Below are 53,932 nucleotides of genomic sequence, written 5' to 3'. Positions count from 1 at the left end.
TGAACTCCGCCGCGTAGGGGCTGCGCCAGGCGGCCTGCAGCAAGGTGGCCAGCTCGCGGGCGGTGATCCGCTCGGCGCGCGAAAGGCCCGATCCGTTCTCCATCACCAGCTGGGGGGCGGTGATGCCCTTTTTAGCCAGCCACTGGCGGATCACCCGCTGCGCAGCCATGGCGTCGTCGACGTCGGCTTCGTTGCGAAACTGAGCCCCGAGGCTCAGGAACAACTGACGCGCCATGGTGTTGTTGCTGTACTTGTTGACGTCGCGAATGACTTCGACCAGGTCCGGAGAAAAGGCCCGTGCCAGCAGGCGCGCGCCCTTGGGTACGTTGGCGACGCGATCCGCTCCGGCGATGGAGCCGCCCAGTTCCTTCCAGATCGCCCTGACCGCGCCGGCGGCATAGTGGGCGTGGTCGAGCAGGGCGAGGTAGGTCTGCGAGCTGCAGCCTTCGGTCAGGTTGCCCGTCACGATCACGGTGACCCCGCTCAGCTCCTTGACCGGGTTGTAGCGGACATCGGGCGCAGGGCATCTTCCGCCCTTGAGCACCTTGACGCGATTGTCGATGCGCACGCTTTCGATGGGCGGCTCGACGGCGATGTTGACCTTCCCGGCATCGGCGCGGGCAATGAAGCGCAGCGCCTTGAGGTTGACCAGCAGGGAGTCGGGCTCGACGAGGAAGGGCTTGTTCTGGTCGCCGCCGTCGTCATCGAAGGCCGGCAGGTCCGGATGGACGAAGTGGCTGCGATCGAGCACCAGGTCGCCAGTTACCTTCTGCACGCCGTTGGCGCGCAGGTCGCGCAGCAGCAGCCAGAGCTTTTCCATGTTGAGCTTGGGATCGCCGCCGCCCTTGAGGTACAGGTTGCCGTTGAGCACACCGTTCTCGAGCGGGCCATCGGCATAGAACTCGGTCTTCCACTGGTGGTTGGGGCCGAGCAGTTCGAGGGCCGCATAGGTGGTGACCAGCTTCATCGTCGAAGCCGGATTGACCGAGACGTCGGCGTTGACGATGGTCGGCGTGCCGTTGCCGTTCAGTGGCAGCATCACCACCGACAGGGCATCGCTCCCGATCTTGTTGGCCTTGAGGGCCTGTTCGACGCGGGAGGGCAGCGTCTGGTTGACCGAGGCCGCCGTTACCGCGGTGGAAAGCGGCAAGGCGAGCGCAGCAAGGGCAAAGCGGAAAAACAATGCTTTCATGAAGGATGCGCCCATTGGTTAGAGGCGCAATGGGTAAACCGTGCGTTGGCATGGCACGGCGGCTTCCCACTGCTTTAGGGAAAATTGAGGCGATTATGCCCGAGCCATCAAGGCACGGTGCCTCTATCCGACAAGCGTAGCGGGTTTATTGCGTCTTTCCCGAACCGGAAGGCGCGGGGAGCGCCATACTCGTCGGGGCGGCCGATTTTATTGGCGCTGCAGCCGCGGTTTTTACATGAGCGGGCCGGCAGCTGATAGAGTGCGCGCCCCGGTTATCGATCAAAAAGGAACGACCATGGCTACCAATCGCTCGCGCCGTCTGCGCAAGAAACTCTGCGTGGACGAGTTTCAGGAGTTGGGCTTCGAAGTGACGATGAATTACCGCGAGGGCCTCGATTCGGCCACGGTGGACGGGTTTCTCGAATCCTTCCTGACCGAGGCGATCGAGGCCAACGGCCTGGGTTACGTCGGCGGGGAAGATTACGGCTTCGTGTGCCTGGGCCGCCGTGGCTCCGTCACCGAGGAGCAGCGAGGCGCCGTGGAGTCCTGGCTCAAGGGCCGTGATGAGCTCACCGAAGCGACCGTCAGCCCGCTGATGGATGTCTGGTACCCGCAGACGCCGATCAGGACTCAGGACCAGTAACGTCCTTGCGCTGATCGCCGGCCGCCACACCCATCCGTTCGCGGGTCCGGGTCTGGCGCCGGGCGATCAGATGCCGGATCAGATGAATCAGTGCGGTCACGGTCAGCGCAATGCCGACGCCGATGAGCGCATTGATCAGCCGCACCTGGGGCAGGTTCCAGTCCTGTGCCAGGCTTTCGGCCAGCAGCACGAAGCAGACCGTGGTCTGCATGACGAACAGCCCGTAGTGATGGGCTTGGAACGCCCGGCTGAGCATCACCAGCGGCAGCATCACCATCACCATCAACGGCGGGTCGGCCAGGCTGTGCCCCATGTAGATGAGCAGGACGGCCGCCAGCAGGATCGCGAGGCTCGCCTGAAATGCCCTGATCAGGCTGTGCTGGAACGTCGGCTGCAGCGTGGTGAAGATCGCCAGGGTCAGCCAGTAGCCGCGTGGCAGTTCGGCGAGCGTCACGGTCAGGCCACCCAACGCACAGCACAGAACGTAGCTCAGGGCGACGATCCGCCATTGACGGATTGGCGTACGCCGGGCGTGGCGTTGCAGCACCTTCAGCAGGCTTTTGATCCTCGGCATGTAGGGCCACATGCGCAGGCCGTGCATGCCGCGCATTCCGAACGCCAGCAGGGTCACCCAGAGTCCGCCGAGGGCGAACAGCACGGCGATCGCCTGGGGATTGTTGAAGCTGCCGATACCGTATTGACCCTGGCCCAGGCAGAGGCAGATCGCGAGGCCGATGCCCAGCTTGCCGGCCTCGGTGCCATAGCGCTGCAGCCACGCCAGCAGCAGGCCGTAGAAGGCGAACAGGCCGAGGCTCACCAGGGGGTGGGTGGCCGACCAGAAGCCCAAGGCGGTGCTCAGCGCACCCAGGGCGATGAGCAACAACATGCGCAGCATGCCGAAGCGGTGCAGCGGGTTGGCCTTGGCGGCCTGGAAGGCGCCCACCGTGGCCCACAGAAAGCCCGGATGGCCGCTGAACAGGCCGAGCAGCAAGGGCAGGGCGCAGCCAAAGCCGGCCATCGCCGCAGCGCCCCAGGCAGGGCGGCCGGCATGCCAGCGAAAGCTTTGCTGCAGCAGATGCTTCACGTCGTCATACCGGACTGGAGCGGCCGGTCATTTCTGCGGCCATTTCGGTGGCGTAACTGTCGGTCATGCCGGCGATGAAGTCGATCATTCTCAGAAACGACAGGTACAGCGGCCAGGAAGGGTCAGGTGCGCTGTTGCCCAGCAGATCCAGGATGCGGCGGTTCTTGAACGACAGGCTCTGCCCGCTATGTTGCTGCAGGGCTGCGCCGCAGAACGCGTTGAGCAGGATTTCCAGGGTGGTGTAGGCGCCTATCTCGTGCAGCGTCTTGCGCTTGTCGTGGAAGATCTTCTCCCGCGCCATCGCCTTGGCCTGCAGCACGCAGCGCTTCGCCGAGCCGTGCATGTGCTCCACCAGGTCCCCCGACAGCCCGCCGGCGAGCAGTGCCTGCTGCTGTTCGACGAAGGCGCGCGCGGCGGCATTGGTCAGATGCTCGATCGCCTTGCCCCGCAGGATCGCCAGCTTGCGTCGTCGGGAATCGCGCGGGCCCAGTTGCCGGTAGGTTTCCGGCAGGTCGTCTCCAACCAGGTCGAGCAGCAGCGACTCCACTTCGGCGTAGTCGAGCAGCTCCATTTCCAGGCCGTCTTCGAGGTCGATCAGCCCGTAACAGATGTCGTCGGCGGCTTCCATCAGGTACACCAGCGGGTGCCTGGCCCAGCGTTGACCGTCGAGCTGCGGCAAGCCCAGCTTTCCGGCGATCTGCTCCAGCAGCGGCAGCTCGTTCTGGTAGCAGCCGAACTTGTGCTTCTTGTAACCCAGGGCCTCGGCGTGGGAAGAGGTCCAGGGGTACTTGAGGTAGGTGCCCAGTGTCGCGTAGGTGAGTCGCGTGCCGCCGTCGAACTGGTGGTATTCGAGCTGGGTCAACACGCGAAAGCCCTGGGCATTGCCTTCGAAGTTCAGGAAGTCCGCGCGCTGGGCTTCGGTCATGTCGTCGAGCCAGCCCCGTCCGGCAGCCTGCTGGAACCAGTAGCGAATGGCGTCTTCGCCGGAGTGGCCGAACGGCGGGTTACCGATGTCATGGGCCAGGCAGGCCGATTGCACGATCATGCCCAGGTCGGCGGGGCTGCACCATTCGGGCAGTGCGTCGCGCAGTACCTCCCCGACGCGCATGCCGAGCGACCGGCCTACGCAACTGACTTCAAGGGAATGGGTCAGGCGGGTGTGGATATGATCGTTGCTGGAAACGGGGTGGACCTGGGTCTTGCGGCCGAGGCGGCGAAAAGCGCCGGAGAAGATGATGCGGTCATGGTCCTTGTGAAAGGGGCTGCGGCCCAGCTCTTCATCGCTGTGAACGGGTTTTCCGAGCCGCTCACGGGTGAGCAAGGTATGCCAATCCAAGGGCGCTGTTCTCCAGTTGGATCAAAACCGCATCGCTGCGGCGGGCAGGCGCGCCGATGCTTCGAGCCAGGCCTGCGAACGTGAAGCGGGATGTGGATCTGTTGGTTTGTCGCTATCAGGGCGATCGGAAGTCTCGTTGTTAATCGCGACCCGGTCAATGACTTCCTAAGACCCATCCGAGGCCGTTTCCGCCGGGGCGATCCCGGCTCGGATGAGCGGGCGGCCTAGTGCTTGCGCGCCAGCATTTTTCCGCCTTTGACCAAGGGGTAGATGGCGAGCGCGAGCTTGGCCAGACGCCCGAAACGCCCCAGCCGCCGGCCGAACAAGGACAGCCCGATGGTCGTCGCGATCATCAGTGGGGTCTTGCCGGAACCGGAGCCGGAGGACGCGCTGCGTCGACTGGCCATGTTGCGTACCATCTGGAGCGGGTGGGACAGGGGTTGGGCGTTGTACAGCAATTGCTGACGATGCATTTCCATGCGCAGGCGGACGAGGTCCTTGCGCATGCCGATGTCCTTGGATGTGGTCAAGGGAAGGCTCATGGCAATAGTCTCTCCCGGTTGCGGGCCAGCTCCTCCAGCGTCGCCTGGAAGGGGGCGGCGCACTCCTTGGCGAGTTTCAGCGCTCTGCTGATGCAGATGGCCAGGGCGACGGCGTAGACGGCGCACAACACCAGAATCGCTGCGATGCGGTGTGTTTCCCAGAAGGCGATGACGATGGCGGCCGACAGGCCGACCAGGATCAGCAATCCCAGAATCAGCGAAACACCTGCCAGGAGGAAGAGGCGAAAAGTGCGCGCCTTCTCCTCCTGGAACTCGATGCCCAGCAATTCCAGATGGCCCTGCATCAACCCAACGAGCGCGCCTCCCAGCTTTTTCAGGGACGGCTTGGGCGCCTCATCGTTGTGCGTGGAGTCCATGGGGGTATCCCTCTGCATCAGTTGCGCGACGACAGCAGGCCCAGCAGGAAGCCGACGCCGGCGGCGACGCCGACCGACTGCCAGGGGTGGGTCTGGACATAGTCCTGGGTGCACTCAATCGCCGCCTGGCCCTGGCCACGCATCGAGCCTTCGCGGTCCTTGAGCATTTCCCGCGCTCTGGCGAGGTTTTCGTTGAGCTTGGTGCGCAGCTCTTCGGCCTGGGTGCCGGCAGTGTTCTGGGTGTACTTGAGCAGTCGCTCGGTGTCACCGATGAGCGTGTGGAATTCTTCGATCAGTGCGCTCTGGGCGTTCTGCAGGTTGCGCTTGTGGGCGGACTTGTCGAACAGAGGCATCTGTTGATCGTCCGTGGTGCTGGAAGAGGGCTGGGAAGTACCGGGGAGACCATTTGTGGATTCGAGAGTCATCTGCCGCTCCTTTCATCGAGGTATTCAACAGGACGTGACGCCCTGTACCTCGAAATTCGAGCCCGCCAGCCCCTCAAGGTTCCGCTGTATCCCCTCTATCCGCTTCGCTGCGATGCGAACGCAATAAAAAACCCGCCCTGGCAAGCCAGGGCGGGTTCTTGGTGCTGCCTGCAGTCGTAGATTACATCAGCGGCAGGGTGTAGCTGACGATCAGGCGGTTCTGATCGACGTCGCGTACGCCTGGGAGGTTGGTACGCATGGTCGCGTTCCTCCAGCGAATGCCCAGGTTCTTCAGAGCACCGTTCTGGAACACATAGGCGATGTCGGTGTTACGTTCCCACTCTTTGCCTTCTGCAACGCCAGCGCCAAGCTCGATGTTGTCACCGGTCAGGTAGCGGGTCATGAAGGTCAGGCCTGGGATGCCGACCGACGCGAAGTTGAAGTCATAACGGGCCTGCCAGGATTTCTCCTCGCGGTTGCCGAAGTGGCCAACCTGAACGTAGTTCACCAGGAATGGGTCGGTACCGCCAACATAGGCGAAGCCGGTGTCACCGTTCATCTGCTGGTAGCCCAGGCCGAAGCTGTGGCCACTCAGGGCGTAGGTGACCATGGCGCCGAACGCCTTGTTGTCGATGTTGGTGCTGCCATCGTCCTTGGAGCGGGCGTAGCGCAGGTCGGTCTTCAGCGACTGCTTGTCAGCCAGCGGCAGGACATGAACCACGTTGAAAGAGTGCTGCTTGTACATCTCTTCCAGGTTGCTGTAGTAGTACGCGGCGGTCAGGTTGTCCATGACCTTGTAGGTGCCGCCAACGAACTGGAATTCGTCGGTCAGGTTCTGACGGCCGCTGTTCATGCGGATGCCTGAGGCGTTGGTGCCGCTAACGTTGCTCAGGATGATGTCCTGATTGTTGGTCGAGTCGCGGTTGTTGACACGGTTCAGGTAACCAGCATCCAGCGTCAGACCGGCGATTTCCATCGAGTTCAGCTGACCGCCCTGGAAGGTCTGGGGCAGCAGGCGGCTGTCGCTGGAGGCGATGGCCATGTTCTTAAGCTGCAGGTCGCCGACTTTCAGAGTGCTCTTGGAGATACGCGCTTTGGCCGCATAGGTGATGTGTGAGTAATCATCCTGCGAGCCCGCTTTGCGTTGAGCGGCATTGACGCTGGAGAGATCGGCAGGGAGCAGGCCGGTGCCGCCACTGCCGCCACCGCCGTCGAGCTTCACGCCCAACAGGCCCATCGCATCGAGACCGAAACCAACGGTGCCTTCGGTGAAGCCGGATTCGAAGCGCAGCAGGAAGCCCTGAGCCCACTCTTCCTGCTTGCTCTGACCGCGCGATGTGGCGCTAGCCGGATCACGGAAATCGTTGTTGTAGTAGAAGTTACGCAGCTCCAAACCGGCCTTGCTGTCCTTGATGAACTCGGCGTGAGCCATGGTCGGGATGGTCAAGCTTGCTCCCAGAGTGGCGAGAGCCACGGCCCGGGCGATGGGGGTCTTGAGCATTTCTTATGTCTCCTGTTGGATGATGCTCTGGTGTCGCGCTATTGCGGCGCCACGGATGAGTCCTGCTTCCACTGCGTTGGCTCTTGGACGTGAGTCTTCAAGACTTCCCCCACCGACGCACTGGATGCATCGAGCATCCCTGGGCTGCATTGTTATTTCCCGCAACGTCGCTTATGCAATCCTCCGACCATAACGGAGGATTCCAGACAACCCATTTGGTTGCCTTCGGCGCCGCATCCTATCGCTTTGTTTGGCGAACGTCGAACCCTAATGTGAAGAATTCCACCGGCTGCGTTGAAAATTACAATATTGTGAAGAGCTTGGCGAAATGACGCTTTTGTCATCAAGTTGCAATGTTCTTGTTTGGCGCACTGGCCGGTAACGCCGCCCTGATTAAAGGCGTGCGTGGAGCTTCGCGGACCGGCTGCTAGACTGTTGCATTACATATAGGAGAGTTACAGCCAACATGTTGCCCGAATGCCAACTTTTCGGAACGCTGGGATGCCATTTGTGCGAACAGGCCGAAGCAATTCTCTTGCCTCTGGTCGAGCATGGGCTGATGGTCGAGCTTCTGGATATCGCCGAGCAGGAGCGGTGGATGGACGATTACGCGCTGCGTATCCCCGTGCTCAGGCGAGTCGATAGCGGGGCGGAACTGGACTGGCCGTTCGAAGCCGAGCAAGTAGTGAGCTTTTTAAGCTGAATATTACTATGGTCTAACGCAACCACTCGATGATCGTCAAACCCGCGAAGCCGAGGGCGCCTAGGGTGCTCAGCATACTTAACGAGATCAACGCGAAGGCGGCGGGTAATGTTCTGGCTCTTCCCGACTGGCGAAACAGAACCACGGCCATAAGAAACAGCGGGGCGGCCAGTGTTGCGGCGAGTGTGGCGGACAACCAATCCATGTGCCTGCTCCGACGTATCGTTCGAATGTGCATTAGCAGAAAGGGAAAAGCAGGAGTCCCGGAATTTATCTGCTGTAGAAACAATAAAACCGGCCAAGGCCGGTTTTATTGTTTCCAGAACATCAGCAGACATTCTGGTCGGGATATGGTCGGAGCGACTGGATTCGAACCAGCGACCTTCTCGTCCCGAACGAGACGCGCTACCAAGCTGCGCTACGCTCCGAAGCTGGCGCGCATTTTACATAAAAACCATTGCTCCACAAGACCTTAGAGCGAGGTTTTTAACGCCCCCGTTCGGGGTATGCACGCCGCCCGGGTTCAGAGCTCCTGAACGGTGCGGACCTGGTCCTTGTTGACCTTGCCGGGTTTGCCGTCGATCTGTTCGTACTCGTAGAAGCCGGAATCCTCGTCGTACTTGGGACGATCGAGCGTCTGGATCTCTCGGCCATCGTTGAGCGTGATCACGCTGGGCGACGAGCAACCCGCCAGAAGGATGCCAAAGGCAACCATGACTGCTGCAGCTAGGCGATGCCGCATTGCACTTCTCCTCGAATGTTGTGGTGACAACGGTGTGACGGAGGCTCCCGCGCTAAGTTCCCGCAGGGTCCGGCTGGTCCAGCAGGTCGGGGGAGTTGAAGTTGGCCACCCGCCGATCATCCGCATCGAGGTCGACCGCCTGTACGCCGAGGGGAAAGAGCACCTGCTTGGGGCTTCGTTCGCCGGCAAGCCAGGCCTGCTCGATCTGTGGCGCGAAGCGGGTCGGGATCATGCAGAACAGCGGCTCCCATTGCCCATCCCGGCGCAGCATGGCGGCGCGGTCCGCCTCCCCGGCGGCGCGATGCAACCGGGACAGCAGGGCGTCATCGATCAGTGGCGCATCGCAGGGGATGACCAGAAGCCAGGGATGTCTCGCGGCCGCCAGACCTGCGCGTATGCCGGCCAGTGGTCCGGGAAAGTCCGGTCGATCGTCGCCGACCAGCCGGTCGGCGAAGGCGGCGTAGCGTTCCTGGTTGCGGTTGCAGGAGATGATCAGGTCATCGCTCAGCGGGCGGGCGACGTCGCGGACCCACTGGATCAGCGGCTTGTCGCGCCAGGTCACGAGCCCCTTGTCCCGACCGCCCATGCGCTGGCCGCGGCCCCCGGCCAGGACGAGTATCGAGCAGGGTGGCGACAGGTGTTCGGGCATCGGACGGCTCCGCAAAAGGCTGTGATATAACACCGGCTTCGCATGCCAACAACCGGATGAAGCTCCATGAGTCACAAGGCTGAACAACCTTTCGCGCCTTTGAATATCGCCGTTCTGACGGTAAGCGACACGCGTACCTTCGAGACCGACACCTCGGGTCAGTTGCTGGTCGACAAGCTGACCGGCGCCGGGCATCGGTTGGCCGAGCGGGTGCTGCTCAAGGATGATCTGTACCGGATTCGCGCGCAGGTCGCCCGCTGGATCGCCGAGGATGTGGTTCAGGTGGTGCTGATCACCGGTGGAACCGGTTTCACCGGGCGTGACAGCACCCCCGAGGCGGTTGCCTGCCTGCTCGACAAGCAGGTCGATGGTTTTGGCGAGTTGTTCCGGCAGATTTCCTTCGGCGATATCGGCACCTCGACGGTGCAGTCGCGAGCGCTGGCGGGTCTGGCCAATGCGACCCTGGTCTGCTGCCTGCCGGGCTCGACCAACGCCTGCCGTACGGCGTGGGACGGTATCCTCGAGCAACAGCTCGATGCGCGCCACCGGCCCTGCAACTTCGTGCCGCACCTGAAGCAGGCGGCGCCCTGCGAAACGCGCTCATGAGCGGCGCCTCTTCGCTTCTGCCCGTAGAGCGAGCCCTGGCGCTGCTGCTGGAGCAGGCGGATGCAGCACCGATTCGCGAGGTCGAGATCGTTCCCCTGGCGCAGGCCAACGGTCGGGTTCTCGCCGAGCCGCTGGTCTGCGATCTGGATCTGCCGCCCTGGCCGAACAGCGCCATGGACGGCTATGCCCTGCGACAGGGTGACCTGGCCGGCGAGCCGTTGCCGGTCAGCCAGAAAATCTTCGCCGGCATGCAGCCGGCTCCGCTGCAGGCGGGCAGCTGCGCGCGGATCTTCACCGGGGCACCCATGCCCGAAGGTGCCGATACGGTCGAAATGCAGGAAAACGTCGAGCTGCTCGATGACGGGCGGGTACGTTTCGCCCAGCCGGTGCGGCCCGGGCAGCACGTGCGTCCGCAGGGCGGCGAGGCGAGACGTGGCGACACGATGCTGGAGGCCGGTACCCGCCTGGGGGCAATCGAGCTGGCGCTGGCCGCATCGGTGGGCGCCAATACCCTCAAGGTGATGCGCAGGCCACGAGTCGCGCTGCTGTCCACGGGTGACGAGCTGGTCGAACCGGGGCGCCCGCTCGCGGCGGGGCAGATCTATAACAGCAACCGAAGCCTGCTCGATCAGTGGCTGCGCGCACTTGGCTGCGATGTGCTCGACCTGGGCGTTCTACCCGATGATCCCCAGCGCATCCGCGAAGCGCTGGGCGCGCTGCAGGGAACCGACCTGGTTCTCTCCACGGGAGGCGTTTCGGTCGGGGAGGCTGACTTTCTCGGGCAAGTATTGCGCGAGGAGGGCGAGCTGACTTTCTGGAAACTCGCCATCAAGCCGGGCAAGCCACTCACCTGCGGACACTATCGCGCGATTCCGCTGATCGGCCTGCCTGGGAATCCGGCCTCGACGCTGGTGACGTTCGGCCTGTTCGCACGTGCCTACTTGTTGCGCCGGCTCGGCGTCGCTGCGGTGGAGCCCCTGACCGTCGAGGTGCCGGCAGCCTTCGACTGGCCGCGGGCGGGCACGCGCCGCGAGTACCTGCGAGCGCGTCTGGAGCAGGGCCGTGCCGTGCTGTACCCGAACCAGAGTTCGTCGGTGCTGCGCAGCGCGTCCTGGGCCGATGGCCTGGTCGAGGTGCGCGAGCATCGCGCGTTCGAGGCGGGGGCGACGGTGTCCTTCATCCCTTTCAGCGAGCTGATGCATTAGGGGAAGCCGCCGGCGCGCGCACCTTGAGCCAGCGGTAGCCTCCTATGAGGAGTGCGCCGCTGGCCGCGCCGGCGAGGTTCGCCAGCATGTCTTTCCACGAGCCGATCCGGGTGGGCAGGAGCGCCTGGGTCAGCTCGATCGACGCGCCGATGCCGAGCACCAGCGCAAGCACCGTCATCAATGCCGCGCGGGGAAACGCGACCTGGGCGCACAGGGTCAGCACGGTGAAACCGAACCAGTGATAGAGCTTGTCGGCATGGTCGATGGGTTCGGGTAGCGGCGTAGTGGCCAGCGCCGCTGCGAGCAGGGTGGACAGCGCCACGACGAACGGCAGGCGTGCCAACGATTTCCTTTTGTCCTTCATCTCTTTTCTCACCGCATGTCGGCTCAAACAAAAAGGCCGCAAATCCTATGGATCTGCGGCCTTCGTGCGACGAGCCGATCAACGGCCCGTGTCAGCTTGCGCTATCAGCGACGGTTGAGGTTGTAGTCAGCCGCGGCGCCTGTGCCGATGATGTTCGCCGACGGCAGCAGCTGGCTGATGAAGCGGTTCCAGCGGGTGATGTTGGCCGGGCCAACGAACACCACGTCCTGGGGCTGCAGCGGGAAGTGCTTGGCCAGGGCGAACGCGGTCGGCGACTTGGCGTTGAGTTGGAACACCTTGGCCGGCTCGGTGGCCATGCTTTCCGCACCACGGATCACGTAGACCGCTTCGCCGTCGGCGGTTTCCTGACGAATGCCGCCGGCGGTACCGATGGCGTCCATCAGGTTCATGCTGGTGGCTTTGAAGGTCAGCGCTTGCGGCTGCTGGATCTCGCCCAGGACGTAGATCTTCTTCTGGTCGTTGTAGGGCAGGTGCAGCGTGTCACCGTCCTTCAGGTAGACCTGGTGCAGCCAGGAATCGCGACGGTTCAGCGAGTCGACGTCGAGCAGGTACTCGCGGCCGTCACGCTTGAGGGTCAGACCGGTGAGGTCGGCATCCTCGGTGGCGACGCCGGCCTGGCCGATCGCCTGAACGATGGTCATCGGGGCGGTGGTCACCGGAATCTCGCCGGCGGTGTTGAACGCGCCGGACAGGATCACGCGCTGGCTGCCGAAGCGCAGGATGCTGACGTCCACCTGCGGGCTGTCGATGTAGGAGGTCAGGCGGCGGGCGATGGTGGAGCGCAGCTCCTCGATGGTCATGCCGGCGGCGTTGACGTTGCCGATGTAGGGGTAGAACAGGGTGCCATCGGGGCGAACCAGACGACCGTTGGCGTCCATCTGCTGCTGGGAGCCGGACGGCGTGGTCAGTTCAGGATGGTCCCAGACGGTGATGTACAGCAGGTCGTTGGCGCCGATGCGGTAGGAGGACGGCTTGTAGTTCAGCAGCTCTTCCTTGGCGGTGGTGCCCATGTCCGAGGTCAGGTCGCCCTTGAGCAGGTCCGGCGTGATGCGGATCAGCTGGACGGTACCGTGCTCGGCTTCGGCGCCTTCCTTGAATTCATCGGGATCCAGGTACTGGCCGGGCGCGAATGCGCAGCCCTGCAGAGTCAGAGCAGAGGCGACGGCGAGAGCGAATATAGATTTCATGGTTTCATCCTTGACGGAGAGGTTGTTGTTCACTGAGTGACGCGGCTTGATTCACATTCGTAAGCGAGGCGGACAGGTCGAACCTGTGCCCGGCTAAGAGGATCGGAGTCATCTCTCCTCACTCCTCAGCAACCAGATCATCTTGGTAGCCAAAGTGCTTTCTCCTTTTGACCTATTGTTATGCCTGCTGCATCAGCATGCGGGGGAAGGAAGCGGCTCGGGGATTGTTCTTGTTTGCCGTTGCCTGGCTTCGATTCATCCCGCCTGATGCATCAGGGGCGGAGCTCCCTGGCGCGATCCACATGTCGCTCGCCGAAGGGCGACGAAGCGAAGGGCGCAGGTTGCGATCATTTCGATATTGAATTGCCATCGAATTGATCATTGACAGTAGGGATAGACCCCTGTGCTCTGATCTGGTTCACCGCCTCCAGTGCAATCCCAAGTCAATTCGCAGCTTCATGGTCAGGAATCCTGCTTGGCCGGCTTGACCCTCTGCTGGCGATAGCTGCGCTCGCGCAGGTACGCCGGCCCGATGTAGAGCGCATCGTTCCAGTAGCGCCTGGCCAGGCGGCGCGGCTCGCGCAACATGCGATACAGCCACTCGAGTTTCGCCCGCTGCATCCAGACGGGCGCGCGCCTGATGGTGCCGGTGGCGAACGAGATGGACGCGCCGATGCAGAACGCCATCCCGGTACGTTCGTGGCTGGGGACCATGCTGGCGACGATCTCGCCCTGGGGCGTACCCACGGCGAAGAACACCAGGTCCGACGGGTGCTGCACGACGAAATCGATGCAGCGCTGGACTTCCTCCGGGTTGCGGATGAAGCCCATCGGCGGGTTGTGGTGATAGATGGTGATGCCGGGATACAGCTTGCGCAGCAGCTCGCACTCATGATCCGTGGCGCCGATCTGCACCAGGGTCAGGCGCTCCCGATCGGCCCATTTGAGCAGGTCCACGGTGAGATCGCTGCCGGTGATCACTTCGGGCACCTCGATGCCCAGCGAGCGAAGCATCGGCAGCAGGATCCGGCTGTCGCAGACCCGCAGCCGGGCGTTGTCATAGGCCTGGCGCAGCGCATCGTTGCGCTGCAGCTGAGGCAGGTGATCGACGTTGGGGGTTACGACGTACGAGTATGGCTGCCGGATGCCTTCTTTGATCAGTTCCAGCAGAGAGGCCTTGCTACCCGTATAGAAATGCACCCCGAAGGCATGATTCGCTTCACTTGACACTCATCGTTACTCCCTTGAAAGCGCCCTTTATTCCCGACCAGGCGTGGCCGGGATTCTTGAATTCCTTGATGACCGTGATCGCAGAAAGGAAGAAGGCGGACACCAGTGCGAACAGCGGTCCGTAGAACCGCTTGTTGAAACGGGTGGCGGCGCGGTTGCGGTAGTAGTGATAGAAGGCAGAGCGCCCGCCGGAGCTGAGCGAGCCGTAGTGGAACAGACGGCTCTCGGGAATGACCTGGATGGTGATCCCGGCCTGCTTGCGCGCCTGGAACTGCCAGTCCACCTCTTCGGAATACATGAAGTAGCGTTCGTCCATCAGGCCGATCTCGTCGACCAGATCGGCCTTGAACGCCAGGCTGCAGCCCATCAGGTAGTCCGGTGTCTCCTGGGTGTTGCGCATCGACTCGATGGTCTGGCCCTTGCCCAGCAGCTTGGCCTTGCCCAGCAGCGGATACAGCTTGCCGCCGCCGTAGCATTCGAGGTTTCCGTCGGCCGCATTGAGGATGACCGAGCCGACGAACTGACGTGGGTTGGCCTTCAGGGCTGCGAGCATGGGCGCGAAGGCATCCGAATCGACATAGGTGTCGTTGTTGACGATCCAGAAGTGCTCCACGTCCAGGTTCTTGCGCGCCCAGAGCAGCCCGTAGTTGTTGCCGCCGGCATAGCCGTTGTTCTCCGGGTTGGCGAGCACCGTGACCCTGGGGTCGGCCTTTTCGACGTGCCAGCGGTTGAGCGTCTCGATCGACCCGTCCCGGGAGTCGTTATCGATCACAACCACGTGATCCAGGTCTGCGCAGTGGGCCAGCAGGCTCTCGGCGCAGCTGATCGTCTCAGTAGCTGCCTTGTAGTTGAGGATAAGTGCGACGTTCATGAGCTGATTCCTTGCTGCGAAGGTGACGGGCTTTCAATGACTGGATGACGAACAGCATTGCAATCGACGCCTGGTTGTATTCCAGCAGGCCCGAGAGGGGCCAGATGACGAAGAACGCCAGCATGGTGGGGTAGAGGAAGGTGGTGTCCTTGCAGATGCGCTTGGCGATGCGCTGGTAGAGGAACAGGGTCAGCGGAACGACCAGGAATACCAGGAAGCCGAAGCGGAACAGGGTGCCGATCACGCCGACGTCGGAGAGGAAGAAATGCTCGCCGAAGTAGGGGATGAAGCCGTCCTGCCACATCAGCGAGAGCGAACCGCTGGGCATCCAGTTGACCAGGTCCAGATGAGCCATGATCTGCCGGATGGTGTTGGAGCGAACGTTGTCTTCGACGCCTTCGAGCTGGCTGCTGTAGAACTCGATGTTCAGGCCCAGCACTTCCAGCAGGACGGGGTAGAAGTAGAACGGCGACAGCAGTACGCACAGCGCCGCTGCCCAGATCACCGCCTTGGCACGCAGGCAGAACAGGGTGAAGCACAGGCACATGAAGATCAGCTGGCGGGTCTGGGTCGCGAAGACCAGGGTCAGCAGCAGGATCACGGCGATCAGCAGATAGAAGTTCTTGCTGCGCTGCGCGCCGTTGATCGGCGAGGTGCCGGTCGACCAGATCTGGATGCAGTAGAAGTAAGCCAGACACATCAGGTGTGCGCCGATCGAGGAGCGGTCGGGACGGTCCCAGGCGACCTGCTCGGTACGCTGGTCGGGAATCACGCCGAACTTGAAGCACCACGACAGGAAAACCGCCACCAGGGCGGCATAGAGAAACGCGCGCTCGAACTGCAGCGTGCTCAGCCGCTTGCTCAGCAGCAGCAACGGCAGGAAGCCGAGACAGAACAGCACCCGGCGCTCTTCGATGAAGCCGTAGACCAGGGGCTGGCCGAAGGTCATGTTGGAGAAGATCGCCGGCAGCAGGATGAACACGGCGCAGGTGTAGACCGCGTAATAGGTGAGGATCCTCAGTTCGGGCGAGGCGGTTTCGGCCCTGGCCAGGGTGGCGAAAATCGCCAGCAGGATGCACGTCGCCAGGTACATCTCGGTCAGTGCCCGGACGCCGTACGGGTTGTGCGTTCCTTCACCCAGCACCTGGAAGTGCAGGATGAACACCAGCATGAGGAGGGGAACGAAGAAAAAGCGTGAACTGAAACTGGTCATTCCTGAGTCCTTAGGTGTTGGTCCCTTGTTCGCTACGCTGGCTCATGCCGTTTCCAGCGGGCGCTTCTTGATTTTCTTGCGCCTTACCAGCAGGCCGGTGAAGGCCTTGAAACTCTGGTAAAGCCCGATCTCACGCATCCCCTTGCCCAGCTCGAAGCCTTTGTAGCTGGGCGTCTTGAGCATCAGCAGCCTCATCGCCAGCAGCCGCGGCAGGATGGTCGTGCGGCGGTAGTACTGGAACGGTTGTATCGAAAAGATGCTGTCGGTATCGAACGCTTCCGCTTTGACAACGCCATCGGCCTCCGCGTTTCGGAAAAGTTCGCGGCCTTTTGTCGTGCGCAACAGGATCAGCGAATTGCCTTCCCGCTCGGCGAAGGAGGGATAGCCTTTTTCATCGCCTTCCCAGCCGTCGGCGCAGACGATGTCGGCGAACTCGCCGATGCCGTCGGGGCAGATCTTGCAGCGCGTCTGCAGGTGCCGGTTGAGCACCTTTCCCCAGGAGTCGTTGTAGGTCATGGTGCGCGACTCGCCGTTCTTCAGCGTGGCCTTGGTCAGGCCCGGCCAGCCGTCGCCGCGGTAACGGAAGGCGGTGACCTCGTCGCGCTCGACCTCGAGCTGGTCGAGCACCTGATGGGTGCCGTGCAGGCTCGGCGTGCCCGCGCACATGAAGGACACGATCAGCGGAATGTTTTCCTTGAGCCGCGGGTTGTGCTGCTGCATCTGGCGCACGGCGCCGACGTCGCACGGCTTGCCGATGAACAGGTACTTCTCGGTCGACATCGCCACCCACTTGAGCGCTTCGGCTGGCGAGGCCGGCGCGTAGCGCGAGCCCGACGAGGCGATGACGTTCTGCCGCGAGCGGCTGATCACCGCGACGTTTTCCAGCGGGTCGTCCTGGGAGGCCTGGATCTGGATCACGCCGTCGACCAGCTTCTTGTCCAGGCAGTACTGGGCGAGCGCGGAAATCACGCCTCCGGAAGAGCCCGCCTGACGGATCTCGTCGTCGGCGGCATAGCCCTTGAGGGTCTCCAGGATCTCACCCCAGATGGGATGGTAGTTCTGCGATTTGTAGGGACGGATGTCGAGGTTCAGGGCCGGACAGGACTTGCCGAACGCCTCGGAAGTCGCCGCATCGGCGATTTCCCTGGATTGATAGGTTCGATTGAGGAAGGGGCGACGGTAACCGTCCTGATTGATCCTGATCTTGATGGCGTCATCTTCTGCGGCAGCGCTGCACATCCCGCAGCCGCTGCACAGATCGTTGTTCATGACGCGTTTCAACAAAGCTTTCATACCTGCCTTTTCCTTAAGCGACCAGCCCGGCGACCCCGGCCGGTGTAATTAACTGACCCGCTGCGCCCGCTGCTTGCGGAAAATATTGAACACCGCATATCCGTAGATGAGTGTCAGCACGATCATGCCGAGAGTTGACACCCAAGGCGCCGCTTGTATCCCGTGGCTCGGTATAAAAAACCAGTAGCAAAGCACGGTGATCACGCCCGAAGTGATGATCCCGAAGGTGCGCAGGAATCCGGTGCCCAGTGCGATCAGCTGAACGCCCAGGCCCGCGGCGACGAAGCGCGAAGCGGTGAAGCAGGCGAAGGCCAGCCACAGCGTGTTGAGTTCCGCATAGTCGGGGCCCAGGAAGTAGTCGGTGAACAGAGGGCCGATGAACAGAAACGCCAGCGCGAACACCAGGCCCATGCCCACGTACTCGGCGAGAATCCGCATCCCGTAGCGGAACAGCCCGGCGCTCTTGTGATGCAGGCGATGGGCGAAACGCGGGATATGCACGCTGGCGAGCAGCACGCTGAACGGCACCGCGCCCTGGATCAGGCGGGAGCCGGCGAAATAGATCCCTGCGGCTTCGCGGCCGGCCAGGTGGTTGACCAGGATGACGTCGAGCTGGGCGAAGATGTTGGTCGCGCCGCTGTCCACGGCGAAGCTGGTCGAGGACCTGAAACGCTCGGCGAGCACCCGCCAGGAGTTGCGCATGATGCCGCGCAGGTCGAGGATCTTCGACAGCGCCTGCAAGGCCGCCGCGGCATAGATGAGGCGCGAGACGAGAAAGGCCAGGCCGATCACCAGCACATCGTTGCGCGCCAGGATCGCGATCCCGATCAGCACGAAATGCAGCGCGGCGGTCAGGGCCACGATCCTGGTTTCCCGGTGGAACTGGCCGATGCTGCGGAACACCGTCAGCCCCAGGTCCCCGTAGGAAGAGGCGAGCGTGCCGAGCAGAAACAGCACGGCGGCCAGGCGTTCGATCGGTTGCAGGTCGAACACGAAGAGAATCAGCGGGACCAGGATCACGCACGCGGGCACGACCAGCAGCGTCTTGGCCGCCAGGCTCGCCGACATGATTTCTCCCGCGCGCTCGCGCTCGGCGCCGATGTCGCGCAGGGCGCGCATGCCGAAGCCGTAGTCGGTCACCAGGGCCACGATGGTGGACCAGGTGATGACGATGGAGATGAAACCGAAATCGCTAGGCCCGAGGGTCCGGGCCAGGATCAGAAGCGTGCCGAGGGCCACCGCGGTGCGAGCCGCGGTGGTGACCCCCATGAGGGCATGATCGCGCATGCGTCATTCCTGATAAGCGGGCTGTCCCTGGATGAGCGTGGTCATGATGTCTTCCAGAGCCGCGCCGTAGGCGGTCAGCTTGCGCCTGATGATCTCGGCGCTGGCGGCGACCTCCTGGCGCAGTTGCTCCCGGTTCTCGAGATTCTCGAGGACCTTTTGCAGGGCGCTGTCGGTGGACTCGGTCTTCAGGTCGACGACGCGGTGGTAGTCCAGCGACTCGTACAGGCCGGAGAACTTGCGGCTGTAGGCGAGCGGTACCACGGGAACCCCGGCCGAGAAGGCACCGATGGTGGCGTGCATCCGTGCGCCGATGAAGAAATCCAGCCCGCTGATGTAGGACTTCGCCTCGATCGGCCCTTTGAAGCGGGGCGCCAGCTTCAGTTGCGGGTAGCGCTCGCGAAGCGCCTCGGACACGGTGTAGTCGTCTTCCTCGGGGAAGCCGAGAGGAATCACATGGGGCACCAGGTGGACTTCATGGCCCTGGGCGATCAGCGCCTCGATCAGGCGCGAGGTGAGCGCCTCGTAATCGGCCTGCAGGCCGAACTGGTTCGAGCTGCCCTCGTAGCCGCCATGGTGCAGCAGTGCCGAGACACTGATGCCGATCGCCAGCCGGTCGGGCGAACGTTGTTCGGTGCTGCGGGTGAAGGGCAGGGCGAAGGCGACGTCGATCACCTCGTCACGGTTTTCGATGTCCAGGCGCTCCAGGACGCTGAACGACTGGTGGTCGCGGGCGAACACCTTGGTCGACTTCTTCATCACGTAGGCCGAGGCCTTGGCGGCGATGTCCGACTTGAACGGACCGATAGTCTGCGGCGACAGAATCAGCGGTACGTGGCCGGTCAGCGCCATGCCTTTGCTCAGCAGTAGTTTGATCAGGCGCTTGTTGCCATAGATGTCGGAGAAGCTGTCGCCTTCACCGATGTCGAAGATGGCGTCGCAGGAGCGGATCGCGTTGAGCAGCGTCATCGGGCTCTTGAGCAGGGTTTTCTCGTTGAACTCGATGAACTCGTATTTGAAGCGCTCGGTCGAGGGCGGATAGTTGCTTGGACCGGACGAGCCAATGATGAGGAATTCCGGCGTAATCCCTTTTTTGCGCGCGGCTTCGTCGATCAGCAACATGTTGGAGATGCTCAACGCACCTACACCGAGGTTGCCGGAAGAGAACGAATGCCATAGCAAGCCGAATTTCATGTGGGAATAACTCCGTAAATGTCTTTCTTCAACCGTCGCGTCAATCGGGGAAAGGTCCAATCTCGGTGCAACTGTTAGCGAGGTGTTTCTGCATGATCTTCATTTGAGGGCGGTCCTCGCCGTCGCGCGGCTCAAGTGAAAGTTTGTAGGTGCCCCAGCCGGGCCCGGCGGACCAGTACGCACTGGGTACACAGTTGTCGTTGAGGTAGGCGAGCAGGTTATCCATCGCGACTTTCATTTCTTCGTTGTCGTACGGAATTCCGTATTCGCCGAGGAAACCCCTGAGGTTGTGCTTCTTCAGCCATTCGATGAATGGCCGCGCACGATCGACGCCCAGCATGGGATGGATGTTCTTGCTGTTTTCCGGCTCGTACTTGCCGGAGAAATCCGAGTCGAGATAAAGGTGCGCCGAATAGATGAGGTTGTCCGCCGGATCGTCGATCAGAAAATCGGCGTTGTAATGCGGCCAGTGAAAGGCGCTCGCCCAGCGGTCGCCCTCGAGGATGATCGGCGTCTTGCGGTCCACTTCGCGGATGGCGTTGACCGCCGCCTGCGCGGCGCCCGGCCAGAGGCCCTGGGTGCTGTGCGGCTCGTTCATGATGTCGTAGCCGTAGAGCGCGGGGTGGTCCTTGAAGGTCTGCGCGAGTCTGCGCCAGATCTCGGCGTAGGCCTCGTAGGGAACCTCCGGGCTACCGATCAGCTGGTCCTTGTAGCGGCCGTAGTTGTGCATATCCAGAATGATCTTCTGGCCATGGGCCGCGGCGTAGTCCAGGGTTCGTCTCAACAGACGGATCTGGTCGAAGTTCATTCCTTCGCCCAGGTTGTGCTGCACGCGCTCCCAGATAAAGGGGAAGCGGATCAGCCGGATGTTCTTCGAGCTGTAGTACGCGAAATAGCTCTTGTCGGGATAGAAGTAGTTGGTCCCCAACTTGCCGGGAAGGATGTGCGGGGCGAACAAGGCCGCCGACATGTTGATCCCGACCAGGTCGAGACCCGAATGGGTCGCGGCGCGCTGTTCCTGCTGGTCGGCGATGGCCAGGGAACTCGCCAGCGCGGCGGCAAGACCAAGCAGCCGGCGCCATGTGCCAGGTACCTTGTACGTTTGCTTTTCCATATGTCACCTTCGTCGGCAAAGAAAAAGAGGCCGAGGGTCTTGCGTGGCTCGGGAGTTCTTCTTGATACGAGAGGCTTGATGTCGCGTCGCAGACTTGCAAGGGCTCGTTCTGCCGCGACCTAGAGCGGTAACGACGCGCTATGGACAACGTCGCATGGGCCGAAATTCCCTTTATCCACGTCGCTGGGTATGTCCGCTCGCCGTGCTGGTAACCGGTTCACATCCCCGCGCTCCGACGCGCGAACGCATCGGAGAGCGGGGTGACCGTCACTTGGTGGTCTGGTAGTCGTACTGGTAGTACCCGTACTCGCCATAAGTGGAAGCCTTGCGCTCCACGGCGTTGAAGATCACACCCTTGACCAGCAGGCCGTTCTGCTCGAGCCGGCGCTTGGCCGCTTCGATTTCCTTGACGCCATTGAGGCCATAGCGGGTGACCATCAGGGTGGTGCCGGCCTGGCTGCCCACCAGCGCGGCGTCGGTGACCGCGAGGATCGGCGGGGTGTCGAAGATCACCAAGTCGTACATGGTGCTGACTTCGCGCACGAAGCGTGCGAAGTTCTCGTGCATCAGCAGTTCGGACGGGTTGGGCGGCAGCTGACCGTGGCTGATCACGTGCAGGTTGTTCAGCTGGGTCTTCTGGATCGCATCGAACAGCGTGATGCGGCCCGACAGGATGTCCGACAGGCCCTTGTCAGGCTGGCAGCGCATGACCTTGTGCATGTAGCCCTTGCGCATGTCGGCGTCGACCAGCAGCACTTTCTTGCCGGACTGGGCGATGACTGCCGCCAGGTTGGTGGTGACGAACGACTTGCCGACCGCCGGGCTCGGGCCGGTGATCATCAGGACGTTGTTCTTGGCCTCGATCATGGCGAAGTGCAGGCTGGTACGCAGGCTGCGCATCGCTTCGGTGGCCAGGTCCGCCGGATCGGTCACCGAGAGCAGGTAAGAGGCATTGCTCTTGTCGCGCTTGAAGTTGGCCAGACGCTTTTCGATCGCGCCCTGCTTCTCGCTGAACGGGATGGCCGCGTAGACCGGCGTACCGGTGCGCTCGATCTCCTCGGGGTTTTCCACGCCGCGCTTGAGCGCCTCGCGGACATACACGAAGAGCACGGCCAGGATGCCGCCCAGGATGGTGGCGACGATCACTACCAGCGGCTTGTTCGGCTTGACCGGGTTCTCGATGTCGGCGGCCGCGTGGTCGATGATGCGCACGTTACCCACGGTACCGGCACGGATGATGTCCAGTTCCTGGGTCTTGTTCAGCAGCATCGAATAGGTTTCGGAAGTCACCTCGACGTCGCGGTTCAGACGCAGCAGTTCCTGTTGGGTAGAGGGCAGGGTGCCGATCTGCTTTTCCAGGGTTTCCTTCTGCGCTTCGAGCTGGGCGATCTGGTTCATCAGCGACTGGAAGTTGGGGTGCTGGCGCGTGAAGCGACGCTCCATCTCCGTGCGCTTGAGGTTTTGCTCGGAGATCTGCTTTTCCAGGTCGACGATACGGTCGAGTACCGACTGGGTTTCGGCCGTGATGTCCACCGAGCGATTACCGGTCTGGAACTTGTTCAGCGCGGTCTGCGCTTCGTTCAGCTGGGCGCGGATCTGCGGAATCTGGTCGGCGAGGAACTCGAGGCTCTGGGTCGCTTCGGCCGCGTTGCGCGCGACGTTCTGACCGACGTAGCGATTGGCGACTTCCTCGAGCACCAGGACGGCCTTTTCCGGGTCCGGATCTTCCAGCGAGACGCCGATGATGCCCGACTGCTTGCCGCGCTCACCCGCGCTCAGACGCTGCTGATAGTTCTCGGTGGTGTTGTAGGTGCGGTTCTTGATGACCGAGAACGTGGTGCCCGGACGCGCCAGCAGTTCTGCGACGGTGATGCGGTACTCGCCATTCTCGATGGTCTCGCCGACGGTGCCCTGGACGACCACTTCGTTATCGGTGTCGCGCAGGATGAAGCCGTTGTTCTCGGCGGCCTCGAGGGTCAGCTCTTCGCCGTGCATCTTGTCCGGAACCAGCAGTTCGGTGATGCGCAGCTTCTCGCCACCCCAGGCGTAGGAGTCGAACCCGGCCGGGTACCAGCCCAGTTCGCCCTCTTCGGTGGGTTCGAAGCGGCGTGCGACGAAGCCGCCGATCAGCGGGAAGTGATGCGGCTCTGTGACGATGTCAAGGTTGAGCGCCTCGACCGCGGCGCCGACCACGGAGCGCGACTTGAGCAGGGAAATCTCGGTTTCCGCCGGGGAGACCGGCGGGTTGACCTTCACGACGTCGGTCAGGCTCGGCAGGCCGTTCTTCGGCTCGATCTGGATCAGGGCGGTCGCCAGGTATACGGGCGTCGACAACAGCGCGTAAGCGATGCCAAGCGCGGCGAAGAAACCGGTGATGCCGAGAATCAGTCCGCGGTTGTTGAGGAAGGTGTCAAAGAGGTGGGCAAGATCAATATCTTTCTCCTCTTTGTTTTCATAAAGGGGGCGAGGCATGGTAGTCATCGAAGTTCCTTCTTCTACTATTTAAGGTAAGGAAGCCAGCTTTCGACGGACTGGGTCAAAAGGCTGTAGACATGTTCAAAAGCGGGTTTGGATTGGCGATAGGGATCGGGTATTTCCAGATCCTGTTGCCACTTACCAATTAGAAACGTCTTACCATGCACCTCGGGCGCTATCTGGCGGATGTGCTGGATATGACTGTTTTCCATCGCAAGGATCAGATCGGCCTGGTGAAGCATGTCGCTTTCCACCTGGCGCGCACGGTGCGCCGGGTGCTCCAGTCCGTTGTCCTGCAATACTTCATGGGCGGTCTTGTCCATAGGGTTCCCTACTAGTGCGCCTATGCCTGCCGAATGAATCGTCAGGCCTTTTCCCTGGAGTCTGTGACCGAGCAACGCTTCGGCCATCGGACTTCTGCAGATATTCCCGACACAAACGATCAAGATGTTATTGAACATGCTCAGCTCCGCGCCGCGGGTTGGATGAGCCGTCTGTGTCATGGATCGTCAATGAGATAATCACGAGATTCATTTAGTTCCTTTGCGTCCTTCGGGATACTTAGGGCGACTCCGGTTCAATATGCGCCCGCCGGGCAGTTGGCCCGGGAGCGATATAACGAAAGATCAGTACACGTCCTTGTTGAAGAGCAGAGCCGGGACGGTCAAGAACAGGATCTTGAGGTCGAACCACACCGACCAGCGCTCGATGTAGTCCAGGTCGAACTCGACGCGCTTTTCGATCTTTTCGAGCGTGTCGGTTTCGCCGCGGTAGCCATTGATCTGCGCCCAGCCGGTGATCCCGGGCTTGACGCGATGGCGTGCCGAGTATTCGGCCACGGCGTCTTCGAACAGGACGCCGGCTGCCTTGGTGGCGGTGGCGTGGGGGCGGGGGCCTACCATCGACATGCTGCCCAGGAACACGTTGAGCAGTTGCGGCAGCTCGTCCAGGCTGGTCTTGCGGATGAAACGGCCCACTCGGGTGATGCGATCGTCACCGCGGGTGGTCTGGCGCTCGGCGTTGGCGTCGCTCTTGGCGTGGTACATCGAGCGGAACTTGAAGACTTCGATCAGGCGGTTGTTGTAGCCGTAGCGCTTCTGGCGGAACAGCACCGGCCCGGGCGAGTCGAGCTTGATGGCGGCGGCGATGATCAGCATCACCGGGGCGGCGAACAGCAGCGCGATGCTGGAGATGATGATGTCTTCCAGGCGCTTGAACAGCGGCGACCAGCCCCGCAGCGGCAGGTCGGACGCCATCAGCGTCGGCAGGCCCGCCACTTCGGTGATCCGCTTGTTGGCGTGACGGAAGGCGACCATGTCCGGCACCAGCAGCACGTTGACCGGTAGCTTGCGCAGCTCGTTGATCACCTGGCCGATGCGGCTGTCGGCGAACCAGGGGAGGGCGACCAGCACCTGGGAGACCTTCTCTTCGCGAATCATCCGCTCAAGGTCCCGGGTGTTGCCCAGCAGCGGGAGGTCGGCGAGGGTGCTCGGCAGACGTTCGAGGCGGTCGTCGATGAAGCCCAGGACCCCGGTGCGGATGTCCTGGTTGTGCTGCAGGTATTCGGCCACGCGGATGCCGTTGTCGGTGCCGCCGAGAATCACCGCGTTCTGCAGGAACATGCCACGGGCCATCAGGCGGCGGAACAGGGCGAGCATCATCAGGCGCTCGGCGCCGAACAGGATGGTGCTGGCGATGAACCAGAACGCCAGGTGCCCGGCTTCCAGGTAGCTGAACATGCCCATGCCCTGATGCATGAAGATCAGCAGGCTGAAGGCCGCCGCCCAGGCGAGCAGCATGATGCGAAAGCGCAGCAGGGTGCTGAAGACTTCTTCGCTGTAGATGCCCAGGCTCTGGAAGATCACCACGCTGATGATGGCGAAGAAGAAGAGAAAGGCGCTGAACACGCCGCCGGCGGTGATGGTGTCCGGAAGGTACGCCAGCAGCAGGAGGCCGGGCAGGATCGCCGTGAGACCATGGATCAGCCGGACGCTGGCGAGGAAATAATCGACGAAACTCGGATGGGCGTATTCAAGGGTTCCCACAGACTGCAAGCGCATACAAGGCTCCTTCCCCAGCTAACTAGCTAGCTCAATACTCAATTTGAAACGCGGCGGTGCGCGGGCCTGGTGGCGGTGTGCCAGAAGCAACCATCATTCGGACCTCTGCTCCGACCGTCCGCTCCGAAATGAGTTCAGTCCTGCGAAGGCCCCGGAAAGATTTTGTCGAGCGCTCCCACGGTTTCCGAAAACCTTGTTTTAACAGCGGTTTTTCAGGCGTGCCCAGGCGGCGGGGCGACAGCGGATTTGCCGGCCGTCCCCGCGAAGCCCGGCGACCGGCTGGGCGCTGGCGCGACAACTTAAGCGCGTGGCTCGGGTCTGATCGACGTACGGGTCAACGTAGGAACGGTAATGAGCGAACCCAAGGCGTTATTGGTGCTGCATGGCAAGCAGGCCCTCAACGACGATGTGCGTCTGGCGGTGGAAGAGCGGCGCAAGCTGGGCTGGGACCTTGCCGTGAGGGTGACCTGGGAGGCTGGCGACAGTCAGCGCATCGTCCGCGAGGCCCTAGCGGCGGGATACCCCACGATCATTGCGGGAGGCGGGGACGGCACCCTGCGGGACGTCGCCGAGGCGCTGGTGCTGGAGCAGGCCGAGGCGAGCCTGGCGATCATGCCGCTCGGAACGGCCAACGACTTCGCCAGGGCCGCGGGAATCTCCCTGCAGCCCGATGAGGCGCTGGCCCTGCTCGACGAGCCGGCGGTGCCGGTCGATGTGGGCGAGGTCAATGGCCAGGTCTTCCTTAATATGGCTACGGGCGGTTTCGGCTCCCGGGTGACGGCCAATACCTCCGAGGATCTGAAGAAGGTGCTCGGCGGCGGCGCGTACCTGCTCACCGGGCTCACGCGCTTCGCCGAGGTCAGTTCGGCCTGGGGCCATTTCCGCGCTCCCGGTTTCGAATGGCAGGGCGATTTCCTCGCGCTCGGTATCGGCAATGGCCGGCAGGCGGGCGGCGGCCAGCTGCTGTGCCCGCATGCGCAGATAGACGATGGGCTGCTGGACGTCTGCATCGTGCCCGCGCCGGCCGACGCGGTGGGCACCTTGAGCACCCTGCTCAACGGTGGGCTGCGCGGCCTCGAGTCCGTTTCGATCAACACCCGTGTGCCCTGGATCGAACTGGATGCACCCGAAGCCATCGACATCAACCTCGATGGCGAGCCGACCGCCGCCGAGGCCCTGCGGATCTCGCTGCGCCAACACGCGCTGCGTGTGCACCTGCCACCGGGGTGTCCGCTGCTCCTGGCCCATCCGGACCCGGTCGCGCCGGCGGATGAATGAAGGGTGATTCGCCGGAGGGATGGCCCCGTCTGCCGTCGATCGGGATGATGGCGTTGTGCTAGCTTAGGTTCCTTCAAATCCTGTCGATAACGGTTCAAGAGCGGCCCCCGGCCGCCGATATGTCGTTGTCCCGATTATTTAGGAGCCTGAAATGGCCGGTATTCTCGATTCGGTCGATCAACGCACGCAGCTGGTGGGCGAGAATCGACTGGAAATCCTCATGTTCCGCCTCTCGGGACGTCAGCAGTTCGCGATCAACGTGTTCAAGGTCCAGGAAGTGGTGCAGCTGCCCAAGCTGACCCTGATGCCCCATCGGCATCGCTACGTCTGCGGCGTGATCAACCTGCGCGGGCAGACCCTGCCGGTGATCGACCTGTCCCAGGCGATCGGCCTGCGGCCGCTGGTTCCCGATGAACGCAGCACCATCATCGTCACCGAGTACAACCGCTCGGTGCAGGCGTTCCTGGTGGGCGGCGTCGACCGCATCCTCAACCTGAACTGGGAGTCGATCCTGCCGCCGCCGGGCAGCGCCGGTCGCCAGCATTACCTGACCGCGATCACCAAGGTGGAAGACCAGCTGGTCGAGATCATCGACGTGGAAAAGGTGCTGGCCGAGATCGTGCCCTACAACACCAAGATTCCCGCCGAGCATCTGGCCGACCCGGTGCTCAAGCGCGCCCATGGCCGCGAAGTCCTGCTGGTGGACGACTCCTCGGTGGCACTGGCGCAGCTGCGCGAGACGCTCACCCAGCTCGGCCTGAAGATGCATACCGCCAGCGACGGCCTTAAGGGCCTGCAGATGCTCAAGGGCTGGGCCGACCAGGGCGAGGTGCTGAGCGAGAAGCTGTTGATGGTCTTCACCGACGCCGAGATGCCAGAGATGGACGGCTACCGCCTGACCACCGAGATTCGCAACGACCCGCGCCTGCGCGATCTGTACGTGGTGCTGCACACTTCGCTGTCGGGCAGCTTCAACCAGGCCATGGTGCAGAAGGTCGGCTGCAATGACTTCCTCTCCAAGTTCCAGCCTGAAAAGCTCGCCCAGGTGATCCGCGACCGGCTGTTGCTCGATCAGGCCAGCTGATCGATTCCTGAGGTATGCTGCTGCGCTTCCGTTCGACCAGACGAGGCGCAGCCCGTGCACCTTTGCTCCCTGTATCGCTTCCCTCTCAAATCCTCCGCTGCCGAGCCGTTGCAGCGTGCCGATGTCGAACGCATCGGGCTGGCCGGCGACCGTCGATGGATGGTGGTCGATGCCGCCACGGGGGCCTTCATCACCCAGCGACTGGTGCCGTCGATGGCGCTGCTCACCGCCCGCTGGGTCGGCGAAGACGCGTTGCGCCTGCAGGCGCCGGGCATGCCGGACCTGCTGGCCGAGGTGCCGCCGGCGGGCGCTGAACTGCGCGGGGTACGTATCTGGCGTGAAAGCGCGCTGATGCCCGATGCCGGCGACGATGCCGCGCAATGGCTGAGCGCATCGCTCGGCCGCGCCTGCCGGCTGGTCTACCTGCCGCGGGAGCGGGCCATTCAGGTCGATACCGGCTATGCCTCCCCGGGCGAGCGCACCGCGTTCACCGACGGGTTTCCCTTCCTGCTGATCGGCCAGGCGTCGCTGGACGATCTGTCGCGACGCGTCGGTCGTGCACTGCCGATGACGCGCTTTCGCCCCAATCTCGTGGTCAGCGGAGCCGAAGCCTATGCCGAAGATCAATGGCGACGGATTCGGATCGGCACGCTCGAGTTTCGCGTCGTGAAACCCTGCTCACGCTGCATCATCACGACGATCGATCCGCTGTCGGGCCTGCGTGGCGAAGACCGCGAACCGCTCGCGACGCTGCAGACCTATCGCAAGGGCGAGGGCGGGGTGTTTTTCGGGCAGAACCTGATCGCCGAGGGCGAGGGGGAGCTGGCCGTCGGCATGCCGGTCGAGATTCTCGACTGAGCATGCCGCGCGGCTGCGCTGGGGTCAGCGGGCGTCGAAGTAGCGCTCGTGCCATTCAACCAGGGGTTGCGGCGCGTTGAGTTTCTGCCCGTAGATCACTGCATAGGACAGCACGTTGTGCACGTACTGGCGGGTTTCGTCGAACGGGATGCTCTCGGCCCAGACGTCGAACGACAGGTGCTCGGCGCCGCGCAGCCACTGCCTGACGCGCCCCGGGCCGGCGTTGTAGGCGGCCGAGGCGAGCACCCGGTTGCCGTTGAATTGCCCGTAGACCTGGCTCAGGTAGGCGGCGCCGAGCTGGATATTGGTGTCCGGGTTCAGGACCTGCTGCGGTGAGGCCAGCGGAATGCTGAAGCGGCGGGCGGTTTCCTTGGCCGTGGCCGGCATCAGCTGCATCAGGCCGGTGGCGCCAGCGCCCGAGCGGGCATCGGCCATGAACGCGCTTTCCTGGCGGGTGATGGCGAACACCCAGCTGGGGTGCAGGTCGCGCTTCTTCGCTTCGCGCACCAGCGTCCCCCGATGCGCCATCGGAAAGCGGACGTCCAGGTCGTCCCAGTACTGCGCCTGGCTGATGGTGCGGATGGCCGGGAAATACCACTCCATGTCATAGGCCAGCCGCGCCTGGGCCACCATCTCGTCGCGGTTGAAATGCCGGCTCACGTGATACCACTCGCGGCGTCCGTCGACGATCTGGCCGCGCGCGTGGAATTCCAGCGCCCGGCGGATGCCGGGGGTGTTGCGAACCTTCTCCATCACCGACTTGCTCAGCGCGAGGGGCTGGTGGTTGAGCTTGTAGGGCGCCTGGATCCGGTCGGCGGCGAGGAAGCCATAGAAGTCGCGCTCCCTGGCCACCGGCTGGTACAGCTGGGCGATCTGCGGGTCTTTGGGCTTCGCCAACTCGAGGCTGCGCGCTTTCCAGTAGCGCCAGCGGCTGGTCTCGGCCAGCTCCTGGGGAAAGCGCTGGATCAGCGCATGGGCTTCGTCCCAGCGCCCCAGGCGCAGCAGCAGCCGGGCGCGCCATTCGCTGACCGTGTTGTCGCGCAGGTCCGGGTCATAGGTGGCCATCACCGGCAGGGCCCGTTCGTCGAACCGCCGGGCGAAGGTCAGGCCGATCTGACGGGCGATCGCGACCTTTTCGTCGCTCGAGAACTTCATCCGGGCCGCATAGCTTTCCAGCATGCCCAGTGCCTTTTCAGGGTCCTGGCGGGCCAGCCGGCGCAGGCCGATGCCGACCACGTCGCCCATGGCCTCGCTGGCCGGCGAGAAACGGTTGGTCTGGCTGAGCATCTGCGGCTTCTGCGCCACCTCGATCATCAGCTTCGCCTGCGACTCCAGGGTCGTCAGGCGTCTGGAAAGAAAGGTGGCCAGGCTGTAGTTCCCGGCCTCGACGGCCAGCCGGGCGCGCTTCCAGATGCGCTCTTCGGTGAGCTGCCCTTCGGCGGCCCAGCGATCGAACAGGTTGTCGCAGGCATCGGGTTGCGATTTGCCGACCAGCCATAGCCGCTCGGCGGTGGCGAATCCTTCGCTGAGCTGCCCGTGGCTGAGCTGGTATTGCCCGTAGAGGCAGTCGAGTTCGGTGAAATTGAGCTTGGGGTCGTAGTACTTGACGAACGGCTGCCAGTCGCCACGCTGGGCCAGCAGGCGCAGCCAGCGCAGCTTCATCCAGCTGGCCTGGGGCAGGTCGCCATGGTCGGTGAGGAAGCGATCGACCTCGGCGTTGCTCGCCGTCTTCAGCCGTGCGGTCAGGTCGTCATAGGCCAGGTAGGGTGTCAGCGGGTAGTCGCGCAGAAGACTGGCGTATCGGGTGTACGGCCCCCGGTCGCCCTTGGCCAGCGCGTTCTTGGCTTCATCGTAGTACTGGCGCTGCTGGCTGAGTGTGGCGGCATGCGAGCTGAGGGAGGCGGCTGAGAAAAACAGGCAAACAACGAAGCAGGACAGTCGACCGCGCATGATACTTCCGAAGGACGGGGACATTGAGGGGGTTGCCGGTAGCTTAGCGTGCCCGTCCAGGCAGCGGAACGAGAGGAAAAGTCCGGACACCATTGAAAGCCATACTTCCGACGAGCGTAGCAGGGCAGCGGTGTTCGGCCGGTCCGAAGCGCCTGCCGAAAGCCTCGTCGGCGCCCGTTGGGGCGGTGTCCTTCTGCTAGAATGCGCGCCCTGTTTCCGGAGGTACCCATGACGCTGCTCAAGTTCACCGATGTGTCTCTCGCCTATGGCACCACCCCCCTGCTGGATCAGGTGTCCTGGCAGATCGCCCGGGGCGAGCGGGTGTGCATCATCGGGCGCAACGGTACCGGCAAATCGAGCCTGTTGCGCCTGGTCAAGGGCGACCAGGGCGCCGACGATGGCGAGATCTGGAAGGCGCCGGGGCTGAAGATCGGCGAGCTGCCCCAGGAATTGCCCCGCGCCGACGATCGCACCGTGTTCGACGTCGTCGCCGAAGGCCTGGCCGGGGTGGGCGAGCTGCTCGCCGAGTACCACCACCTGAGCCAGAACATCAAGGACGAGGCCGATCTCGACAAGCTCATGCACGTGCAGCAGGCCCTGGAGGCCAAGGATGGCTGGCGCCTGCAGCAACTGGTGGAGAGCACCCTGAGCCGCCTGCAGCTGCCGGCCGAGAAGACCCTGGCCGAGCTGTCCGGTGGCTGGCGTCGGCGCGTGCTGCTGGCGCAGGCGCTGGTGTCCGAGCCGGATCTGCTGCTGCTGGACGAGCCGACCAACCATCTGGATATCGGTGCGATCGCCTGGCTGGAAGAGGCGCTGATGGGCTTCAACGGCGCGGTCCTGTTCATCACCCACGACCGTGCCTTCCTGCAGAACCTGGCGACACGCATTCTCGAACTCGACCGGGGCCACCTGATCGACTGGGCGGGCGACTACGCCAGCTTCCTGGTCCACAAGGAGCAGCAGCTCGCCGCCGAGGAAACCGCCAGCGCCTTGTTCGACAAGAAGCTCGCCCAGGAAGAGGTCTGGATTCGTCAGGGCATCAAGGCCCGGCGCACCCGCAACGAAGGGCGCGTGCGCGCGCTGAAGGCGATGCGTGCCGAGCGCAGCGAGCGACGCGAACGCCAGGGCAAGGCGACCTTCCAGATCGAGACCGCGGAGAAATCCGGCAAGCAGGTGATCGTCGCCGAGCACGTCGACTTCCGTCATCCCGGTGGCGAACTGCTGATCCACGACTTTTCCCTGGTTCTGCAGCGTGGCGACCGTATCGGCCTGCTGGGCGCCAACGGCACGGGCAAGACGACACTGCTCAAGCTGCTGCTCGGCGACCTGCAGCCCACCGCGGGTACCATCGAGACCGGCACCAAGCTCGAAGTGGCATATTTTGACCAGCTGCGTCACCAGCTCGAGCCCGAGAAGACGGTTATCGACAACATGGCCGAGGGCCGTGAGTTCATCACCATCGATGGCCAGAACCGCCACGTACTGAGCTACCTGGGCGACTTCCTGTTCAGTCCCCAGCGTGCCCGCACCCCCGTCAAGGCGCTGTCTGGAGGCGAACGGGCACGGCTTTTGCTCGCCAAGCTCTTCAGCAAGCCAGCCAACCTGCTCGTGCTGGACGAGCCGACCAACGACCTGGACGTCGAAACGCTCGAGTTGCTCGAGGAAGTGCTGCTGGGGTTCCAGGGCACGGTGCTGATGGTCAGCCACGACCGTGCCTTCCTGGACAACGTGGTCACCAGCACGCTGGTGTTCGAGGGCGAGGGGCGGGTCCGCGAGTACGTGGGGGGTTACCAGGATTGGCTGCGCCAGGGCGGGTCGCCGCGACTGCTGGGTGTCGGGGAGCAGAAGGACAGCAAGGCCGCGCCTGTCGCCAAGTCGGCGGCCGAAGCGCCCGCACCTGCCGCCGCCGCGTCCGAGCCTGCCGCGCGCAAGAAGCTCAGCTACAAACTGCAACGTGAACTCGACGCATTACCCGGGCTCATCGATGCGGCGGAGCGGAATATCGAGGCGCTTCAGGCGCAGATCTCCGACCCCGCCTTCTATCAACAATCCGCCGACCAGACCAGTGAGGTGCTGTCTCGTCTGGAAGGCCAGCAAGAGGAACTCGATCGCCTGCTGGAGCGTTGGGCCGAACTCGAAGAGTGAGCGCCCCGACCAGGGTGATCGGCACGAGATGGCTATCGACTATCGCATCACCCTGGACGATCAACACGAGTTTCACTACCGGATACAGCTCGAGCGCGGCTACGACGAGCGCGCCGCGGCCGAAGCCCCCCGCTGGACGCGGCTCGAACACCAGCAGTGCAGCAATTGCCCGCTATCGAGAGAAAAATTCAGCCACTGCCCCGCGGCGCTGGATCTGCAGCGGGTGATCGAGGATTTTCATGGCCTTGCGGCCGTACACAAGGCGCACGTGTGGATCCGCACCCCCGAGCGTGAATACAGCAAGCAGGTCGGACTGGACGAAGGGCTGCGCTCGCTGCTGGGCGTGATCATGGCGACCAGTGCCTGTCCGTTGCTGACGAGGCTCAAGCCCATGGCCCAGCAACACCTGCCTTTCGCCAGCAATCAGGAGTTCGTGCTGCGCTCGATTTCCCTCTACCTGGCGCGGCAGTACTTCAACATGCGCGAAGGACGGCATGCCGACTGGGAGCTTCGGGGGCTGGTGCGCTTGTTCCAGCAGCTGCAGCTGGTCAACCAGGCGTTCTGGCAGCGCATCCACGAAACCTGCAGTGCCGACTCCAACCTGAAGGCCTTCCTGGCGTTCTTCTCGATGGCGACGAGCCTGACCTATTCCCTGGAAACCCAGCTGCAGAAGATCAGGCCACTGGTGATGAGCGCCGGCGAAGGGGGCGACGGCGACTAGAGGAGGGCGCTGGCGCCTGTGGCAGGCGCCAGCGAAGGGTCATTCGGTGCGATTGAGGCGCACGGCCAGCACGTCGCAGGGCGCTCCGTGGAGAATGTCATTGGCGGTGGAGCCGAGCAGCAGCGCCAGCCCGTGGCGGCCGTGGCTGCCGACGACGACCAGGTCGCAGCCCTGTTCCTTGACCAGCCGGTGGATTTCCTGGCGCGGCTGGCCGTAAGCCAGGAAGCGCTGTTCCGGGCTCAGGCTCGGGTAGTGGCTGGCGAAGCCGTCGAGCCGTTCGCGGGCCTGATCGAACTGCTGCTGTTGCAGCATCGAAAGGTCCATGGGCACGTCACCGCCGAACGCCATGGCCATCGGCTCGATCACATGCACCAGCGCGAGCCGGGCGCCGCTGGCGGTCGCCAGGTCCTGGGCCCGGGCGACGACCGGATGGCATTCGTCGTTCAAATCGGTTGCGACCAGAAGATACTTGTAAGTCATGATGGCGGCTCCTCCTGAGATGACAGTTGCATCCAGTATGGCATTGCGGCAGTGATTTTAGTCGCCCGGCCCGCGAATCCTTTTCTGTCCTGGTATTTCCCGCGGGAGCCGGCGCGATCTCGTCCGGACGGTTTTCGGCAACCTCGCGCAGGTCGTGCGGCAGGCCTGTTATCATCGCCTTTCGAGTGGCCTGCAGGTGGCGCGCAGCGCGATCCGGTCGCGTCGAGCATCGCTCCGCCTCGGTAGTTGAGAGTCCTACATGCTGATTGCACAAAACGAATACCTGCTGGCCTGGGCCCTTTACGGTGTGGGCGCCCTGGGACTTCTTCTGGTCTGGTTCCGCATGACCCGGCCGCTGTGGCGCTGGCTGCGCGAGCCGCTGCGTCTGGTGGTGGCGGTGCTGCTGTTCACGCCGACCATCGTCGATCCTGCCCGCGAGCTGTTCGCGCCGGCGATCGCCATCACGGCACTGGATGTGCTGTTCAAGATCGGCAACAACGCCTGGCGTGCCGTCGCCGATCTCGCGCTCTACGGCCTGATCGCCTTCGGTCTCTACCTGGCGCTGGTCGCCCTCCGCTGGCCGCTGGAGCGCTGGCTCAGGCAGCGCCGTGGTGACGTCGACGAGGAGCAGGGCGATCCGCGCACCTTGCGCGAGCGCATGGAAGACGATGAATGGGACGAAGGCAGGAGAAGGCCGGGCGGCCGCTCCGTGCGCGCCGAACCGCGTCTGTAGGCATCGGGCAGCAAGATTCTGGTCGAACAGCGGAGGCAAGGCATGTGTGAATTGCTCGGCATGAGCGCCAACGTTCCCACCGATATCGTGTTCAGCTTTACCGGCCTGATGCAGCGCGGCGGCAAGACCGGCCCGCACAAGGACGGCTGGGGCATCGCCTTCTATGAGGGGCGTGGCCTGCGCCTGTTCCAGGACCCGGTGGCGAGCTGCGAATCCGAAGTCGCCAAGATGGTCCAGCACTATCTGATCAAGAGCGAAGTGGTCATCGGCCACATCCGGCAGGCCAATGTCGGCAAGGTCTGCCTGGTCAACACGCACCCCTTCGTGCGCGAACTCTGGGGCCAGCACTGGTGCTTCGCGCACAACGGCCAGCTCGCCGAGTTCCACCCCGCCCGCGGCTTCTACCGTCCGGTGGGCGAAACGGACAGCGAGGCGGCCTTCTGCGACCTGCTCAACCGCATCCGCAGCCGTTTTCCCGAGCCGGTCGAAGGCCACGCGCTGCTCGAGACGCTGATCGAGGCCTGCTCCGAATACCGCAGCCGGGGCGTGTTCAATTGCCTGTTGAGCAACGGGGAATGGCTGTTCAGCTTCTGCAGCACCAAGCTCGCGGAAATCACCCGGCGCTCGCCTTTCGGGCCGGCCCAGCTGCGTGACGCCGAGCTGACGGTGGATTTCCATGCCGAGACCACGCCCAACGACGTAGTCACGGTGCTGGCCACCGAGCCCTTGACCGACAACGAGCGCTGGACCCTTCACCAGCCCGGCGACTGGTCGCTGTGGCGCGGGGGCGAGTGTGTCGCCCGGGGGCAGGTCCCGGCATGCTGAGAAGCTACCTGCGGTTGATGCTGTTCGGTCTCGGGCTGCTGGTCGGGGTGCAGGTGCCCGGTTTCATGGCCGACTACGGCAAGCGCGTCGAGTCTCACCGGATCGAAGCGACCCATAGCCTCGAAGGATTCCAGGACACCGCGCGGCGCTTTTTCGCCGGCGACCTGAATGCCCTCGTCGCGCATTATGCCGACAGCGAGGACCCGGTATTTCGCAGCGACGCCCGCAGCCTGAATGGCCTGTTGCAGCGCAAGGCCCTGCTGGACCGGGAATGGCAGGCGATGCAGTCGCCCTGGTACGCGAAAGCCTGGCATCTGCTCACCGGTGCCGACCGGGCCTTGCTCGAGGAAACCTACAACGGCTATCGCTATCAGGTGCTGCTCGCACCGGATGCCATCGCCTGGGCGCTCTGTTGCGGATTGCTGCTGGCCTGGCTGGCGGAACTGCTGGTGCTGCTGTTCGCCGCCGCCTTCGCGCCTCGTCCCCGTCGCGTCCGGCACCAGGGCGGCCGATAGGCAACCCACCAACGGCTCCGGGGGCTTCGGTTTGGCTACCCGGAGGCGATCCTTATCGAGGAATGATCAGCCGGCGCGCGGCGCGAACATGATGATCAGCATGCCGGCGATCGCCACCAGGCTTCCGAGCACGTCCCAGCCGCTGGGCCGAATGCCATCGACCAGCCACAGCCAGAGCAGCGCCGTCCCGACGTAGACCCCGCCATAAGCCGCGTAGATGCGTCCCGCGCCCTCGGTCGGATGCAGCGTGAGCAGCCAGGCGAAGAGCGCCAAGGCCAGGGCCGCCGGCACCAGCAGCCAGGCGCTCTTGCCGTGCTTGAGCCACAGGTAGGGCAGGTAGCAGCCCACTATCTCGGCAATGGCGGTGAGGCCGAACAGTGCGAATGTCTTGATCATCGGGTGGTGATTCCTGTCGAGCGTTGCAGGGTGCGAGGTGGCATGTCGAAGCCGGGAGCGGTGATGCGGTCGTTCCGGGGCGGGATTGCGGCTCGGTGACGAGCGGGGCGCAGCCGGCGTTCGTCGGAGAGTCAGAACCCTTGAGGTCGGGGGATTTCGAAAACGTATCCGTCGATCAGCCTGGAGCCGTCTCATGACCGAAGACAACACGTCCCTCACCAACCGTCAGGGACATCCCGTTCACAACAACCAGAGTCTGCGTAGTGTCGGCGAACGCGGCCCCGCCACGCTAGAGAACTACCAGTTTCTGGAAAAGATCACCCATTTCGACCGCGAACGCATTCCCGAGCGTGTCGTGCACGCACGCGGGACCGCCGCCCATGGCTATTTCGAGGCCTACGGCAAGATCGGCGACGAGCCGGCCACCACCTATACCCGCGCCAAGGTGCTGACCGAGGCGGGCAGCAGGACGCCGGTCTTCCTGCGCTTTTCCACCGTCATCGGCGCCAAGGAATCCCCCGAGACGGCCCGCGATCCCCGCGGCTTCGCGATCAAGTTCTATACCGTCGAAGGCAACTGGGACCTGGTGGGCAACAACCTGAAGATCTTTTTCATTCGCGATGCGATCAAGTTTCCCGACATGATCCACGCGTTCAAGCCCGACCCGCTGAGCAACCGCCAGGAGCCCTGGCGCTTCTACGATTTCGTCCAGCATCACCCCGAGTCGCTGCACATGGTGACCTGGGTGAAGAGTCCCTGGGGTATTCCGGCCAACTACCGGCACATGGAAGGCTCCAGCGTAAATACCTATAAGCTGGTCAACGCCAAGGGTGAGGCGGTGCTGTGCAAGTTCTCCTTCGGGCCCAGGCTCGGGGTCAAGAACCTGACCAGCGAGCAGGCGGCCGAGATCCAGAAGCATGACGTCGGCCACGCCACCCGCGACCTGTACGACGCGATCGAGCGTGGCGAATACCCCGAGTGGGAAATGTGCGTCCAGATCATGGCCGACGGCGAGCACCCCGAGCTGGACTTCGATCCGCTGGACGACACCAAGCGCTGGCCCGAGGACAGGTTTCCGCTGATGCCGGTGGGGCGCCTGGTGCTCGACCGCAACCCGTCGAACGTCTTCGCCGAGACGGAGCAGGCCGCCTTCGGCACCGGCGTCCTGGTGGACGGCATCGACTTCTCCGATGACAAGATGCTGCAGGGTCGTACGCTGTCCTACTCCGATACGCAGCGCTACCGCGTCGGCCCCAACTACCTCCAGTTGCCGATCAACGCACCCAAGCGCCCGACGGCCACCAACCAGCGTGACGGGCAGATGGCCTTCTACGTGGACACCGGCGGTGAGAATCCCCATGTGAACTACGAGCCGAGCTCGCAGGGTGGACTGAAGGAGTCGCCATACCCCGGCACCGAGCATACTCCCTGGGTCGAGGGCAACCTGGGGCGCTACCAGACGGTCAAGACCGCCGCCGACTACACCCAGGCGGGCGAGCGCTACCGGACCTTCGAGGAGTGGGAGCGCGACGACCTGATCGCCAACCTGGTGGCCGACATGAAGGCCTGTCCGGAAGACATCCAGTTGCGCATGGTCTGGCACTTCTGGCACTGCGACGAGGATTACGGTCGTCGGGTCGCCGAGGGGGCCGGCATCGATCTGGAAAAAGCCCTGATGCTGCCGCCGCTGGAAGGCAAACCGGCGCCGGGCAAGGACCGGAGCTGACGCGTCGTCGTGCTCGCTGACGCCCCGCTTGCGGGGCGTTTTCATTGGGTCGCGTCATTTGGGCGCGGCCGCAGGCTGGGCTTTGCGGCGTCGGCAGCGTAGTATCCGCCGTTTTTTGGCAGGGCAGGAGGGGCCTGTCTGCCAGTCACCAGAGGGATGCACGCCAATGTCTGAAGCGACAAACCCCGTACTTCGCGCCATTACCCGAACCAGTCTGGTGGGCCAGATTCTCGTCGGCCTGGTCGCCGGTTGCCTGTTGGCGCTGATTGCGCCGGGCCTGGCGACATCCGCCAGCCTGGTTGGCGATCTTTTCGTCGCGGCCCTGAAAGCGGTGGCGCCCATCCTGGTGTTCGTGCTGGTGATGTCGTCGCTGGCCAACCACAAGCGTGGTCAGCCGACCCACATCAAGCCGATCATGCTGCTCTATGCGCTGGGCACGCTGAGCGCTGCCGTGGTCGCGGTGCTCGCGAGCTTCGCCTTCCCGTCGAGCCTGGTGCTGGTCAGCCAGGCCACCGACGTGGCGCCGCCGGAAGGCATTTCCGCGGTCTTGCGCACGCTGCTCTTCAGCGTTGCCGACAACCCCGTGTCGGCGCTGCTCAATGCCAACTTCATCGGCATCCTGGCCTGGGCGATAGGGCTCGGCTTCGCCTTCCGCCACGCCAGCGACAGCAGCCGCGCGCTGATCGGCGACCTCTCGGCCGGTGTGTCGCTGATCGTGAGGGTGGTTATCCGTTTCGCGCCGCTGGGGGTGTTCGGCCTGGTCGCCGGCGCCCTGGCCGAATCCGGCTTCGACGCGCTGCTGGGTTACCTGCACCTTCTGGTGGTGCTGGTCGGCTGCATGCTGTTCGTCGCCCTGGTGATGAACCCGCTGATCGTCTTCTGGAAGATCCGCCGCAACCCGTACCCGCTGGTCTTCACCTGCCTGCGTGAAAGCGGCCTGACGGCGTTCTTCACCCGCAGCTCGGCGGCCAACATTCCGGTGAACCTGCAGCTGTGCCAGCGCCTTGGCCTGCACGAGGACACCTATTCGGTCTCCATTCCGCTGGGTGCGACCATCAACATGGCGGGCGCGGCGATCACCATCACCGTGCTGACTCTGGCGGCGGTGCACACTCTGGGCGTGGCGGTCGATATTCCTTCGGCGCTGCTGCTGAGCCTGGTGGCCGCGGTCTGCGCCTGCGGCGCGTCGGGCGTGGCCGGCGGCTCGCTGCTGCTGATTCCGCTGGCATGCAGCCTGTTCGGCATTTCCAATGAACTGGCGATGCAGGTGGTGGCGGTCGGTTTCATCATCGGCATCGTTCAGGACTCGGCCGAGACGGCGCTCAACTCGTCGACCGACGTGCTGTTCACCGCGGCATCCTGCATTGCCCATGGCGACTACGATCCGCTGCCGCAGGGCGAGACCGATCGCGTATGACGACATCGAGTCCGGGCCATGGCCCGGGCTCAATCGAAGTAGAAACGTAGAAACGTAGAAACGAAAACGGCGCCCTGGGGCGCCGTTTTCGTTTACGCGTCGGTCACTCAGCCTTTCCAGCGCTTGAGGACCAGCGTGGCGTTGGTGCCACCGAAACCGAAGCTGTTGCTCATGACGGTATCGATCTTGGCGTCTTCGCGGGTTTCGCGAACGATCGGCAGATCGGCCACCTCGGCGTCCAGCTCGTCGATGTTGGCCGAGCCGGCGATGAAGTTGCCCTCCATCATCAGCATCGAATAGATCGCCTCGTGAACGCCGGCAGCGCCCAGGGAGTGGCCCGACAGGCTCTTGGTGGAGCTGATGGCCGGCATCTTGTCGCCGAACATGTTGCGGACGGCCTTGGCTTCGGCCACGTCGCCCACCGGGGTGGAGGTGCCGTGGGTGTTGAGGTAGTCGACCGGGCCCTCGACGGTGGCCATCGCCTGCTGCATGCAGCGCAGCGCGCCTTCGCCGCTCGGGGCGACCATGTCGTAACCGTCGGAGGTTGCGCCGTAGCCGACGATCTCGGCATAGATCTTGGCGCCACGCTTGAGCGCGTGCTCCAGCTCCTCGACCACCACCATGCCGCCGCCGCCGGCGATGACGAAACCGTCACGCTTGGCATCGTAGGCGCGCGAGGCTTTCTCCGGCGTCGCGTTGTACTGGCTGGAGAGGGCGCCCATGGCGTCGAACAGGCAGCTCTGGCTCCAGTGTTCTTCTTCGCCGCCGCCGGCGAAGACCACGTCCTGCTTGCCCATCTGGATCTGCTCCATCGCATGGCCGATGCAATGCGCGCTGGTGGCGCAGGCCGAGGCGATGGAGTAGTTGATGCCCTTGATGCGGAACGGCGTGGCCAGGCACGCCGACACGGTGCTGCTCATGGTGCGCGGGACGCGGTATGGGCCGATGCGCTTGACGCCCTTGTCACGCAGGATGTCGATGGCTTCCATCTGGTTGATGGTCGACGCACCGCCGGAGCCTGCGATCAGGCCGAAGCGTGGATTGGAGATCTCGTCGGCGGTGAAGCCCGCGTCCTTTACGGCCTGCTCCATGGCCAGGTAGGCATACGCCGCCGCATCGCCCATGAAGCGCAGGACCTTGCGGTCGATGAGTTCTTCGAGGTTGAGGTTGACCGAGCCCGAAACCTGGCTGCGCAGGCCCATGTCGGCATATTCCTGGTTGAAGCGAATACCGGGGCGGCTGGCGCGCAGGTTGGCGGAGACGGTGTCTTTATCATTGCCCAGGCAGGAAACGATACCCAGACCGGTGATCACGACGCGGCGCATGCGGAAGTCCTTCAGAAACTGTCGGTAGAGGTGAACAGGCCGACACGCAAACCTTCGGCACTGTAGATCTCGCGGCCATCGACGCTGACGGTGCCATCGGCGATGCCGAGGATCAGCGAGCGGTTGATGGTGCGCTTGATATGAATGTTGTAGGTGACCTTCTTGGCGGTCGGCAGGACCTGGCCGAAGAATTTCACTTCACCCGAGCCCAGCGCGCGGCCGCGTCCGGGGTTGCCCTGCCAGCCGAGGTAGAAACCTACCAGCTGCCACATGGCATCGAGCCCGAGGCAGCCCGGCATCACCGGGTCGCCTTCGAAATGGCAGGCGAAGAACCACAGGTCCGGGTTGATATCGAGTTCAGCGACCAGTTCGCCCTTGCCGAACTTGCCGCCGACTTCGCTGATATGAACGATGCGGTCGACCATGAGCATGTTCGGCGACGGCAGCTGTGCATTTCCGGGCCCGAACAGCTCACCGCGGCTGCAGCGCAGCAGTTCTTCCCGGGTAAATGCGTGTTGTTTGGTCATGCGTATTCCTCAATGGTCCTCTTGATGGAGGCTTGCTGCTTCGTCGGGCCAGCGGCCTGACTCAAGACTAGTCATAGACTGCGGCGTGGCGCTGAAAGTCACAGCGCCGATCCTCTACCGGTATGGCGGTCGCACACCCCTTCCAGGTACTGCACGAGGCGCAAATGGGCTGCTACTTTAACACTAGTGGTCGCCGGGCGAAGCCTTGGGCGCTTATGAGGAAGAATTCGGTGCGGGCATGTCCGCGGTGGGCCGCCGCGGACGCTGCCTGCGCAGACTCGTCCGGCGCCGTCTGGTGGTCGGGGATGGGCGACGTATAATGCGCGGCATTGCCATCTCGCATGGCTCACAACGGAACCCCCATGACAGATCAGCAACTCATCGCCGTGCTTGGCGGCGGCAGCTTCGGCACCGCCATCGCCAATCTGCTGGCGGAGAACGGGCACACCGCGCGGCTGTGGATGCGCAACGCCGAGCAGGCTGAAACGATGCGCCAGGAGCGGCGCAATCCTCGCTACCTCAAGGGCGTGGCGATTCTTCCCGGCGTGCAGCCGGTCACCGATCTGGAGCAGACGCTGGCCGACTGCTCGCTGATCTTCGTCGCGTTGCCCTCGAGCGCCCTGCGTCAGGCGCTGGGCCCTTATGCCGCTCAGCTCGCCGGCAAGGCGCTGGTCAGCACCACCAAGGGCATCGAGGCCGACAGCTTCCTGCTGATGAGCCAGATCCTGCAGCAGGTGGTGCCAGACGCCCGGGTGGGCGTGTTGTCCGGCCCCAATCTCGCCCGGGAAGTGGCCGAGCACGCGCTGACCGCCACCGTCGTCGCCAGCGACGACGAAGCCCTGTGCCGCGACGTCCAGGCGGTGCTGCACGGCCGCACCTTCCGCGTCTATGCCAGCCGGGACCGCTTCGGGGTGGAGCTGGGCGGCGCGCTGAAGAACGTCTACGCGATCATGGCCGGCATGGCGGCAGCGCTCGGCATGGGCGAAAACACCCGCAGCATGCTGATCACGCGCGCGCTGGCCGAGATGACGCGCTTCGCCGTGCGCCTGGGCGCCAATCCCATGACCTTTCTCGGACTGGCCGGGGTAGGGGACCTGATCGTCACCTGTACCTCGTCGAAGAGCCGCAACTTCCAGGTCGGTCACGCGCTCGGGGAGGGGCTCACCCTCACTGACGCCATCGAGCGGCTGGGTGGCGAGACGGCCGAGGGCGTCAATACCCTGCGGGTCCTCAAGAGCAAGGCCGAGGAGCTGCAGGTCTACATGCCGCTTGTCGCAGGCTTGCATGCCATTCTGTTCGAGGGGCGTACCCTTGAGCAGGTCATTGAAATGCTGATGCGCGGGGAGCCCAAGACCGACGTGGATTTCATTTCCACCGACGGTTTCTAGGTGCCCGCAGGAGTAGCCATGGATCATTTCACTCGCAACGCGGACCGGGAAAACCTCATCCTGCGTACCGTCTGGATGCTGTTGTTCTTCTTCGTCTGGCAGCTCGCCGAGCTGCTGTTGCTGGCCGTCGTGGTGCTGCAGATGCTGCTGCGCCTGATCAACGGCGCCCCCCACGAAGGTCTGCTTCGCTTCGGCGATAGCCTGAGCCAGTACATCGCGCAGATCGGTCGGTTCGCGACCTTCAATACCGACCGCAAGCCTTGGCCGATGTCCGACTGGCCGACCCCGCGTCCGGCCGATATCGAAGTGGTCGAGGTGGTCACCCCGCCTTCCAGCGCTCAGGAAGGCCAGCCATGAAGCTCTGGCTGTTGCGCCACGGTGAAGCCGAGCCGCGTGCCCGCACCGATGCCGAGCGCAACCTCACCGACACGGGGCGCGAGGAAGTGCGCCGCAGTGCGGCGCATCTGGAAGGGCAGCAGCTCGAGGCGATCCTGGTCAGCCCGTACAACCGTGCCCAGCAGACCGCCGAGCTGGTGCGCCAGGTGCTCCGTTTCGAGGGGCCGGTGGTCACCGTGCCCTGGTTGACACCCGAATCGGACCTGCGCGAAGCGATGCTCTACCTGGATCGGCGCGAGGAGCGCGATCTGCTGCTGGTGACCCATCAGCCCTTCGTGGGCGCGCTGGGCGGCTGGCTGGTCGACGGTCATCGCAACGAACCGCTGCCGATGGCGACCGCCAGCCTTGCCGAGCTGGAAGGCGAGGACCTCGCCGCCGGGCTGATGAGCCTGGTTTCCTTGCGGCACCCCCGTCAGGCCTGACAGCGGCCACGTACGGCGCACCTGCCCAGGGCGCACCGCACGGGGCGTCAACCGGGACCGCTGCCCGCGGTGGTGCCCGGTCGCCGCGGGCTCAGGTCATCCGGCCATCGATATTCGGTTTCTTCTGGCTTACCCTCGGATACAGACGCAGCGTGAGCAGGCCGCCGCCCGGTGGCCTGCTCGGCGAGTGGCGGCTACGACAGACAACCCATAACAAGGAAACCGCATGACGCTCTGGAAACGTGAACCCGACCTGGACGAACTGAACGCCAACCAGAAGAACACCATCGGCGAGGTGCTCGACATCCGCTTCGAAGGGTTCGATGGCGAGTCGATCACCGCCAGCATGGCAGTCGATTCCCGCACCCATCAGCCCTACGGCCTGCTGCACGGCGGCGCTTCGGTGGTGCTGGCCGAGACGCTCGGCTCGACCGCCAGCTACCTGTGCATCGACCCGGCGGCGTTCTACTGCGTGGGTATCGAGGTCAACGCCAACCATCTGCGCGGGCTGCGCAGCGGGCGGGTCACCGCGGTCTGCAGGCCGGTTCACGTGGGGCGCTCGACCCACGTCTGGGACATTCGCCTCAGCGGCGACGACGGCAAGCCCAGCTGCATTTCCCGACTGACCGTTGCGGTGGTGCCGCTGGGCAACGACAAGCCGGGCAGCTGACGCCTTGGCCGGCGCCGCGCCAGATTTGGCTGGTGTGCCGCCTATTCAGGCAGGCTATGGCGATTGTCTGGCGGCCCGGCGCTGCCAGACAATGGACGCTTCCGATCGAATGTTGCGCCGCCCATGCAAAACGTCTTTTTCGCCCACGCCAATGGATTCCCCTCGGCGACCTACGACAAGCTGTTCAGGACCCTGGCGCCCGATTATCGGGTGACGCATCTGGAGCAGCACGGCCACGATCCGCGTTTCCCGGTGGACGACAACTGGAGCAACCTGGTGGGTGAGCTGCTCGAGCAGCTGTCGGCCTTGCCGGAGCCGGTCTGGGGCGTCGGACATTCGCTGGGCGGCGTGCTGCACTATCACGCCGCGCTACAGCGGCCGGAGTTCTATCGCGGGGTCGTGATGCTCGACTCGCCGGTGCTGACCTGGTTCGACCAGGCGGCCATCTGGACCGCCAAGCGCCTCGGTTTCATCGACCGGCTGACACCAGCCGGGCAGACGCTTGGCCGACGCGAGCGCTTCGCCAGCGTCGAGCAGGCCAGGGACTATTTCGCCGCCAAGCCGCTGTTTCGTGCATTCGACCCCGACTGCCTGGAGGCCTACGTGACCCACGGGCTTGCGCCCGACAACGATGGGTTCAGGCTGCGCTTCGACCCGCAGACCGAGATACGCATCTATCGCAGCGTGCCCCACGTGACGCCGGGCTGGCCGCTGATGCTCAAGGTTCCGCTGGCCGTGATCAGGGGCCATGACAGCCGGGTGGTGCGCCCCCATCACGCCATGCTGGCCCGGCTGATGCCACGCGGCGAGGCGTTGTGCATGCCGGGCAGCCACATGTTCCCGCTGGAACATCCGCAACAGACGGCAGGGCTGCTGCGTGAGCTGTTCAGCCGCTGGGCGATGGCCGGGCTGGATCAGGAGTACGCATGAACGCGCCGTTCGAAGAAATCCGCATGAGCCTGTCCGGGGTCGACCTGGCGGCGCACCAGTACGGCCCCGACGACGGGCGGCCGGTCATCGCGCTGCATGGCTGGCTCGATAACGCCGCGACCTTTTCCCGCCTTGCGCCGCGGCTCGAGGGGCTGCGCATCGTCGCGCTGGACCTTCCCGGCCATGGCCATTCGGGGCATCGCCCGCCCGGCGTCAACTACGCCATCTGGGACTATGCGCTCGATGTCCTGCGGGCCGCCGAACAGCTCGGCTGGGAGCGCTTCTCGCTGCTCGGGCATTCGATGGGGGCGATCGTCTCCGTGCTGCTGGCCGGCGCGCTGCCGGAACGCATCGAGCGCCTGGCGCTGATCGACGGGGTGATTCCCTACACCGGCGAGGCGGACAGCGCTCCGGGCCGGCTCGGCGAAGCCTTGCTGGCGCAACTGGCGGTCGACGCCAAGCGCAAGCCCGTCTATGCCTGCTTCGAGGATGCGGTGCAGGCGCGCATGAAGGGTGTCGGCGCGGTCAGTCACGAAGCGGCGCAGGCGCTCGTCCAGCGGGGGCTGATGCCGGTGCCCGGCGGTTTCACCTGGCGGACCGACCCGAGGCTGATGCTGCCCTCGGCGATGCGCCTGACGCGGGCCCATGCGCAGGCGTTCGTCGACCGCATCGCCTGCCCGGTGAGCCTGGTCCTCGCCGAGCAGGGCCTGCTGACCCAGCCGGCGCAGCGCGCGTTCGTCGAGCAGCTGCCGTTCCAGATGCACCGAATCGCCGGCGGCCATCATCTGCACCTGGACGACGATGCGGGTGCCGATGCGGTGGCCGAGCGATTCAACGCGTTCTTCGCCGGCTGAGCCGGGCCTGTCCAGGCCATGCAAAAGTCTGTCGCAAAGCGTGCCTTGACTTGATTCGGGCAACTGTTGAGGCTGACGGCTGGAACCTGCCACGAGTGCCCCGATGATCGATCTCTACACCGCCGCATTGCCCGACGACGTGTTCACCCCTCTGGAGCGGGGAGCGCAGGGCGCTCGTTTCGGCCGCAGGGCGCAGCGGGCCTCGACGCTTCCCGTGACCGCGTCGAGGCGGGTGCGCTGATGGGCAGGCTCTCCTCGCTGCGTCCGCTCACTTTCTCGCTCCTGCTGCTGACCGGCCTTGGCGCCTCGGCCGCGGACGTACCCGGCAGCGCCGATCTGCAGATACTGGAGCGCTATCCCCAGGCGGAAATCGTCGATTACCGCGAGCGGCACGTCGATGAGCGCATCTACCCGCAGGATTCCCTGCGCCGTATCGGCGGGAACCTGCGGATGGCCGCCCAGGTGGTCACCGCCGGCGACCTGACCGCGATCACTTACCTGTTGCCCAGCACCCACAGCGGCATCGAGGCCTTCACCCAGGGCCGAGAGGCGCTGCTCGAGCGCAATGCCGAACTGCTGTTCTGGTGCGAGGGCCGGGACTGCGGTTCGAGCAGCCTCTGGGCCAACTCGATCTTCGGCAAGTCCATGCTCTACGGGCCGGAAGCGCAGCAGGCGTATCTGCTGGCGCGCCTGCCAGACGACGCCGACAGCCTGGTCGCCCTCTACGGGATCACCCGGGGCAACGGGCGGCCCTACCTGCATGTCGAGCGTCTCGCGCCCGATGCGCCGCTCGGCGAGCTGCTGCCGACCTCGGCGACGTTGCTGCGCCAGCTGCGCGACAGTGGCGAGCTGAACCTGCCGCGTCTCGGCGAGCCGAGCCCGGCCTGGATCGACCTGCTCGCCAGCGTGTTGCGCCTCGACAGCAGCCTGCGCGTCAGCCTGGCCGGCGGGGCGTCCGAAGGCTGGCGCGATGCGCTGGTGGCCGAGCGCATCAGGGCGACGCGCCTCGAGCTCGAGCCGTCCCAGGAGGACGGCCTGCGCATTCGCCTGCTGCGCTGAAAGGCGCACCCTAGGCGCTTCGCTTCGCATGCAAAAAGATGTAGCGCCGCCGCGCCATTAGGGCACACTTGCGCGCCGGCAGTTTCTGCCAGCGCCCGGTGTTCGCGCCGTTCATTCGATAGGGTTCGCTCGCATGCTCAACAACGACCGCCTACTGGTGCAGATCCTGCTCCTGGCCTTGCTGGGTGCCTGTCTCTGGGTACTCGCGCCCTTCGTTTCCGCCCTGTTCTGGGCGGCGGTCCTGGCTTTCGCCAGCTGGCCGCTGATGCGCTTGCTGAGCCGCTCGCTGCGCGGCAATCAGACGCTGGCCGCCGGTCTGCTCACGCTTGGCTGGATGGTGCTGGTCGCGGTCCCGCTGGTCTGGCTGGGGTTCAACGTCGCCGACCACATTCGCGATGCCAACGCCCTGGTTCGCGACCTGCAGGTCGAAGGCCTGCCGCCCCCGCCGGAGTGGCTCGGCAACCTGCCGCTGGTTGGGTCGTATCTGGCCGAACTCTGGGAAACCATCGACGAGCAGGGCACCGCGCTGTTCGACAGCCTGCGTCCCTACATCGGCCAGGTCGGTAACTGGCTGCTGGTGCGCAGCGCACGCATCGGTGGCGGTGTCCTGGAGCTCGCGCTGAGCCTGGTGCTGGTGTTCTTCTTCTACCGCGACGGGCCACGCCTGGCGGCGTTCGTGCACAGCCTGCTGCTGCGCCTGATCGGTCCGCGTGCCGATCATTACCTCGAGCTGGTGGCCGGCACGGTGCAGCGGGTGGTCAATGGCGTGATCGGCACGGCCGCCGCCCAGGGCCTGCTGGCCTTCATCGGCTTTCTCATCGCCGGTGTGCCGGGTGCGCTGGTGCTCGGGCTGCTGACCTTCCTGCTGAGCATGATTCCCATGGGGCCGCCGCTGGTGTGGATTCCGGCCACGGCCTGGCTCGCCTGGCAGGGCAACTACGGCATGGCGATCTTCCTCGGTGTGTGGGGCATGTTCGTGGTCAGCGGGGTGGACAACGTGCTGCGCCCGTACCTGATCAGCCGCGGCGGCAACCTGCCGCTGGTGGTGGTGCTGCTGGGCGTGTTCGGCGGCCTTCTGGCCTTCGGCTTCATGGGGCTGTTCCTCGGCCCGACCCTGCTGGCCGTGGCCTACAGCCTGCTGACCGACTGGGTGACCAAGGAAACCGGCGTGCCGCCCGCGCAGGACCCGCACGCCTGAGCCCAGCGTGCCGCCTCAGCGGGGGCCGTGGGACCGCTCGTAGTCGTCCAGGGCGTCGCTGGCCACCAGCCGCCCCAGCTGGATGAGCTCTGGCGCCTTGTAGAACTCGTAGAACTTGCAGGCGCGCTTGGGGATGTTGATCAGTACGTTGGGCGGATAGCCGGCGACCTTGTACTGCGAGAGCGACGTCTGCATCACCTCGAAACTCTGGTTGATCAGGTCCAGCATCGACGCCGGGCCGGTCACGTCGGCCACCCTCGACCCTTCGGCCGACTTGGGCGCGCCTTCGGCCGTGGGCGCGGCGGCCGGCTGGCTGTCGTCCGTGCCTTCGGCCGCCACGGCCACATCGTGTTCCAGGCTCAGCGGATTCACATCGCTCTTGCGGCGGAACGGGATGTGCGCCGTCAGCGAGCTGACCATCATGTCGAACCGCCCGGGCCGCTCGATTTCCGGCAACGGATACTGGGCGTGGTTGTTGCCGTTGAGGTTCACCGCGATGATCAGGTCGCAGTGGCTCGACACCACCGGCACGATCGGCAGGGGATTGAGCAGGCCGCCGTCGACCAGCATGCGATTGCCCTGCAGGACCGGGGTGAACAGGCTCGGGATCGCCGCGGAGGCGCGCATGGCCTGGTGCAGGCAGCCCTCCTGGAACCAGATCTCCTGCTGGTGGGTGAGGTCGGTGGCCACCGCGGTGTAGGGGATCGGCAGGTCCTGGATATCGATCTCGCCGACGATCTCGCGGATCCGGCCGAAGACCCTTTCGCCACGGATCGCGCCCAGGCTGAAGCTCAGGTCCAGCAGGCGCAGGACGTCCAGGTAATCGAGGCTCTCGATCCAGTCGCGGTAGTCCGCCAGGCGGCCTGCCGCCTGTATCCCGCCGACCACGGCGCCCATCGAACAGCCGGCGATGCAGCCGATCTCGTAGCCGCGCGCCTCGATTTCCTCGATCACGCCGATGTGCGCATACCCCCGTGCGCCACCCGAACCCAGAACCAGTGCGACCCGTTTGCTCATGCCATTTCTCCCTGTCCAAGGGGCGATAGCTTCGGACTTCATCGAGGTGCCCGCAACCCTGTCGCCGGAAGCGCCCGCGATGCCGGGCGCGCGCCCTGGCCATCGGGTCGCGCGGCACGCCTTTTTGCTACAATTCGCGCCCCGTTCAGCGACCGTTACGAGAAGTGCCATGAGCGAACCGATCCGCCTGACCCAATACAGCCACGGTGCCGGCTGCGGCTGCAAGATTTCGCCCAAGGTGCTGGACGTGATCCTCGCCGGCAGTGGCGCGCAGAACCTCGACCCACGCCTGTGGGTGGGCAACGCCTCCCGCGACGACGCCGCGGTGTACGGCATCGACGAGGAGCGCGGCGTGGTCTCGACCACCGATTTCTTCATGCCGATCGTCGACGACCCCTACGATTTCGGCCGCATCGCCGCGACCAACGCGATCAGCGACATCTACGCCATGGGCGGCGAGCCCTTGATGGCCATCGCGATCCTCGGCTGGCCGGTCAACCTGCTGTCCCCCGAGATCGCCCGGGAGGTGATCCGGGGCGGGCGCGCCGTCTGCGACGAGGCCGGCATTCCCTTGGCGGGCGGGCATTCGATCGATGCGCCTGAGCCCATCTTCGGGCTCGCGGTCACCGGGCTGGTCAGCAAGGCGCAGATGAAGCGCAACGACACCGCCACCGCCGGCTGCAAGCTGTACCTCACCAAGCCCCTGGGCATCGGCATCCTCACCACGGCCGAAAAGAAGGCGAAGCTGCGCGAGCAGGACATCGGTCTGGCGCGGGACTGGATGTGCACCCTCAATACGCCCGGCGCCCATTTCGGCAAGCTCGCCGGCGTCAAGGCGATGACCGACGTGACCGGCTTCGGGCTGCTCGGCCACCTGGTGGAAATGGCGGACGGCAGTGGCCTGACCGCCGAGCTGCTGTTCGATCGCGTGCCGCGCCTGCCGGGTGTCGAGTACTACCTGGAGCAGGGCTGCGTGCCGGGTGGCACGGGCCGCAACTTCGAAAGCTATGGCGCCCGCATCGCGCCGCTCGCCGAGGACCGTCAGCACCTGCTCTGCGACCCGCAGACCAGCGGGGGACTGCTGGTGGCGGTGAGCCCGGAAGGCGAGGCCGAGTTTCTCGCCATGGCCTCGCGGCTGGGGTTGCAGCTCGAGGCGATCGGGCAGCTGGTCGAGGCACGACAGCATGCGGTCGAGGTTCTTTGATGCGGGCTGACATCAGCGATTTCCGCCAGCTGTTTCTCGACGGAGCGCCGCTGGTCGATGCCCGCGCCCCTGTCGAGTTCGCCAAAGGGGCGTTTCCTGGGGCGGTCAACCTGCCCCTGATGACCGACATCGAGCGGCAGAAGGTCGGCACCTGCTACAAGCAGCACGGCCAGCAGGCCGCCATCGAGCTGGGCCACAAGCTGGTTTGCGGCAAGACCAAGGCCGAGCGCATCCAGGGCTGGGCCGACTTCGCCCGGGCCCATCCCGATGGCTATCTGTACTGTTTTCGCGGCGGCCTGCGTTCGCAGCTGGTGCAGCAGTGGCTGCGGGATGAGGCGGGAATTGAGTATCCGCGCGTCGTCGGCGGCTACAAGGCGATGCGCTCCTTTCTCATGGAGACCCTCGACAGTGCCCTGGCCGAATGCCGGTTCCTGCTCGTGGGCGGGCTCACCGGTACCGGCAAGACCGAGGTCATCGCCCAGCTGGCCAACGGCCTGGACCTCGAAGGGCTGGCCAATCACCGGGGGTCGAGCTTCGGCAAGCGGGCCACGCCGCAGCCCTCGCAGATCGACTTCGAAAACGCGCTGTCCATAACCCTGCTCCGGCTGCGGGCCGCCGGTCACAGCCAGTTCGTGATGGAGGACGAGGCACGTCTGGTCGGACGCTGTTCGATTCCGCTGCCGCTGTTCCAGGGCATGCAGCATTACCCGGTGGTCTGGCTCGAAGACAGCTTCGAGGGGCGCGTGGAGCGCATCCTCAAGGACTACGTGATCGACCTGTGCGCCGAGTTCATCGACGAGCACGGTGCCGAGGGCTTCGCGGCCTTTGCCGTGCGGCTGCAGGAAAGCCTGTCCAACATCCACAAGCGCCTCGGGGGCGAACGTTACCAGCGCCTGGCGATGCTGATGGACCAGGCGCTGGCCGTGCAGTCGCGCACCGGCGAGGTCGACCTGCACCGTGGCTGGATCGAGGGGCTGCTGCGCGAGTACTACGACCCGATGTACGCCTTCCAGCGCGAGAGCAAGGCGCAGCGGATCGAGTTCGCCGGGGAGCAGGAAGCGGTGGTCCAGTACCTGCGCGAGCGCGCCGGACAACAGATCATGGATAACAACGAGAGGAAACTCATATGAAAGGCTGCATCGCTTTGTCGTTCATCCTGCTGGCTCTGACCGGTTGCGCCGGCAAGACCGCCTACCGCGACGCCTGCGCCAGCCAGCTGAGCGCCGCCTGGGCGGAGCTGGACCTGGCCGAGGCCGAAGGTTTCGCCGGCACCGTCAGCTATTCCAAGGCCCTGGCGTTGCTGACCGGCGCCAAGACCCAGCAGCAGTTCGAAGCCTTCCGTGGCTGTAGCGAAAAGGCCGAGAAGGCACGCTTCTACATCCGCGAGTCGCGCGCCGGTCGCTGATCGGGCCGACAGCGCTTTCGCCCGGCGTCCTGCCGGGCCGCGTCATTCGCCGGGCTCGCCGCCCGGCCTCCCGGAGTTTCCATGCAACTCGACTTTTCCGCGCTGAGCCCGCTCGAGGCCTACCGCTGGCTCGCCTCGACCGTCACCCCCCGGCCCATCGCCTGGGTGTCGACCTGTTCGGCGGCCGGGATCAGCAACCTTGCGCCTTTCAGTTTCTTTCAGGTCATCAGCGACGAGCCGCCGACGCTCATGGTCAACGTCGGCCTGCGTGGCGACGGTGAACTCAAGGACACCGCGCGCAACGTCATGGAGACCGGCGAGCTGGTGATTCAGTTGGTCAGTGCCGGGCATGCCGAGGCGATGAACGCCAGCGCGGCGACCCTGGGGCAGGGCGTCAGCGAGTTCGAGCACTGCGCGATTGCCAGCGAAGCGTCCTCGCAGGTTCGCCCGCCACGGGTGGCAGGCGCTGCGGTCGCCTTCGAATGCCGGGCGGCCCAGGTCATGCCGTACCCGCCGGGGCAGCCCAATTGCCACCTGATCTTCGCGCAGGTGCTGCTGGCCCATGTCGACGACCGCGTGCTCGATGAGCGAGGGCGGATCGACCCGGGCCGGCTCGATCTGCTCGGCCGGCTCGGTGGCAGCAGCTACAGCCTTACCCGCGAGCGCTTCGACATGAAGCGCCCCGACTGAGCCTTACAGGTGCCGGCCGCGACGGCGCCTGACGGCTTTTTCCAGTTCGACCAGCGCGCACACCGCCGCGCCCGCGGCCAGGCAGGCGAGCCAGGCCCGTGCATCCAGCGCTTCGGTGGCGAACAGCCGCTGCAGCGGTGACCAGTGCGTGAAGGCCAGCTGCAGCAACACGATCAGTCCGACCATGCTCCAGACCATGGGGTTGTCGCGCCAGCTGAAGCGCGCCGGGGCGTTCAGCCGACGGCTGCTGAACAGGTAGCCGACCTCGCAGGCCACCAGCGCATTGACTGCCAGCGTGCGGCTCGCCTCCAGGCTCCATCCCGCCTGCTCGGCCCAGAGGAACAGCCCCAGGCTGAACGCCGTGATCAGCGCGGCGACCAGCAGCACGCGCAACAGCAGCCGCGGCGACAGCAACGGCGTGTGCGGGTCGCGCGGCGGGCGTTGCATCAGATCGGCTTCGGCCGGCTCGAAGGCGAGCGCCAGGGCCAGGGTGACCGCGGTGATCATGTTGACCCAGAGGATCTGCAGCGGGGTGATCGGCAGGGTCAGGCCGAGCGCGATCGCCGCCAGTAACGCCAGGGCCTGGCCGGCGTTGGTCGGCAGGATGAACAGGATCGACTTCTTCAGGTTGTCGTAGACCGTGCGGCCTTCCTCGACGGCGTGGGTGATGGTCGCGAAGTTGTCGTCGGCGAGCACCATCTGCGCGGCTTCCTTGGCCGCTTCGGTGCCCTTGATGCCCATCGCCACGCCGATATCGGCGCGCTTGAGCGCGGGCGCGTCGTTGACCCCGTCGCCGGTCATCGCCACCCGTGCGCCGCAGGCCTGCAGGCGTTGCACCAGGCGCAGCTTGTGGGCGGGGCTGGTGCGGGCGAACACCGCGGTACGCGCCAGGCGGGCATCGAGTTCCGCATCGTCGAGCTGGTCCAGTTCGGCGCCGGTCAGCGCCTCGCCATCGCCCAGACCGAGTCGGGCGGCGACGGCGCGGGCGGTGGCAGCATGATCGCCGGTGATCATCTTCACCGCGACGCCGGCGCTGTGGCACTGGGCGATGGCGGCGATGGCTTCGTCGCGCGGCGGATCGAGCATGCCGACCAGCCCCAGCAGCACGAAGTCGCCCTCCAGGTCCTCGTAGCTGAGCATGTGTTGCGAGGCGCCCAGGGGCCTCAGCGCGAGGCCGAGCATGCGCAGGCCCTGGCTCGCGCCTTCGGCCAGCACCCCGTGCCAGTAGCCGGGGTCCAGCGGTTGCGGGGACCCGTCCTGCCACTGGCGGTTGCAGACCTCCAGCAACCGTTCCGGCGCACCGACCAGGTAGATCAGCGCGTGGCCGCCGTGGTCGTGGTGCAGGCTGGCCATGCAGCGACGCTCCGAGCTGAAGGGGATGGCGTCGACGCGCGGCAGGTGCGCCGCT

56 protein-coding genes and 1 tRNA gene (2 of these 57 only partly in view) are annotated in these 53,932 nt (G+C 64.5%); 27 read left to right on the top strand and 30 right to left on the bottom strand.

The window, feature by feature from the left end; genetic code table 11:
• Positions 1–1,192, bottom strand: the 5' portion of a protein-coding gene (dacB, locus tag DN824_RS06680; protein WP_138407568.1) for a D-alanyl-D-alanine carboxypeptidase/D-alanyl-D-alanine endopeptidase. 266 nt of this gene lie to the left of the window's left edge; the window shows 1,192 of its 1,458 coding nt (coding positions 1–1,192); it begins with the start codon at positions 1,190–1,192; the stop codon falls past the left edge of the window.
• 295 nt (positions 1,193–1,487) lie between these two features.
• Between dacB and DN824_RS06675 the strand changes: the two genes are divergently transcribed.
• Complete coding sequence (locus tag DN824_RS06675) at positions 1,488–1,835, top strand: YggL 50S ribosome-binding family protein (protein ID WP_138407567.1); 348 nt, start codon at positions 1,488–1,490, stop codon at positions 1,833–1,835.
• On the opposite strand, the gene DN824_RS06670 is transcribed toward DN824_RS06675, so the two are convergent.
• The 6 genes from DN824_RS06670 to DN824_RS06645 form a co-directional block, all read right to left on the bottom strand.
• Positions 1,816–2,919, bottom strand: a complete 1,104-nt coding sequence (locus tag DN824_RS06670; RefSeq protein ID WP_138407566.1) for an FUSC family protein — start codon at positions 2,917–2,919, stop codon at positions 1,816–1,818. The two genes, DN824_RS06675 and DN824_RS06670, sit on opposite strands and share 20 nt — an antisense overlap.
• A gap of 4 nt (positions 2,920–2,923) precedes the next feature.
• Positions 2,924–4,255, bottom strand: a complete 1,332-nt coding sequence (locus DN824_RS06665; RefSeq protein ID WP_138407565.1) for a deoxyguanosinetriphosphate triphosphohydrolase — start codon at positions 4,253–4,255, stop codon at positions 2,924–2,926.
• A gap of 224 nt (positions 4,256–4,479) precedes the next feature.
• Positions 4,480–4,797: a hypothetical protein gene (locus tag DN824_RS06660; RefSeq protein WP_138407564.1), complete on the bottom strand. Its 318-nt coding sequence runs from the start codon at positions 4,795–4,797 to the stop codon at positions 4,480–4,482.
• A complete protein-coding gene (locus DN824_RS06655; protein WP_138407563.1) occupies positions 4,794–5,174 on the bottom strand; it encodes a phage holin family protein in 381 nt (126 codons plus the stop codon). Before DN824_RS06655 ends, DN824_RS06660 begins: the two co-directional genes overlap by 4 nt.
• 17 nt (positions 5,175–5,191) lie before the next feature.
• Positions 5,192–5,599, bottom strand: coding sequence for an ElaB/YgaM/YqjD family protein (locus tag DN824_RS06650; protein WP_138407562.1), 408 nt, complete (start codon positions 5,597–5,599; stop codon positions 5,192–5,194).
• A 181-nt stretch (positions 5,600–5,780) separates the two neighbouring features.
• Positions 5,781–7,100, bottom strand: coding sequence for an OprD family porin (locus DN824_RS06645; RefSeq protein WP_138407561.1), 1,320 nt, complete (start codon positions 7,098–7,100; stop codon positions 5,781–5,783).
• Positions 7,101–7,566: 466 nt separating this feature from the next.
• Here DN824_RS06645 and DN824_RS06640 point away from each other — a divergent pair, with 466 nt between their 5' ends.
• Positions 7,567–7,803, top strand: a complete 237-nt coding sequence (locus DN824_RS06640; protein ID WP_138407560.1) for a glutaredoxin family protein — start codon at positions 7,567–7,569, stop codon at positions 7,801–7,803.
• 13 nt (positions 7,804–7,816) lie between these two features.
• Here DN824_RS06640 and DN824_RS06635 read toward each other — a convergent pair whose 3' ends face one another.
• The 4 genes from DN824_RS06635 to mobA all read right to left on the bottom strand — a co-directional run bounded on the left by DN824_RS06635 (position 7,817) and on the right by mobA (position 9,194).
• Positions 7,817–8,008: a hypothetical protein gene (locus tag DN824_RS06635; protein ID WP_138407559.1), complete on the bottom strand. Its 192-nt coding sequence runs from the start codon at positions 8,006–8,008 to the stop codon at positions 7,817–7,819.
• 146 nt (positions 8,009–8,154) lie between these two features.
• Positions 8,155–8,231, bottom strand: a tRNA-Pro gene (locus DN824_RS06630).
• A gap of 95 nt (positions 8,232–8,326) precedes the next feature.
• A complete protein-coding gene (locus DN824_RS06625; RefSeq protein WP_138407558.1) occupies positions 8,327–8,545 on the bottom strand; it encodes a YgdI/YgdR family lipoprotein in 219 nt (72 codons plus the stop codon).
• A 52-nt stretch (positions 8,546–8,597) separates the two neighbouring features.
• Entirely contained in the window at positions 8,598–9,194 is a 597-nt protein-coding gene (gene mobA, locus DN824_RS06620) for a molybdenum cofactor guanylyltransferase MobA (RefSeq protein ID WP_138407557.1), read from the bottom strand.
• Between the two features lie 66 nt (positions 9,195–9,260).
• On the opposite strand from mobA, the gene moaB reads away from it, so the two are divergent.
• Together moaB and DN824_RS06610 are read left to right on the top strand one after the other, a co-directional pair.
• Positions 9,261–9,800, top strand: a complete 540-nt coding sequence (gene moaB, locus DN824_RS06615; RefSeq protein WP_138407556.1) for a molybdenum cofactor biosynthesis protein B — start codon at positions 9,261–9,263, stop codon at positions 9,798–9,800.
• A complete protein-coding gene (locus DN824_RS06610) occupies positions 9,797–11,005 on the top strand; it encodes a molybdopterin molybdotransferase MoeA (RefSeq protein ID WP_138407555.1) in 1,209 nt (402 codons plus the stop codon). The genes moaB and DN824_RS06610 overlap by 4 nt, the downstream gene beginning before the upstream one ends.
• Here the strand turns inward: DN824_RS06610 and DN824_RS06605 are convergent.
• From DN824_RS06605 to DN824_RS06550, 12 genes are all read right to left on the bottom strand, one after another.
• On the bottom strand, positions 10,986–11,348 hold the full coding sequence (locus DN824_RS06605) for a VanZ family protein (RefSeq protein WP_158295369.1): 363 nt from the start codon (positions 11,346–11,348) through the stop codon (positions 10,986–10,988). The two genes, DN824_RS06610 and DN824_RS06605, sit on opposite strands and share 20 nt — an antisense overlap.
• A 125-nt stretch (positions 11,349–11,473) precedes the next feature.
• Entirely contained in the window at positions 11,474–12,577 is a 1,104-nt protein-coding gene (locus DN824_RS06600) for a polysaccharide biosynthesis/export family protein (protein WP_138407553.1), read from the bottom strand.
• 462 nt (positions 12,578–13,039) lie between these two features.
• Positions 13,040–13,807 carry a WecB/TagA/CpsF family glycosyltransferase gene (locus tag DN824_RS06595; RefSeq protein WP_138407552.1) on the bottom strand — a complete coding sequence of 256 codons (768 nt, stop codon included), beginning with the start codon at positions 13,805–13,807 and terminating at the stop codon, positions 13,040–13,042.
• A complete protein-coding gene (locus DN824_RS06590) occupies positions 13,797–14,678 on the bottom strand; it encodes a glycosyltransferase family 2 protein (protein WP_138407551.1) in 882 nt (293 codons plus the stop codon). The genes DN824_RS06595 and DN824_RS06590 overlap by 11 nt, the downstream gene beginning before the upstream one ends.
• Positions 14,638–15,891 carry a hypothetical protein gene (locus DN824_RS06585; RefSeq protein WP_138407550.1) on the bottom strand — a complete coding sequence of 418 codons (1,254 nt, stop codon included), beginning with the start codon at positions 15,889–15,891 and terminating at the stop codon, positions 14,638–14,640. The genes DN824_RS06590 and DN824_RS06585 overlap by 41 nt, the downstream gene beginning before the upstream one ends.
• Before the next feature lie 42 nt (positions 15,892–15,933).
• The gene (locus DN824_RS06580; protein WP_138407549.1) at positions 15,934–17,184 is read right to left on the bottom strand and encodes a Coenzyme F420 hydrogenase/dehydrogenase, beta subunit C-terminal domain; all 1,251 of its coding nucleotides are present in this window, start codon (positions 17,182–17,184) and stop codon (positions 15,934–15,936) included.
• A gap of 48 nt (positions 17,185–17,232) precedes the next feature.
• A complete protein-coding gene (locus tag DN824_RS06575; RefSeq protein WP_138407548.1) occupies positions 17,233–18,471 on the bottom strand; it encodes an oligosaccharide flippase family protein in 1,239 nt (412 codons plus the stop codon).
• A 3-nt stretch (positions 18,472–18,474) separates the two neighbouring features.
• Complete coding sequence (locus DN824_RS06570) at positions 18,475–19,662, bottom strand: polysaccharide pyruvyl transferase family protein (RefSeq protein ID WP_138407547.1); 1,188 nt, start codon at positions 19,660–19,662, stop codon at positions 18,475–18,477.
• A 40-nt stretch (positions 19,663–19,702) separates the two neighbouring features.
• A complete protein-coding gene (locus DN824_RS06565) occupies positions 19,703–20,776 on the bottom strand; it encodes a glycoside hydrolase family 5 protein (RefSeq protein ID WP_138407546.1) in 1,074 nt (357 codons plus the stop codon).
• A gap of 267 nt (positions 20,777–21,043) precedes the next feature.
• Positions 21,044–23,257 carry a polysaccharide biosynthesis tyrosine autokinase gene (locus DN824_RS06560; protein WP_138407545.1) on the bottom strand — a complete coding sequence of 738 codons (2,214 nt, stop codon included), beginning with the start codon at positions 23,255–23,257 and terminating at the stop codon, positions 21,044–21,046.
• 17 nt (positions 23,258–23,274) lie between these two features.
• Positions 23,275–23,712 carry a low molecular weight protein-tyrosine-phosphatase gene (locus tag DN824_RS06555; RefSeq protein WP_138407544.1) on the bottom strand — a complete coding sequence of 146 codons (438 nt, stop codon included), beginning with the start codon at positions 23,710–23,712 and terminating at the stop codon, positions 23,275–23,277.
• Positions 23,713–23,877: 165 nt separating this feature from the next.
• Positions 23,878–25,311: an undecaprenyl-phosphate glucose phosphotransferase gene (locus DN824_RS06550; protein WP_138407543.1), complete on the bottom strand. Its 1,434-nt coding sequence runs from the start codon at positions 25,309–25,311 to the stop codon at positions 23,878–23,880.
• Between the two features lie 351 nt (positions 25,312–25,662).
• Between DN824_RS06550 and yegS the strand changes: the two genes are divergently transcribed.
• The 3 genes from yegS (at position 25,663) to DN824_RS06535 (ending at position 28,531) form a co-directional block, all read left to right on the top strand.
• Positions 25,663–26,589: a lipid kinase YegS gene (yegS, locus tag DN824_RS06545; protein WP_138407542.1), complete on the top strand. Its 927-nt coding sequence runs from the start codon at positions 25,663–25,665 to the stop codon at positions 26,587–26,589.
• 151 nt (positions 26,590–26,740) lie between these two features.
• Complete coding sequence (locus tag DN824_RS06540) at positions 26,741–27,673, top strand: chemotaxis protein CheV (RefSeq protein ID WP_138407541.1); 933 nt, start codon at positions 26,741–26,743, stop codon at positions 27,671–27,673.
• Between the two features lie 54 nt (positions 27,674–27,727).
• Entirely contained in the window at positions 27,728–28,531 is an 804-nt protein-coding gene (locus DN824_RS06535; RefSeq protein ID WP_138407540.1) for an MOSC domain-containing protein, read from the top strand.
• Positions 28,532–28,555: 24 nt separating this feature from the next.
• Here DN824_RS06535 and DN824_RS06530 read toward each other — a convergent pair whose 3' ends face one another.
• Entirely contained in the window at positions 28,556–30,481 is a 1,926-nt protein-coding gene (locus DN824_RS06530) for a transglycosylase SLT domain-containing protein (protein ID WP_138407539.1), read from the bottom strand.
• 228 nt (positions 30,482–30,709) lie between these two features.
• Between DN824_RS06530 and DN824_RS06525 the strand changes: the two genes are divergently transcribed.
• Both DN824_RS06525 and DN824_RS06520 read left to right on the top strand, forming a co-directional pair.
• A complete protein-coding gene (locus tag DN824_RS06525) occupies positions 30,710–32,626 on the top strand; it encodes an ATP-binding cassette domain-containing protein (protein ID WP_138407538.1) in 1,917 nt (638 codons plus the stop codon).
• A gap of 28 nt (positions 32,627–32,654) precedes the next feature.
• Entirely contained in the window at positions 32,655–33,347 is a 693-nt protein-coding gene (locus tag DN824_RS06520) for a DUF6901 family protein (RefSeq protein WP_138407537.1), read from the top strand.
• Positions 33,348–33,386: 39 nt separating this feature from the next.
• Here the strand turns inward: DN824_RS06520 and DN824_RS06515 are convergent, their stop codons facing one another.
• Positions 33,387–33,827, bottom strand: coding sequence for a universal stress protein (locus DN824_RS06515; protein ID WP_138407536.1), 441 nt, complete (start codon positions 33,825–33,827; stop codon positions 33,387–33,389).
• Between the two features lie 259 nt (positions 33,828–34,086).
• Here DN824_RS06515 and DN824_RS06510 point away from each other — a divergent pair, with 259 nt between their 5' ends.
• The 3 genes from DN824_RS06510 to DN824_RS06500 are packed head-to-tail and all read left to right on the top strand — an operon-like array spanning position 34,087 to position 35,900.
• Positions 34,087–34,560, top strand: a complete 474-nt coding sequence (locus DN824_RS06510; RefSeq protein ID WP_138407535.1) for an MFS transporter — start codon at positions 34,087–34,089, stop codon at positions 34,558–34,560.
• A 42-nt stretch (positions 34,561–34,602) separates the two neighbouring features.
• Entirely contained in the window at positions 34,603–35,385 is a 783-nt protein-coding gene (locus DN824_RS06505) for a class II glutamine amidotransferase (protein ID WP_138407534.1), read from the top strand.
• The gene (locus DN824_RS06500) at positions 35,379–35,900 is read left to right on the top strand and encodes a DUF2937 family protein (RefSeq protein ID WP_138407533.1); all 522 of its coding nucleotides are present in this window, start codon (positions 35,379–35,381) and stop codon (positions 35,898–35,900) included. The genes DN824_RS06505 and DN824_RS06500 overlap by 7 nt, the downstream gene beginning before the upstream one ends.
• Before the next feature lie 66 nt (positions 35,901–35,966).
• Here the strand turns inward: DN824_RS06500 and DN824_RS06495 are convergent, their stop codons facing one another.
• Positions 35,967–36,296, bottom strand: coding sequence for a YnfA family protein (locus tag DN824_RS06495; protein ID WP_138407532.1), 330 nt, complete (start codon positions 36,294–36,296; stop codon positions 35,967–35,969).
• 193 nt (positions 36,297–36,489) lie between these two features.
• Here DN824_RS06495 and DN824_RS06490 point away from each other — a divergent pair, with 193 nt between their 5' ends.
• Positions 36,490–38,022, top strand: coding sequence for a catalase (locus DN824_RS06490; protein WP_138407531.1), 1,533 nt, complete (start codon positions 36,490–36,492; stop codon positions 38,020–38,022).
• A gap of 166 nt (positions 38,023–38,188) precedes the next feature.
• Complete coding sequence (gene sstT, locus DN824_RS06485; RefSeq protein ID WP_138407530.1) at positions 38,189–39,439, top strand: serine/threonine transporter SstT; 1,251 nt, start codon at positions 38,189–38,191, stop codon at positions 39,437–39,439.
• A gap of 107 nt (positions 39,440–39,546) precedes the next feature.
• Here the strand turns inward: sstT and fabB are convergent, their stop codons facing one another.
• Both fabB and fabA read right to left on the bottom strand, forming a co-directional pair.
• Positions 39,547–40,764 (bottom strand): beta-ketoacyl-ACP synthase I, encoded by a 1,218-nt coding sequence (gene fabB, locus DN824_RS06480; protein WP_138407529.1) that lies wholly within the window; start codon positions 40,762–40,764, stop codon positions 39,547–39,549.
• Between the two features lie 11 nt (positions 40,765–40,775).
• Complete coding sequence (gene fabA / locus DN824_RS06475) at positions 40,776–41,291, bottom strand: 3-hydroxyacyl-[acyl-carrier-protein] dehydratase FabA (RefSeq protein WP_138407528.1); 516 nt, start codon at positions 41,289–41,291, stop codon at positions 40,776–40,778.
• A 362-nt stretch (positions 41,292–41,653) separates the two neighbouring features.
• Between fabA and DN824_RS06470 the strand changes: the two genes are divergently transcribed.
• From DN824_RS06470 to DN824_RS06435, 9 genes are all read left to right on the top strand, one after another.
• Complete coding sequence (locus DN824_RS06470) at positions 41,654–42,679, top strand: NAD(P)H-dependent glycerol-3-phosphate dehydrogenase (protein WP_138407527.1); 1,026 nt, start codon at positions 41,654–41,656, stop codon at positions 42,677–42,679.
• An 18-nt stretch (positions 42,680–42,697) separates the two neighbouring features.
• Entirely contained in the window at positions 42,698–43,036 is a 339-nt protein-coding gene (locus tag DN824_RS06465) for a DUF4389 domain-containing protein (RefSeq protein WP_138407526.1), read from the top strand.
• Positions 43,033–43,497 (top strand): phosphohistidine phosphatase SixA, encoded by a 465-nt coding sequence (gene sixA / locus DN824_RS06460; RefSeq protein WP_138407525.1) that lies wholly within the window; start codon positions 43,033–43,035, stop codon positions 43,495–43,497. Before DN824_RS06465 ends, sixA begins: the two co-directional genes overlap by 4 nt.
• A gap of 226 nt (positions 43,498–43,723) precedes the next feature.
• Complete coding sequence (locus DN824_RS06455) at positions 43,724–44,167, top strand: hotdog fold thioesterase (RefSeq protein WP_138407524.1); 444 nt, start codon at positions 43,724–43,726, stop codon at positions 44,165–44,167.
• Between the two features lie 123 nt (positions 44,168–44,290).
• The gene (locus DN824_RS06450) at positions 44,291–45,097 is read left to right on the top strand and encodes an alpha/beta fold hydrolase (RefSeq protein WP_138407523.1); all 807 of its coding nucleotides are present in this window, start codon (positions 44,291–44,293) and stop codon (positions 45,095–45,097) included.
• Entirely contained in the window at positions 45,094–45,951 is an 858-nt protein-coding gene (locus tag DN824_RS06445; protein ID WP_138407522.1) for an alpha/beta fold hydrolase, read from the top strand. The genes DN824_RS06450 and DN824_RS06445 overlap by 4 nt, the downstream gene beginning before the upstream one ends.
• A gap of 103 nt (positions 45,952–46,054) precedes the next feature.
• Positions 46,055–46,192, top strand: a complete 138-nt coding sequence (locus DN824_RS22460) for a hypothetical protein (protein WP_158295368.1) — start codon at positions 46,055–46,057, stop codon at positions 46,190–46,192.
• Positions 46,192–47,010, top strand: coding sequence for a DUF4892 domain-containing protein (locus DN824_RS06440; RefSeq protein WP_138407521.1), 819 nt, complete (start codon positions 46,192–46,194; stop codon positions 47,008–47,010). The genes DN824_RS22460 and DN824_RS06440 overlap by 1 nt, the downstream gene beginning before the upstream one ends.
• 133 nt (positions 47,011–47,143) lie before the next feature.
• Positions 47,144–48,208, top strand: a complete 1,065-nt coding sequence (locus tag DN824_RS06435; protein ID WP_138407520.1) for an AI-2E family transporter — start codon at positions 47,144–47,146, stop codon at positions 48,206–48,208.
• Positions 48,209–48,223: 15 nt separating this feature from the next.
• Here DN824_RS06435 and DN824_RS06430 read toward each other — a convergent pair whose 3' ends face one another.
• Positions 48,224–49,225, bottom strand: a complete 1,002-nt coding sequence (locus DN824_RS06430; protein ID WP_138407519.1) for a patatin-like phospholipase family protein — start codon at positions 49,223–49,225, stop codon at positions 48,224–48,226.
• Positions 49,226–49,394: 169 nt separating this feature from the next.
• Between DN824_RS06430 and selD the strand changes: the two genes are divergently transcribed.
• From selD to DN824_RS06410, 4 genes are all read left to right on the top strand, one after another.
• Positions 49,395–50,429: a selenide, water dikinase SelD gene (gene selD, locus DN824_RS06425; protein WP_138407518.1), complete on the top strand. Its 1,035-nt coding sequence runs from the start codon at positions 49,395–49,397 to the stop codon at positions 50,427–50,429.
• Complete coding sequence (gene mnmH, locus DN824_RS06420; RefSeq protein ID WP_138407517.1) at positions 50,429–51,559, top strand: tRNA 2-selenouridine(34) synthase MnmH; 1,131 nt, start codon at positions 50,429–50,431, stop codon at positions 51,557–51,559. Before selD ends, mnmH begins: the two co-directional genes overlap by 1 nt.
• Positions 51,556–51,834: a hypothetical protein gene (locus DN824_RS06415; protein WP_138407516.1), complete on the top strand. Its 279-nt coding sequence runs from the start codon at positions 51,556–51,558 to the stop codon at positions 51,832–51,834. The genes mnmH and DN824_RS06415 overlap by 4 nt, the downstream gene beginning before the upstream one ends.
• An 81-nt stretch (positions 51,835–51,915) precedes the next feature.
• Positions 51,916–52,524: a flavin reductase family protein gene (locus DN824_RS06410; protein ID WP_138407515.1), complete on the top strand. Its 609-nt coding sequence runs from the start codon at positions 51,916–51,918 to the stop codon at positions 52,522–52,524.
• Between the two features lie 3 nt (positions 52,525–52,527).
• On the opposite strand, the gene DN824_RS06405 is transcribed toward DN824_RS06410, so the two are convergent.
• A protein-coding gene (locus tag DN824_RS06405; protein WP_138407514.1) for an HAD-IC family P-type ATPase crosses the window boundary here: on the bottom strand, positions 52,528–53,932 show its 3' portion. It continues 1,280 nt past the right edge of the window; the window shows 1,405 of its 2,685 coding nt (coding positions 1,281–2,685); its start codon lies beyond the right edge, outside the window — the gene reads right to left on this strand; the stop codon is at positions 52,528–52,530.

The sequence above is a fragment of the Stutzerimonas nosocomialis genome (assembly GCF_005876855.1).
Classification (GTDB): Bacteria; Pseudomonadota; Gammaproteobacteria; order Pseudomonadales; family Pseudomonadaceae; genus Stutzerimonas; species Stutzerimonas nosocomialis.
The sequence above is the reverse complement of the archived record's forward strand: the minus strand, read 5'-3'. Positions and strand labels throughout refer to the sequence as shown.

What these genes read in the sequence shown, in the direction of transcription:
- DN824_RS06570 (WP_138407547.1), bottom strand. Translation starts at nt 19,662, where the DNA reads ATGAAATTCGGCTTGCTATGGCATTCGTTCTCTTCCGGCAACCTCGGT.
- DN824_RS06530 (WP_138407539.1), bottom strand. Translation starts at nt 30,481, where the DNA reads ATGCGCGGTCGACTGTCCTGCTTCGTTGTTTGCCTGTTTTTCTCAGCC.
- DN824_RS06580 (WP_138407549.1), bottom strand. Translation starts at nt 17,184, where the DNA reads ATGAAAGCTTTGTTGAAACGCGTCATGAACAACGATCTGTGCAGCGGC.
- sstT (WP_138407530.1), top strand. Translation starts at nt 38,189, where the DNA reads ATGTCTGAAGCGACAAACCCCGTACTTCGCGCCATTACCCGAACCAGT.
- yegS (WP_138407542.1), top strand. Translation starts at nt 25,663, where the DNA reads ATGAGCGAACCCAAGGCGTTATTGGTGCTGCATGGCAAGCAGGCCCTC.
- mobA (WP_138407557.1), bottom strand. Translation starts at nt 9,194, where the DNA reads ATGCCCGAACACCTGTCGCCACCCTGCTCGATACTCGTCCTGGCCGGG.
- DN824_RS06590 (WP_138407551.1), bottom strand. Translation starts at nt 14,678, where the DNA reads ATGAACGTCGCACTTATCCTCAACTACAAGGCAGCTACTGAGACGATC.
- DN824_RS06510 (WP_138407535.1), top strand. Translation starts at nt 34,087, where the DNA reads ATGCTGATTGCACAAAACGAATACCTGCTGGCCTGGGCCCTTTACGGT.
- DN824_RS06520 (WP_138407537.1), top strand. Translation starts at nt 32,655, where the DNA reads ATGGCTATCGACTATCGCATCACCCTGGACGATCAACACGAGTTTCAC.
- DN824_RS06410 (WP_138407515.1), top strand. Translation starts at nt 51,916, where the DNA reads ATGCAACTCGACTTTTCCGCGCTGAGCCCGCTCGAGGCCTACCGCTGG.
- DN824_RS06435 (WP_138407520.1), top strand. Translation starts at nt 47,144, where the DNA reads ATGCTCAACAACGACCGCCTACTGGTGCAGATCCTGCTCCTGGCCTTG.
- DN824_RS06585 (WP_138407550.1), bottom strand. Translation starts at nt 15,891, where the DNA reads ATGACCAGTTTCAGTTCACGCTTTTTCTTCGTTCCCCTCCTCATGCTG.
- DN824_RS06525 (WP_138407538.1), top strand. Translation starts at nt 30,710, where the DNA reads ATGACGCTGCTCAAGTTCACCGATGTGTCTCTCGCCTATGGCACCACC.
- DN824_RS06575 (WP_138407548.1), bottom strand. Translation starts at nt 18,471, where the DNA reads ATGCGCGATCATGCCCTCATGGGGGTCACCACCGCGGCTCGCACCGCG.
- DN824_RS06440 (WP_138407521.1), top strand. Translation starts at nt 46,192, where the DNA reads ATGGGCAGGCTCTCCTCGCTGCGTCCGCTCACTTTCTCGCTCCTGCTG.
- DN824_RS06675 (WP_138407567.1), top strand. Translation starts at nt 1,488, where the DNA reads ATGGCTACCAATCGCTCGCGCCGTCTGCGCAAGAAACTCTGCGTGGAC.
- sixA (WP_138407525.1), top strand. Translation starts at nt 43,033, where the DNA reads ATGAAGCTCTGGCTGTTGCGCCACGGTGAAGCCGAGCCGCGTGCCCGC.
- DN824_RS06650 (WP_138407562.1), bottom strand. Translation starts at nt 5,599, where the DNA reads ATGACTCTCGAATCCACAAATGGTCTCCCCGGTACTTCCCAGCCCTCT.
- DN824_RS06655 (WP_138407563.1), bottom strand. Translation starts at nt 5,174, where the DNA reads ATGGACTCCACGCACAACGATGAGGCGCCCAAGCCGTCCCTGAAAAAG.
- DN824_RS06565 (WP_138407546.1), bottom strand. Translation starts at nt 20,776, where the DNA reads ATGGAAAAGCAAACGTACAAGGTACCTGGCACATGGCGCCGGCTGCTT.
- DN824_RS06640 (WP_138407560.1), top strand. Translation starts at nt 7,567, where the DNA reads ATGTTGCCCGAATGCCAACTTTTCGGAACGCTGGGATGCCATTTGTGC.
- moaB (WP_138407556.1), top strand. Translation starts at nt 9,261, where the DNA reads ATGAGTCACAAGGCTGAACAACCTTTCGCGCCTTTGAATATCGCCGTT.
- DN824_RS06465 (WP_138407526.1), top strand. Translation starts at nt 42,698, where the DNA reads ATGGATCATTTCACTCGCAACGCGGACCGGGAAAACCTCATCCTGCGT.
- DN824_RS06490 (WP_138407531.1), top strand. Translation starts at nt 36,490, where the DNA reads ATGACCGAAGACAACACGTCCCTCACCAACCGTCAGGGACATCCCGTT.
- DN824_RS06555 (WP_138407544.1), bottom strand. Translation starts at nt 23,712, where the DNA reads ATGTTCAATAACATCTTGATCGTTTGTGTCGGGAATATCTGCAGAAGT.
- DN824_RS06600 (WP_138407553.1), bottom strand. Translation starts at nt 12,577, where the DNA reads ATGAAATCTATATTCGCTCTCGCCGTCGCCTCTGCTCTGACTCTGCAG.
- DN824_RS06560 (WP_138407545.1), bottom strand. Translation starts at nt 23,257, where the DNA reads ATGACTACCATGCCTCGCCCCCTTTATGAAAACAAAGAGGAGAAAGAT.
- DN824_RS06470 (WP_138407527.1), top strand. Translation starts at nt 41,654, where the DNA reads ATGACAGATCAGCAACTCATCGCCGTGCTTGGCGGCGGCAGCTTCGGC.
- DN824_RS06495 (WP_138407532.1), bottom strand. Translation starts at nt 36,296, where the DNA reads ATGATCAAGACATTCGCACTGTTCGGCCTCACCGCCATTGCCGAGATA.
- DN824_RS06540 (WP_138407541.1), top strand. Translation starts at nt 26,741, where the DNA reads ATGGCCGGTATTCTCGATTCGGTCGATCAACGCACGCAGCTGGTGGGC.
- DN824_RS06515 (WP_138407536.1), bottom strand. Translation starts at nt 33,827, where the DNA reads ATGACTTACAAGTATCTTCTGGTCGCAACCGATTTGAACGACGAATGC.
- DN824_RS06455 (WP_138407524.1), top strand. Translation starts at nt 43,724, where the DNA reads ATGACGCTCTGGAAACGTGAACCCGACCTGGACGAACTGAACGCCAAC.
- mnmH (WP_138407517.1), top strand. Translation starts at nt 50,429, where the DNA reads ATGCGGGCTGACATCAGCGATTTCCGCCAGCTGTTTCTCGACGGAGCG.
- DN824_RS06635 (WP_138407559.1), bottom strand. Translation starts at nt 8,008, where the DNA reads ATGGATTGGTTGTCCGCCACACTCGCCGCAACACTGGCCGCCCCGCTG.
- DN824_RS06450 (WP_138407523.1), top strand. Translation starts at nt 44,291, where the DNA reads ATGCAAAACGTCTTTTTCGCCCACGCCAATGGATTCCCCTCGGCGACC.
- DN824_RS06505 (WP_138407534.1), top strand. Translation starts at nt 34,603, where the DNA reads ATGTGTGAATTGCTCGGCATGAGCGCCAACGTTCCCACCGATATCGTG.
- DN824_RS06430 (WP_138407519.1), bottom strand. Translation starts at nt 49,225, where the DNA reads ATGAGCAAACGGGTCGCACTGGTTCTGGGTTCGGGTGGCGCACGGGGG.
- DN824_RS06660 (WP_138407564.1), bottom strand. Translation starts at nt 4,797, where the DNA reads ATGAGCCTTCCCTTGACCACATCCAAGGACATCGGCATGCGCAAGGAC.
- DN824_RS06500 (WP_138407533.1), top strand. Translation starts at nt 35,379, where the DNA reads ATGCTGAGAAGCTACCTGCGGTTGATGCTGTTCGGTCTCGGGCTGCTG.
- DN824_RS06550 (WP_138407543.1), bottom strand. Translation starts at nt 25,311, where the DNA reads ATGCGCTTGCAGTCTGTGGGAACCCTTGAATACGCCCATCCGAGTTTC.
- DN824_RS06645 (WP_138407561.1), bottom strand. Translation starts at nt 7,100, where the DNA reads ATGCTCAAGACCCCCATCGCCCGGGCCGTGGCTCTCGCCACTCTGGGA.
- DN824_RS06415 (WP_138407516.1), top strand. Translation starts at nt 51,556, where the DNA reads ATGAAAGGCTGCATCGCTTTGTCGTTCATCCTGCTGGCTCTGACCGGT.
- DN824_RS06625 (WP_138407558.1), bottom strand. Translation starts at nt 8,545, where the DNA reads ATGCGGCATCGCCTAGCTGCAGCAGTCATGGTTGCCTTTGGCATCCTT.
- DN824_RS06445 (WP_138407522.1), top strand. Translation starts at nt 45,094, where the DNA reads ATGAACGCGCCGTTCGAAGAAATCCGCATGAGCCTGTCCGGGGTCGAC.
- DN824_RS06610 (WP_138407555.1), top strand. Translation starts at nt 9,797, where the DNA reads ATGAGCGGCGCCTCTTCGCTTCTGCCCGTAGAGCGAGCCCTGGCGCTG.
- fabB (WP_138407529.1), bottom strand. Translation starts at nt 40,764, where the DNA reads ATGCGCCGCGTCGTGATCACCGGTCTGGGTATCGTTTCCTGCCTGGGC.
- selD (WP_138407518.1), top strand. Translation starts at nt 49,395, where the DNA reads ATGAGCGAACCGATCCGCCTGACCCAATACAGCCACGGTGCCGGCTGC.
- fabA (WP_138407528.1), bottom strand. Translation starts at nt 41,291, where the DNA reads ATGACCAAACAACACGCATTTACCCGGGAAGAACTGCTGCGCTGCAGC.
- DN824_RS22460 (WP_158295368.1), top strand. Translation starts at nt 46,055, where the DNA reads ATGATCGATCTCTACACCGCCGCATTGCCCGACGACGTGTTCACCCCT.